A 57,671-nucleotide genomic window follows, 5' to 3' on the forward strand; every position below is an offset into this window, starting at 1 on the left:
ATCATTGCGCTTTGATTGTAGTCGTAGGGTTTGAACTTAGGCATTCGCATCACTCCTTAATGCTTTGGCCAATTTTATCAAAACTTTTATCGAAATGGGGGTTTTTATACAGCCTCAACGCCCGCATTTGCGGCTGCTTTGGAGCGCAGCGGAAAAGCAGTCCGACAACATGCGCTTGTTAGATTTTTTTTTCATGATCGCTCAAAAAGATCATTAATAACATCGGTAGTAGACTCCATGCTATATCGCTGCTCTTTAAATGTCTCGTATTGCTGGTCATCGTGACTTGATGAATTTATATTGGCCTGAATAACATCATCAAAATCACAACATTCGCTCACTAAATCAACATCAGCCTCCTCAAAGGTGATTCCCAGCTCAGAAAATCTGTCATTGACGTAGTCAGCTATTTCAGAATAGTCACAAGTATCAGCGTCATATACACCATTCAGAATTCCTGCCTCAATTACATCCCTCGTAATGTCATCAGATAGGTACTCAATGTACTGCTCTTTAAATTTCTCGGTCAACGTAGACGGAGGAACATCTACAACTGCGACCAGTTTTGAGATTGGGATGAATTCTTCCATGTCTTTTTCGTACTCATGAACCCAATCCTTTAGCTGCTCCACGAAGGCTTTATCATCACTACTTATTAGGCCTAATGAAAGCGACCAATTAATAAACTCGAAATAATCAATCCCATGGGAGCAAGGCCCAGAAGATAATGCTGACCTTACCAAAGATTGGATATATTCGAGAACAGTTCCTTTTGGCGACAATAAAGATGACCCGAAATATAGTATTCTAAGCTTATAGCTATCTATTTCATTTCCATTGTTTAATTTGGATAGTCTAATTAGCTGCGACTCAAGAATATTTCCGTAATAAATTTCGTCGACAACGCCTGACACTTTTAAACTATTTAAGTTTGATATCGATTCGGGTGTCTTTAAACAAAAAAGTAAATCATCAATATAATTAAAATCGCCTAGATAATTTGAAATCACAAAATCTGCAATTGACGGATTAAATAAGTCATATGAAATATGATCTTTATCTAGAACGCTCCTATTCAGAAGCGCACCAGCCAATAATTTAACGACAGATTCATAATCCCTACTTTCTGTGGAAAATATTTTGCGTGAGGAAATTTCTGAATGGAGCGATCTTAATCTCGGTTCTGAAATGGATTTTCCATGAAGTGATACTGCGACAACAACATGCTTGCATATATCATCAACTTGAGCCTCAAGAACATTTCTCCAAATATCTTTAGGGTTTGACAAGGTGCTATCTATATATCCCCAATACTCACTAGGTTTGATATCCGAGAGGCGATGACTATCAGTGATAAACGATATAAGTCTAGGATTGAAATTCTTATGCTTAATAATCTGAAGATATCTTCTACTTTCATAGATTTCATTTATATACTGTTCATCTAAATCACCAAACCAGATGTGGTTATAAAGAATCCTTGCCTTATCGATTTCAGTCAATGAAGAAATAGACAGTTCATACTCATTTCTATACACATTCTTTATATCAAAAAGATCACTGAGTCTCTTGCCTTGATTTAATATGTTTGATCGTGAGGTGAGAATAAATCGCTTCTTTTTATCTCTCTCTATTCTTTTGATAAAGTTAATAACATGAGAGTCTTGATGGGAATCAAGAGCCAATAAAAAGTTTCTTCCTAAAAAGTCATCAAAATAGAAAACTTGGTGAGACTCTCCGCGATAAATTTCTTCGGCCTCATTTAGTGAATTCTCTATAAAGCAAAATTCGTAACCTTTGGCCGTGTAATATTGGCAAAGTTGGTCAGCTAAAGATGTTTTTCCAACACCAGGAGATCCTGTAATTATTACAGAGTGCAAATTTTCAAGCTTTTCCATTGCTTGAATATGACTCTGAGTTACTACATATCTATTGGACTCCTCAATAATCTCTTCTAACTTGTACCTACTTCTACCAACAATCGCGGAATTTAATATCGTTGTAAGAACGTTTGTGCTAGAAATCCATAGCTTATAGTGTTTTCTTTCTACTTCGATATTTCTAGATAAAATGTCATTAAGATCTTCATTTCCAAAAATATCCGATTCAGCAAGGATGTATGGAGACAATAGGTTCTTAATTTTTATTTTGTTTGCTCTGGATAACTCTAGGGATGTTACGAAAATATAGCGTTTCGGTTTAAGCTTTCTTACCTTTTCTACTTCGGTATTTTCTATTGACCTAATTAGTGCTGAAAGCCCAGATTTTAACCAATGCTTGCACTGAATAATAACTTCACACCCTTCTAAAGAAAAAAATCGCCCATCCACACCGCCATCTCGTCCAGCTTTAAATCTTTCGACTCTAGAGCCTAATTCGCATGTCAAAAGGTCTGCACACAGGCATTCGAATTCTTTATCATTCAAACTGCTAAAATCATAGTCTGACATAGAGTTGCTGGCCTTAATATTTGGCGGTGGTTGAAATCTAACAGTTTTGTTATGAAGACTGGGGCCTTATATCACTTTGGCCCCCTATCTCAGAGAATAAATTTGGAATGTCATCAAAATCCCTATCTATATCAAGGGCTTGAATGTATTTCGTGAAATTATCTGTCGATACTAGCAAGACGTGCTCCCTCTATTTTTCTTAAATCCCTTCTTCTGATCATAAACCCATATTTTGAGAAATCAATAACTTAGAATACGGTCTACCGAATTAGTGAACCCGCTTCTACTGAACAAGCGGTTGACTGCATAGCAACAAACCAATACTGTATATAAAGCCAGTAAATACAAGGGGGATTTATGGATGATATCCGCCCACCGATAGCACAGGGATCGACTCGGTTTCTTGACCAACTTCGTTTACATATCAGACAAAACGGACTCGCGTACCGAACCGAGCAGACCTATTTGCTTTGGATAAAGAACTTTATCCGCTTCCATTCTCGTCAGCACCCCAAGAATTTAGGCTCACAAGACATTGAAGCCTTTCTTTCTCACTTGGCAGAGCAGCGAAATTGTTCAGTCAACACGCAGCGCATTGCATTGAATGCCCTTGTTTATATGTACAAGCGCTTCATGGGGTTGGATGTTGGGGATCTTAAATTCAGTCCGGCACCCACCCCAAGACAGTTACCCGTTGTTTATAGTAGGGATGAAATTGCAGCCATACTATCTAAGCCCTGCCGATACCCTTGGCTCATGACCTTAGTCATGTGCTTGGATGTCTGCTAAAGCGCTCCCACCACACAAAGGCTTAATCGACACAAGGCGCAAAGCCAACTCACTTTGCGCCACTTAGGATTGACTAACCTCACACAGCACGGTTTCGCGATTACTTCACCGCGATACGCTTGACCACGATGGGTAAGTCATCAACCAACTTAGGCAGGGGAACGGTCTGCATTTTGCTGCTGAAATTATCGGCCAAACGAAATTCGTATTGACGCAAGAATTGGTGCAGAAAATTTTTCACCTGCATCAGAGCAAAATGCATACCGATACATTTGTGCGCCCCGCCACCAAAACCTACCCAGCTAAAGTTATGGCGCTTGTGCTCATTGCGCGGTTCTAGCCAGCGATCAATATCAAACTTAAGTGGCTCATCCCAGTATTCCGACATTCTGTGCACATGTTGCGGGGCCATCCACACATTGGTGTTTGCGGGCACTTTATAGCCGCCTATCTCACAGTCCTTTATTGTGCGCCGCTGCATCATCATCACTGAGGGGTGTAGGCGCAGCGCTTCCTTGATCGCAACTTCCATCAAGGGCATTTTTTCAAGGTCCTCATAATCAAGAAATGGCTTATCAACGGCATTCGCCTCGTCGCGCAAGCGCTGCTGAACCTTCATATCCTGACCTAAGTAGTACAGCAAATGAGTGAGCGCACTTGTGGTTGTGTCGTGAGCAGCAAACAGCAGAAAACTGATATGGGCGATAATATCTTGATCAGAAAAATATTCGCCTTCTTCGGTTTTTTCACGACAAAAATAGCTAAACGTATCGGTTTTACTTGCTAAGCGGCGCTCATTGATAAGGCCGCCAAACAGCGACTTTAAATAGCGCTCGCCAATTTTACCTTTGCGATGCAAGGTACCAGGCAGCTCCAAGCGCACGATTCCCATCAGGCCATTGGCGATATCGAGAAACGCGGTATTTAATTTTTGTGCACGCTCGTCGTCTGCGTCCAAGCCGACAAAAATTTCAGCCGCAACATCGAGCAGCAATTGTTTTATCGCGGGAAAAAATCGTAAATCGCTTATCGTATCCCAGTTAGAAATGCCCTCAGCAATCATCGGCCCCATTGTTGCTATATAGCCTTTCATCGCATCATTCTTAAACGCCGACTGCATAATTCGCCGCTGAAAGCGATGTTCATCATGATCTCTGAGCAACAAGGCGCCTTTGTAGAATCGCCCCAAAGAGCCCATATAACCCATTTCTGCAGAGAAGTTTTTGTCTGTATCAAGCATCACTTGCTTATACAGGTCTGGGCCGATCAGCATTAAGCCTTTAGGGCCGATCAAACGAAACCGACTTACCGCACCGAAACGCCGGTACTGGCGATCTATCGTCGCGTGTAAGTCCTTGACCAGCGGTATAGTGTAGCCAAGAACCGGCAGACCGTAATCTCCGGGAATATGATCTAACTTAGTATTGTCCGGCTGTTCTCTGTAATTATCATTCGCGACGATGGCCATGATCATACTTACCTTTAGTAATGAAAGAGTTTAAGCATCACTTAAAACGTTTGTCTTGCCTCAATACCAAACATTCTGGGTTCCCCCAGCACCTGCACATAAGTGCCCAAAGAGCTCGCGGTGGCAACAGCGCCAATATCGTATCGCTTGTCGGTCAGGTTTTTTATATACGCACTAATCGTTAAATCTCGATCTGGCATAAACCAACTAAATCGCGCGTCTACTAAGGTCGTGGCTTTGGCGTAAATAGACCCTGGGTCGCGTTTGGCAACATCCCAAGAAGCATCATCCAAGCCCATATACACTTCACTTTTGTAGCTAACATCCAGTCTCGGCGTGAATACGCTGTTCTGGGTGATAAAGGTATATTGAGCACCAAAAGCCGCTGTCACTTCCGGCGAAACAGCGAAGTCTTCGTCGCTTCGATCCACCGGGACTTTCTGTCCCTTCAAAGCCAATTCAGCTAGATCGAAATCATCAAATTCGATAAAGCGGTAATTATTATTACTGTAGTTAAAGCTAAACATCAGATTCTCGGTAGGCAGCCAAAGTAGCTCAAGCTCACCACCCTCGATCATGGATTCGCCCGCATTCTGCGAACTAACAACCAAGGTATTAGCCGAATCGACACTCACGGTAATTAACTGCATGTTTTCGAAGATCATCGAATACAGTGCAATATTTAATCGCAGCGAATTATCAAAGGCATCTATCTTAAGACCGATTTCTCGGTTTTCTAAACGCTCAGGAGCAACTTCTATTAAGCCATCAACACCAAAGGGTTCTTGAAAGCCGGATTTAAAACCATTACTCCACGTGCCGTACATCATCATTGAATTTACGGGTGAGTCGAACAGCCATTGTTCCGGTATCACCCAGGCCAATGAGGTCATGGGCGTAAACTCTCTGAACACACTATCGAGTTCGTCTTTAACAGCAGGATTTAAAGGCGCACCAATTTCACCGGGATAAGCATTGCGAAGGATATCGTTGGCAATCTGAATTGGGTCCTCAGCCCATGAACCCAAATAGGCGAAGGCGCCTAAGGAAGGTAACACCGGCACAAAACGCGGATTAGCCGCACTTATCACGCTGGAGATCTCTTCAAGATTAGCCGTTTGGGTAAATAAGTCTGAGCGTCTAACCTCCTCGGTATAGCGTCCGCCGAAGGTAAATTCTAAATTGTCGGTGATATGCCACGTCGCCTGGGAAAAGATCGCATAGGTCTCACCTTCAATTTCAAAATCCTGCAAGGTAGATACAGGTAGGGCTCCAGCGACTACCGGCAAAGTGCCACCTGGCACGCTCAATGCGTCAAGCAGACCGTTCAACGCACTCACATCAACACCCGACTGCCCCGCCGCCAAGGCGATGAAAGGCACAGCTTCAGCACCAATCAACTCATTGCTAGTCAGGAAGGTTTCACTTTTAAACTCGCTCTGTACAAACAGGCCCGTTGTAAAATCGACTCCGCCGTCAAAGGTACTGCCGTTAAGTTGCAACTCGGCAGTCAAGGATTCTTGCTCATTATCCCCCAGCACCATTCCACGGAAATACGATTTTGGACCACCCTCGTCGGCTTGGGTTTGCGGCCCAATTTTAGTTGCATCCCGATAGCCAAGAATCGCTTTCAGATTATAGTCTTCACTGATTTGCCAGTTTAGGGTCGACGCAAGCAACATCACATCCTGTGCTTTTTTCTGGCGCTGACTGTCTCCCTGATTGGTATTGAGATCCTTTAAGGCGTCGCGGCTATTCGCATTACAGTTATCTTTATAGGCATGTGGATTACTTGGGTCAGTATCCCCCGCCCATAAAATACCTAGGCCGTTAACAAACAGTGCGTCGTCGTTCACGATCTTACAATGGTATGACGGATAGCGTTCCCGAATCTTGCCGAAGTAAGCTAATGAATCGATAGAGACGCTGTCACTCAACATCCAATCGGTTTGGAAAATAAATGACAAACGATCTAGGGATTGATTTTCAACGCCTGAAATATCGTGCAAAAAGCCGTCGCGGCGCTGTGAGCTTATAGCGAGCCGGCTGTTTAACTTATCCGTAATAGGAATATCAAAACCGGCTCTAAAACGTTGCTCTGAGTAGCTTCCCAGCGCCCCCTCCACGTAGTCATTGCCCTCACCACCCGGCTTTACCAGGCTAAACACTAAGGCACCACCGGTATTATTTTTACCAAACAAGGTACCCTGTGGACCGCGCAGAACCTGCACACTTTCAATATCGATGGTGTCCAATAACTGGCCGTCTGGTCTGGGAATAAAAATACCATCCAGATACACACTTACCGACGGATCAAAGCGAGCGAGACCCGCCCGCTGACCAATGCCACGGATAAAAATTTGCGGCGCGGTACTGTCATTAATCTGTAAACTGGGCACCGACTTAGCCAAATCCTGTGCGGTTAAAATACCTTGCGCCCGCAGCGCATCGCCGCTGAATGCGGTAATCGCTACTGGGGTTTCCTGGATATTTTCTGAGCGTTTTCTGGCCGTCACCAATATTTCTTCTAGCATACCGGATTTGGCCGCCCCGCCTTTTTTAGCAACAGTCGCATCTGAAATAGGCTTATCACTTGCTGATGATTCGGCGCCGTGGACGAAATTTGCCTGGCAAACCAGAACAAACACCGTCAGTGATTTTATTATTTTCATAAGCTCACAACCTTTTATTGTATTTATTTTTATTTTTTACAAATGCCTTCTACTGATACCGCTAGGCCTTTACTATCTCAGTTTACATATCTGTCATGCCTGACTTTTATGTAACAACTACTTAATTGGCTCGCGCTCCTCGCTAATATTTTGCACACGCGCTAGCATTACCGGTTTAAATTCTGGCTGCGGAAATATCCAAAATTTATTTTCATGTAAATCACTAAATGTTTTCTCGGCAATCTCTTCTGCTGGCACGCCGAAGGTGGCTAGCAAACCGTCAATTTCTTTCTGGCTTTCTGCACAGGCCCCACTTAACGGCGCTGACGCCAGCGAGGTTTTAACCCCAGAAGGCGCAAGAAAAGACACATCCACAGGGGATTTCTTAGCAGTCAGTTCAAGCTGCATCGCCTCGGCAATACCCCACAAGGCGTGTTTGCTACTTGAATAGCAACTCAAGTTTTCGCTCGCCATAAAGGCGGAAATTGAACCGGTAAACACCACTCGCGACCGCAGCTCTTGTTTAAGCAGATGCGGCATAAACGCACTGACCGTATTCATTGCCCCTTTGACGTTAACATCAAAGACCACATCCCAATCTTCTTCGCTAAGTTCCCAAGACGTACCCGCGCGCATCACGCCCGCATTGGCAAACACCAAGGCAATAGACTGCCCCTTCACAGTGTCAGCAAAAGCTGTCAAATCACTTCGCTTTCGCACGTCGACCACCGCGCTACTAACAGAGACTTGATCACCCAGTTCATCAACCATCAAACCCAAAGCATCTGCATTATTATCTGCCAAGGCCAAGTTCATGCCGCGCTTGGCAGCAGCAATCGCCAAGGCCTTGCCGATGCCGCTGGCGGCTCCAGTAATAACAGCGGTGCGACCAATCATTTCTAGGTTCATGAACTGCTAGCCCCTCGGCTGGCTAATAACATCTCAGGATCGGTTTCCACTCTTCGCACTTTGACAAATTTACTAGATACCGAACCGGGCAATGACGCCGGGCGGTGATTATCTAATGTCCACAGTACCGCTTTGGCAGGAAAGGCAGGCTGCTGCCAGGAACTAACCACATCGATAGAGCAATTCGGCTGCGAGGCAATCAGCACCTTCGCCCACTGACTTAAGTCAAAGGATTCATCGTCCCAGTTGAGTAACACCGCATATCGCTCATTGGCTACCAGACCTGAAGCGAGGACGTGTTCTTCCGAGACACCCGGCGCTATTTTGGACTGATCCATAAATCGCCGTTCATCTTCCCGCAAAATATCGCCAACCGGCCCCGTCATTAATTCCATCAGCCTAGCTACATCGTCGGCCCAAAATTCAGAGATAGTGTCAAAGCCAATATCAGGCTGATCCACAACATGGTTTCTGACATAGCGTGTAAAGGGAAAATGCTTAATCGCTAAGGGAGCGTGACTATTTTCGTAGTACTGCTGAAATGCCTCGCGGCTAAAATCAGCACGGCGACTGAGTGTACAAATAGATTTCATCATGACGTGGTGTTGCCCCTCCATCGCGCAAGCTCGTGACTCGCTGCTGTATACGGATCAATTTCGCGACGTAGAATGCTATTCAAAATATCCTCATCCATACCTTCCATAATTTCGTCAACGACCGCCTCTCGTAATAAGCAAATAAACTGCTCGCGCTCGCGATGACTTGAACGCTTTACAAAGTGACCGCTGTTTTGTAGATATTCGCGATGCGCATCTGTCGCATCGACGATCTCAACAGTGCCTTCTGCACGCTTGGCAACTGCCCGCAATAGCGGCGGCGACCACGCGCTAGCCGTCTTATCTATTTCATTCCTAGAGACGGATTCCGCACGCAGATGCAACATCAATTCAAACTGGCGGTAGGTGTCGTCGTAGCCGTCGCGATCTGCCTTATTGATCACAAAAATATCACCAGCCTCCATCAAGCCCGCTTTTACCGCCTGCACCTCATCACCCAGCCCCGGCACACCAATGATTAAGGTGGTATGCGCCAGCGCGACCACATCAATTTCGTCCTGCCCAACACCAACCGTTTCAACAAAAATCACATCGTAATTCATGGCGTCTAGCACCAGACAGGCATCGTGGCTCGACCGCGATAAACCACCTGCCTGACCGCGTGTGCCTATCGATCGAATAAACACATCTGGATCAACAGTGTGTTGCGCCATACGCACCCGGTCTCCCAAAATCGCACCACCGGTAAAGGGGCTAGAGGGATCTATAGCAATCACACCAACTCGTCGGCCACGCCGTCTCTGCTCTGTTATTAAGGTATTCGTTAAGCTGGACTTACCGGCGCCCGGTGGGCCGGTGATGCCAATAAGGTGCGCACGGCCGGTGTGTGGAAATATCAATGACAGTACGTCTGCGCCGCGCGGATCACCATCGTCCAGCCAGCGTATAGCCCGCGCACCCGCGCCAATATTGCCGGCGAGTATTTGCCTGGATAGATCGTTGATATTGTCCGCAATGGCGGTCATACCTCAGTGGGCTCCGACTTGTTCAACCACCACTCCTGAAGATAGGCAACAATATCTCGGGTATCTGAGCCCATGGTAAAAATTCGATCTACACCTGCGTCCTCCAGCAGTTGTCGGTCTTCCTCGGGAATCACGCCACCGGCAAGCAGCAATTTATCTCCCGCCCCCGCTTCCCTGAGCAGACGAGCGAGCTTCGGTAAACTGCGAGTGTGGCCCGCCGACAGTGTGGAAATACCCACCACATCCACGTCTTCTTGCACCGCTGCCGCCGCCACCATATCGGGTGTCTGTTTTAAGCCAGTGAAAATAACTTCCATTCCCGCTTCACGCAGCGCGTGGGCAATGACGGTAATACCAACGGTGTGGGTATCCATTCCTAATTTGGCCAACAAAATGCGCAGTGGACGTGTTTTCTTTAGCATCTTAAAACCCACCCAGCTGGCTGTCGGCATGGTATTCACCAAATACCTCGCGCATGGCATGACATAACTCGCCATGCGTTGCGTAAACTTTTACCGCTTCTAAGCACGACACCACCATATTGTCGCCATTGATTGCGGCCGCTTTCACCTTTGCCAGCGCAGCATTCACAGCGTCCTGATCTCGGCGCTCACGCAGCTCCCTGACTTTGGCGATTTGCTCTTCTTCCATCGCGTCATTGAGTCTAAAAATTTCGATTTCACGTTTTTCTTCTGCCAATTTAAGGTGATTAACGCCGACCCATTTGCGGCGGCCCTCTTCAACATCTTTATTGCGCTCATACTGCTCTCGTCCCAAAGCGCGCTGAAAATAGCCTTTCTCGATGGCTTTAACCGCGCCACCCATGTCAAATATTTTGTCCATTTCTGCAAAGGCGGCGTCCTCCATTTGTTTGGTTAAGGTTTCGACATAATAAGAACCCGCCAAGGGATCGATGGTTTCTGCCACCCCCGTTTCATGGGCAACGATGTGCTGAAGCGCAGCGCCAACGCGAATGGCTTCCTCGGCAGGGAGTGAATGGGCTTCATCGTGCAGTGGCGTTGTCATATTGTCGCCGGCGCCGCCCAGAGCGCACGCCGTTGCCATAATCGCGAGGCGACCAATATTATTGAGTGGCTGCTGCAGAGTTAGCGCGATGGTGGTTGGCGAGGTCATCATGCGAATTTTCATGGCGTCTGGATTAGTCGCGCCATAGCGCTCTTTCATTAACCGCGCCCAGCATTTCCTAAACGCCCGCAGCTTGCAGATGCCTTCAAAGAAATCCATATCGACATTCACAACAAAGTGAAAATAGGGCGCGACCGTGTCGATATCAAAGCCCCGCTTTAAGGTCTCGTCAATGTACGCGCAGGCTATCGCCAAGCTAAACGCAATCTCTTGAACCGGGTTCGCCTTGGCTGGCTGAAGCTGAGCGGAAATAATCGAAATAGGCGCCCAATTAGGGTGATGGCGAATAATATATTCGATGCAGTCCGTCGCTAGGCGCAGGCCGTGTTCCGGTGGATAGATATAGCGCCCGACGCAGATATACTCGATCAAAATGCCATTAACTATGTGCAAAACAAAGTCTTTTGGATCGACGTTTTTTTTCTCTAGCGCGGCAATAATCATCGCCAAATTTACCGGCTGCGGCGCATTGCAAACGCTCATTAAGTACTGCAATTTATCAAAGGGCAGATCGAAGGCTTTCTCAAGATCTTCAAGACTGTCCAGCGCCATTCCCGCCCGCCCCACCTCACCCTCAACAATCGGGTCGTCGCTGTCATAGCCATTGGTGGTCGCCAGGTCGTGTTCTAAAATCAGGCCCGACAAACCCTGATCCAACATATAGCGCGCCCGCTTTGCCCACTCCTCCCCTTTGCCAAAGCCTGTCACCTGAGTCATGGTCCAAAAATTGGAACGATGGCCATTTGCTTTGGTGCCGCGGGTATAAGGATATTCGCCGGGAAAGCCAAGATCCTTCATATAATCGAAGCCCAAGGCCTCTAAATCTGCCGGCGAATACAGGGGATTGATTGGCCACTTCAGCGCTTGCGTCTCGAATGACTCGCGACGCTCGGGGTTTTCCGACACAAATGGCGCGCGGGTTTGCTCCTGCCAACGCTGCGCCTCAGCCGCTATTGTTGAACTACTATTTTGCGCGTCCGATGTTTGCTTACAGCCCCGAACTTGGTCCTTATGTTCCGCTGTCATGCTTGTCTCCCGGCGCGTTCAATAAGTGGGTAGGTCATTTCCCAAAGTTGACGAGCGTCATCGGGATCGATTGATTTAGCCGTCACGCCATAGCATTTGGGAATCGAGGAATTCCAGATAGGCGCGACAGCACAGTCTTCAATATACAATCCGCCCCTGCCCTCCAGCTCTGGCGAAACCGCAGCCCAAATCGGTGAGGCCGCCCCTTGCTCAATACTCCGCAAGGGACCACCAGGCAGACTGCCATCCTCTTTAATCCAGCCCTGCTTTAGCGCGTCCTCAAAGCTGGTATGACGCGCCAAGTTCGTGGCGACACCGCCCGGCGTCACCGCGTGCATTACTACTCCACGCTCTGCATAACGCCGGCTGTATTCCACCGCCAGTAGGTTTGCGCAAAGCTTCGCGTGGCCATAGGCTTCAAATTTTTCATAGGGTCGGCGGCGATAATGTAAATCATCCATGCGCAGCTCAGATAAATGATGTGAACCGGAGGAAACCGTAATGACCCGCGCCGGCGAAGCGGCTTGGAGATTGGTCAGTAATAGTTCTGATAACAAAAAGGGTGAGAAATAATTTACCGCCATCTGGCTTTCAAACCCGTCAGTGGAGTAAGTCAGCGGCGGCGCCATAAGGCCGGCATTATTGATTAAATACTTGAGTGGACGATCACCAAAATTATCGACAAACGCGCGTATCGATGTAGCGTTTAGCAAATCGATATAGGCGACATCCGGTGCTTTGACGCCTCGGCTACGAGAGATGGATTGCGCAACCTTTTCACCGGCGACAATATCGCGAACGGCCAAGGTAACATCAGCACCGGCACCCGCCAGCGCCGACGCAATGGCAATACCCAAGCCAGAACTTGCCCCCGTTACTATCGCAGCCTGCCCGGACAGGTCGACACCCTGCAGAATAGTGTCGGCCGTTATTTCATCAAAAGGGAGTGCGTCACTCCGAGACTTTGTCATCACCGTCCCTTAGATTTATTATTTTTTTACATTAAAGGCGCGGTGAATAATTAGGGCAATGGCTACAGAGGCATAACCACGCAATAAGAGCACTATCTCGTTAATTTTAGCACTATGTGTTAAATTCCAAATATGACAATAAAAACAAAACCAATCAGTGTTAAGCAGGCGCAGACCCAGGCAAACCTGGTGATTCACGCCGTTGAATTACCCAGCGCAAAGGTAGAGTTGTGCGCCTTCCCCGAATTGCAGGCGGAAACCATCGTCGTCACCGAGCAACATTCGGTGTTATCCCTTGGCCTATCACGCCTGCTAGAACAAGCTGAAGGTCGCTACACCAGCTTCAAGGCACCGCGTTTCCGCCGCTTTGGCACCCTCAATTTTCGCCCGGCCGACATTCCTTTTGAGGTGCGCGTATCACAGGGCAAATACCACACGATTCGCTGTCGCTTTAACACGAAAACACTGCACGATTTGGGTATCACAACAAGTGAACTCGACGAAGCGCAGCTAGAGGCTTGCTTCGACATTCACGCCCCTAGAATTGAAGACGCCATGATGCGCCTGGCCGACGAAGTCGCCAATCAATCCAGTGATTCAGCAACGCTGATAGGGGCCTTGCTCACCACCATTGCCGTCGATCTGTCACGCTATATACACGACGCCAAACACCGCGAGCTGCCACACCGCGGCGGCTTGGCACCCCGCCACTTACGCCTAGTATTTGCCAGACTTGATCAATTAGGCGCGCCTCCCAGTGTCGCTGAAATGGCTGCGCTATGTGGCCTCAGTCGCTATCATTTCATGCGCGCTTTTAAGGAGTCGATTGGCGAAAGCCCTAGCAATTACGCCCAGAAGATACTGATGGCACGCGCGCGCGCACTTATCGCTTCTAGCGAGCGCCCCCTTGGCGAAATCGCGCAGGAACTCGGCTACACCAGCAACACCGCTTTCTCCGCCGCATTCCGTCGCCACTGTGGGAGATCACCGCGCGCTTGGCGAGCCTGCTTGCGATAACGAGGCCGCAGTCATTGATATGTAAAGAATGCGTTATATAAACTTATTCTGAAACGTGCTGAGATGGTAGAAGCGCACCGCAATGCAGACCTTAAACCGCAAAGACCTATCACGCGGCTTTAACGCCATACTTCAATACCGCCGCCGCAAACAGAAACAAGATACCCAGAATGTCGACGTAAAGCACTTTAGCGATGGCGTCGTTATAGCCACCAGTACCCAATACCAGTATTGCAAAGCCAATCATACTTACACCGGCCATGATCATCGCGGCTAATTGGTAAAAAGGGCTGAAGGCTGAAAAAAGAATGAAGCCTCCCAGAATGCCGAAAAGTAAGGCCCGATGACGCAACAAAATTATTAGGTCATCCCCGGTAAGGGTAACGGCATACGCAGACGCTATCTTTTGACCGGAGATAACACCGACTACAGGGATAATATTTATCAGCCCTACCACCACCAGGCAGAACGTAATCCACTTTTCCATGGCGAGCTCCTATTCGTCCAGCTCACGCCGTTAACGCAGTGAGCGTCCGGCGGAGTATTTGAGTCAATTGTTAAGCCATTTAACTTAAATATACAAAAATCATAAAAGAACATAAGCCAACAAGTGATGTTATTAAAGTAAGGCGTTTAATTTTGGGGGTTTGCCACGCCATTATAAAACCCGAAACAAGTAAAGCGAGGATGGAAATGGCAAATACCGCAGCATAAACTTTAAAAGCTATGCCTCCCTTAGCTTTGTGGAGCTGAACTAAATTTCTGTACCAACTCGTATTTTTGACGGTGAGCTTGGCAATTAGCTCATTATCCGTTGGCTCTAAAATCACGTCTTTAGAGGAACCCGTCCACTCGAGGAGAAAATGGTTGCCATAAACCTTGAGCTTTGGCTCGCCCTCAGGGTAACTAGTGGCTAGCCTCTTGAGTTCTAACTGAGCAAGAGTTGCTAGCTCACTAGCATCCAACTGAATGGGCTTGCTGAGTTGTATTTCATAGACATCGTCAGTGTAACTGCCTTTTACATTCCAAGTGTATAAAGCGCCCGTAACCATGAACATGGTCGCAACAGGCAATATAAAAGCCGCCAGCAACGCGTGAAATTTCATTAGTTTCATTCTATTTATCATTCATCTTCTCTTGTGTCAGATTCATTTTTTTTCAAACAGCTAGTTATAACAATTCCGGCAATATATCACTCTGACCTTACAGGATGATCTTCATCGTGGCCTGAAAAACGAAAGGGAGTTCAAAAGATGGCGACTCCCGTCGGTTAGACGAAAAACAATTCCCATTGTTTCTTCCGAGCATTCCGTTCCCTTGCGCATATCGCCTATTTTATAAACCCAATAAGTTATGTAACTCGCGAAAGTGCTAGTAGGAAGTGCTATCTTGTTCACATACCTTAACGACTCAACGCTGGGTTCTAGGGACGACGCATAACTTTCACCCGATCTATTTTGACTCGCATTAATCAATGCAAAAACCCGCTTTCTAACATGTCTTCATTGTAGCGTTGAATCAGATTTGAATCAGCGTGTAAAAGTTTTTCATCTTTATCAGCGTAGTCGAGACTAGACAGCAGGTCCTTAATCAAATTTATGCGTGCCGCTTTTTTATTATTAGCCCTCACAATCATCCAGGGCGAGATATCATTGTGACTTCTCCGCAACATATCATTGCGGGCTTGACTGTAAAGTCCCCAATTGCTTTGCGCTTCGCGATCAATAGGACTGATTTTCCAGTTTGAAAGTGGGTCTTGTTCACGGGCGAGAAGGCGAGCTTGCTGCTCTTCTTTGTCTATATCTAAAAAATATTTCCGCAACTGAGTACCGGAATCGATCAGCATGTGTTCAAAGGGCGCCACCATTCGAAAGAACTGCTGATATTCCGCTTCGCTACAAAAGCCCATAACCCGCTCTACGCCGGCACGGTTGTACCAGCTGCGGTTAAAAATAACGAATTCGCCAAACGCTGGCAAATACGGTACATAACGTTGGAAGTACCAGCTTGCTTCGTCGCGTGCGGTCGGTTTACCCAGAGCGACTACACGGGTTTCTCGCGGGCTTAAATGTTCAACTATTCGCTTGATGACGCCGTCTTTACCAGCCGCATCGCGACCTTCAATAATCACCATTATGCGGTGATTACTGGCAATAGAATGACGCTGTAATTTAACCAGCTCAATTTGCAAGGCGCGCAATGTGTCTTTGTACTGTTTCATCCTTTATTCCCTGCTTTCATTTTTTTATCAAGCTCAGTGACCCTAGACCTTCTTACTCCGCAGCGGCAATAGTCGCCATACTGGAAATACCACTCTACGACCTAGCCACTTCATCGCGGCACCAAAAGCTCACGCGTAAGATCAACAAGAAAATGGATTTTCATGTCCTATTACGCATCTCCGAAACTACGCGCAAAAGCAATACCGTTCACCCTGGAATAGCACCGATGTCGACTAAAACCACTTGGTATACCGGCTGAAAGATAAACCATATTACAGCGGGTATGTGTGTTAACCGCAGACTATTTGATTCATATCAAACTCTAGCAAACGCCAACTTGATAAATTTCGAAGCCATAAACGGAAACATCATCGCTGAGCTATTCGGCATCCAGAGAGTTATGGCCATGCACTATATATTGGAGCAACTGGAACAAGATCATCAGCGCATTTTGAGAATGATGTATCTGCTGAGTAAAGAGATCGACCAATTAACAGGGCTAGAAAAAGGCAGTGCTAACTGTGATCGCATATTAGAGATTCTCGATTATATTCAGGTTTATCCCGAGGTATGGCATCATCCAACAGAAGATGTGCTATTTCAGCAGCTGTTAAGCAAAGAGCATATCAATACCGCTGCGGTTACCAAGCTCCTGAAAGACCATCCCCGCCTCGAGAGTCTCAGCGCCCAGTTAGCGCTTATATACAGCGAAATTAGACACGCGGATCTTAAGCCGTCTACAAGAGTATTACTGCTAAGTCGACACTATTGTTGCAAGCAAATATCCCATATCCATGAAGAGCGGAATATTTTTGCGGCTATCTCAGAGCGCTTCAACGATCAGGACTGGCAAACCGTCAACGAGGCCTTGCGAGGAAACCTAGCAAATCGTGAAGTCCCCAGCCAGTCAGAGTACATCGATAGATCTGAGCAACTAAACCAAAGCCATATCTTAACCAGTATCGGATTGCATTAACTATGGCCAGTATCGCGACACCCACGGAACCACGCGCTAGCGCAGTGCACGGAACGGATCCCAGCTTGATTGCAAAATACAGTACGCAGGGGCCTCGCTATACCTCCTATCCAACCGCTCTGGAGTTTAGCGAGCAATTTACGGTTGCGGATTACGAGCAGCATTTAAATACCGCCCGCAACGACGCCGCGCCCCTGTCGCTTTACGTGCACGTACCTTTCTGTCGCTGGCTTTGCTACTACTGCGGCTGCAATAAAGTGGTGACTAAAAAATCGGGCGCCGGCCGAGAATATCTAGACCATATTGCCATCGAAATTGCGCTTTTGTCCGAGCGCATTGGCAACACGCGGCAAGTGTCTCAGTTGCACTTCGGCGGGGGCACTCCCACCTACCTCGACGACGCCGAACTAACAGAATTAATTCATCTACTGGCGAGCCACTTTAATTTAGGCGACGGTAAAGAGCGGGAATACAGCATTGAAATTGATCCGCGCACTGTAACACCAGATCGACTAGCGCTGCTGCGTGGTCTGGGCTTTAATCGTCTGAGTTTTGGTATCTAGGACACTTACCCCGACGTACAGCAGCTCCGCGAGGCTAATTTCGATATATGCCCCGAAGCGGGCTTTGCACTAGCGTCGTTCACCAACAATCCCCTGTCGCCACTCGCACACAAGTCCAATACTTGCATTTAGCTTTCCGGGAAGATATATTGCCTGCCTAGGCAGACATTGTTATCGCAGCAACTGTCATGACATCAACATTGCAGGCTTAGCCATGAGCTCTAAAAACATCCTCGATCTCGTCGTCGAAAATCCCGACGGACCATACAATCTGGCCGCTTACCAACAAAATGAAAGCATTGGCTACTTATTAAAACGCTGCTATAGCTTTTTAACGAACGCCATCGACAAACAGTTGGCCCCCTACGATTTAACCCACCCGCAATTCGCGTTTCTTATGACGCTCAAACAGCGGAACTGTTCTACTGCTGCGGAGTTAGCGCGGGAAAGCAACCTCGATACTGGCGCCACAACGAGAATGTTAGATCGACTCGAAGCGAAAGATATCGTGCTTCGCCAGCGCAGTCTTGAAGATCGCCGCGTTATCAACATTGTGCTTACTGACTACGGCAAGTTAGTCGTTGAAAAAATGCCAGTGATTGCCATTAACGTCCTCAATGAGCATCTGCAGAATTTTGACCCAGACGAAATTACCACCCTTAAACGGCTGCTAACTAAGCTGATTTACGAATCTGAGAATAAGGGCTGTGAAGAAAAAGCCCAGAGTGACAATGCAGTGGAGGGCAAAAAGTGATGACGCATCATAGGTTTATACGTCGCATCGCAATGCTACTGGGTTTAATGTCAGGTTTAAGTGGCTGCGCTAACTACATCGGTATAAATAGCAGCAGCCACTTACTAAGACCCGATAATTTAGCCGCCGAAACCAGCTTAACTGTTGACGACAAGGCGGATGCAGAGTGGCCAACACAGGCCTGGTGGCAGAGTTTTAACGATACTCAACTAGATAGCTTGATTAACGAAGCGCTGCAAAACAATCCGAACCTAACAATGGCCGCCGCCAAGGTGGCACGCGCCAATGCCGCGCTGGCACATTTCCGCGCGGCAACCCTGCCGAGCGCAAGCCTGTCTGTCGATGCCACTCGTCAGCACTATTCTGAAAACGCGATGTATCCCCCTCCGCTGGGTGGCTCTACCCAAACCAGTGGCAACATCCGCCTGCAAGCCAGCTATGAATTAGATTTCTGGGGGCGCAACCGCGCCGCCGTCGCGGCGAGTCAGTCACGATTAGCCGCCGCGCAAGCCGAGTCTGCCAGCGCCAGATTAATGCTGGCCAGTGCGGTATCCAAAACCTATTTTCAACTGGCGCAGTTGCAGCAATTTCTGCGTATTGGCGAGTCCGCGCTTAAACAACGGCAGGAAATTTACGACCTCACTAAGCAGCGGGTTGATGCGGGCTTAGATACCCAAGTGGAACTCATGCAGGCGGAAACGCAGCTGCCATTGACCCGTACCAATATTGAGATGGTCAAAGAAAACATCATCAACACCCAGCACGCCTTAGCCGCTCTATTAGGCTCTGGCCCAGACCGCGCGTTAAGCCTGCAGGCACCGCTCCCCACTCTCGACAGCGGCGTTACGCAGGCACCACAGGACTTGCGAATATCCCTACTAGGTCATCGCCCCGATTTGGTCGCAGCGCGCTGGCAGGTTGAGGCAAGTGAGCACGATACCACCGCCAATAAAGCGGCGTTTTATCCAAACATTAATTTAATGGCCTTCGCGGGCTATGCCAGTCTTGGCCTTGATCAACTAGTGCGCTCCAGCAGTGAAAATTACGGTGTTGGTCCGGCTCTATCGCTACCCATTTTTGATGGCGGTCGCCTGCGCGCCAATTTAAAAGCGAGCTTTGCAGACTACGATGCCGCGGTTGCCAACTACAACCAAACCCTGCTTGAGGCGCTGCGAGACGTGGCTGATCATCTCAATAGCTATCGCTTCTTACAGACCCAAATCGAACAGCAGCAATTTGCACTTAAAGCATCTCGTCGCGCTTACGATTTAGCCTTGCAACGTTATCACGCGGGATTAGGGAATTACCTGACCGTACTGAACGCGCAAAGCGTGGTAATACAGCAGCAACTATTTCAATCCCAACTGCAGATGCGCGCCGCGAACACCCACGTCGAGCTTTCACGGGCACTGGGCGGTGGCTACCCGTATGTGGATGCCCGCGCTCAAAACTCTGCGGCGGAGCGCCGCCAGCCCAGCAATAAAAGCACCATAAACACGATCAATACTGTAAGTAAGAACACGAGCGTACAAACCGCACATGTAGGAGCCCAATATGACTAACTCAACTTTCTCGGCGACTCCCGCAGCAAATAGCCCGCGCCGTCGTCAAATGCTTATCGCCAGCGCCATCTTTCTCTTTATAGGCGCCGCCTGGTTCAGCCACTGGGCTTTGATCAGCCGTTATCACGAAGACACTGAAGACGCCTACGTTGTCGGCAATATCGTGCAAGTGACACCGCAAACCGCCGGCACCGTGGTCGCTATTTACGCGGACGATACCCAGCGCGTTACCGCCGGACAAATATTAGTAAAGCTCGATGACAGCGATGCGCAAATTGCCTTGGATCAAGCTCAGGCGGAACTAGCACAAACCGTGCGTCAAGTTCGCGCCCTATTCACCAGCAACGATGCATTAAACGCGCAAATTGACCTGCAAAACTCCTCTTTGAGCCGCGCAAAAGCTGACCTTAAGCGCCGCAATGGTCTAGCCAAAACGGGAGCGGTTTCATCGGAAGAACTTCACCACAGTGAAGTTGCAGTAAAATCAGCGCAGTCAGGTTTACTCGCCGCCCGCGAAGCACTGGCGGGCAACGAAGCACTAACTGAAAATACCGCGATAGACACTCATCCCGAGGTATTAGCTGCCTCGGCCAAAGTGCGCGCCGCGTATTTAAATTTACAACGCACCAACATTCCCTCTCCTGTTGACGGCTTTGTGTCAAAACGCGGGGTACAACTCGGCCAGCGGATTGCCCCCGGCAAACCCCTTATGGCGGTTATTCCACTGGAACAGGTGTGGGTAGATGCCAATTTTAAAGAGAACCAATTGCATCATATTCGTATTGGCCAAGCCGTTGAGCTAACGGCCGATATGTATGGCAGCGACGTAAAATACCAAGGACACGTGGTGGGGCTTGAAGCGGGTACCGGCAGCGCATTTAGCTTACTGCCACCACAAAATGCGACCGGCAACTGGATTAAAGTCGTCCAGCGCCTACCTGTTCGTATCGCCCTAGACCCACAGCAATTAGCAGAAAACCCACTGCGCATAGGCCTATCTATGGTCGCTGATATCGACATCAGCGATGACAGCGGCCCCCAATTAACAGAGGCGACCAAGGAATTGCAGGCCAACTACGAAACCGGCGTTTACCAAGTTGCAGGCCGAGAAGCCGAGGCATTGGTTGATCAAATTATCAAAGCCAATGCCGGCAATGCCGCTGGCCTCGCCACACTCACTGCGCAGTAAGAACTAGGGCTTTTCGATATGGCCAACGCGATTCACTCTGACGCCACACTGCCCCCCTTGCAGGGTGCGGTGTTAGCCATTGGCGCGATTTCGGTTTCGCTTGCCACGTTTATGAACGTGCTCGACTCCTCCATCGCCAATGTCGCCATTCCCACAATTGCCGGCGATCTTGGCGTATCTGCCAACCAGGGCACCTGGGTAATCACGTCCTTTGCGGTATCTAACGCCATTGCGATTCCGCTAACGGGCTGGTTATCGCAGCGCTTTGGACAAGTTCGCCTATTTATTACATCGACGCTGCTATTCGTAGTGGCATCTTTTCTTTGCGGCACGGCACAAAGCATTGAAATGCTAATTGCCTTTAGGGTTTTACAGGGGGCGGTGGCTGGCCCAATGATACCCATGTCCCAGTCCTTGCTACTCGCCAGTTTCCCCAAGGCCAAGGCCGGCACGGCGATGGCCGTGTGGAGTATGACAACCTTGGTCGCACCCGTCGTGGGTCCAATTTTAGGCGGCTGGATTTCGGATAATTATTCCTGGCCGTGGATTTTTTATATCAACGTGCCGCTTGGCGTGTTGGCGACCTATTCAACCTGGACTATTTACCAAAAACGGGAAACGGTAACGAAGAAATTGCCCGTCGACACCATTGGCTTGTCGCTACTGGTACTGTGGATAGCCGCTTTGCAAATTATGCTAGATAAAGGTCGCGAGCTGGACTGGTTTCATTCAGGACAAATCATCACCCTCGCGGCGATTGCTGTCATTGGTTTCGTTTTTTTCTTGATATGGGAACTCAACGAGGAGCACCCCATTGTCGATTTATCGCTGTTTCGAAACCGCAATTTTACCGGCGGCGTTATAGCCCTATCACTGGGTTACGGTGCGTTTTTCGGCAATATTGTTATTTTACCGCTGTGGCTACAAACCCAAATTGCCTACACCGCCACCCAAGCTGGTTTGGCAATGGCGCCCGTGGGCTTGTTTGCCATAATGGTGTCACCTTTTGTGGGGCGGAATATTCATCGAATGGACGCCCGTATTATCGCGACCTGCGGCTTTCTCATATTCTCACTAGTTCTGTATATGCGCTCGCTATTCACCTCTGGCGTTGATAATTGGAGCGTCATGCTGCCGGCTTATATTCAAGGCTTTGCAATGGCGATGTTCTTCGCGCCACTATCAATGCTTATTTTATCGGGCTTAAAACCCGAGCAAATACCGGCGGCCAGCGGCTTAAGTAATTTTGTGCGGGTACTCTGTGGCGCCTTTGGTTCGTCGCTCGCCACCACGGCCTGGGATAACCGCTCCGCTCTGCACCACACCCAATTAATGGAGCACGCCAACGCTTACAATCCTATATACACGAACAGTATGCAAAGCTTGCAGCAAATCGGTTTAAGCAGTGACCAAGCCAATGCCATGTTTGAGCGAACACTCTCTGTCCAAGCGAGTACTCTGGGCGCCAACGACATATTTTATTTTTCGTCGATGATGTTTCTAGTACTGATCATTGCAATTTGGGGCACCAAACCCATTCATGGTAAACACGCAGTGGTGGATGCGGGTGGCGCGCATTAATAAAATGCCAGGCATTAACAATCAGAAAATCAGAGCAAGTGTATTTTTTAAACCCGTATAAAACAAAAAGTCGCGGCATAAAATATGCCGCGACTTTTTAGTAATGTAAGACGAAATAAAAATTATATTTATTTTTAAAAGCAGTATTTGCCAGCTGCTTCTGCCTGACCACTGCGACCACCGAGCTCAGACATAAGGGCTTTCATTCGGTAAGTCCACAAATGCAGATCCATCTCCAATGTCATACCCATAGCGCCGCTCATTTGATGCACGTCGTAAATAACGCGACTGGCACTTTCCTGCGCATGCAAAGCTGCTAAAGCCGCATCGCCGGCATCAGCTGACCACGCCGCTTTCAAAGCTAGCCAGCGCACGCCACCTGCCAAAACAGCGCACTCAGCCATGCGGTGCCGCAGGGCTTGCAAGGTCCCTAGCGGACGACCAAATTGCTTGCGCACACTGATGTGCTCAACCGTTGCATCTATCGCCGCCTTTAACAGACCAGCCATCTCTGCCGCACAGGCTACACGCAGCCAAGTGCGCACGATGTCAGCCTCTGATTCAGACAGTAATTGCACATCGAGCTTGCCGACCAGTTTTGCCATCGGATAGGCAAACAGCGATTCCGGTATTGCCTGGGTGTCACCTGCCTGCGGATGGGCAATTCCCACCGAGTCGCCATCGATAATAATCAGGGTTTTCGCAACACCAACAAAGCGCCCCGGACGACCATTTTCAATAACAGCAATGGGGCGTGGCAATTCAATATTAAGCGCTGGCCTAAGTAACATCGAAAGCGCAACTTCAGCGGTATAGGGCAATTGTGCCAAGCGTTCAACCGCGAGCGCCGCCGCAAGCGGCCCCATTTCTGGCATCGCCGCTATGTCGAAAAATTGATTGTCTTCCAGCTGCTTATCAAGCTCAGCGCTATACAGCGCGAAGCCGTGAAAATCTACCGGTGAGGATTTAAACTGGGCGGCCAATTTATCAATTTCGCCCGCTACTGCGAGCTGATCTTCGTTTAAGGTGAAGTCCATTAGCGCGGCTCCCTCGGCAATTCTAAATACTGGGTTGCGATAAGATTCAATTGAATTTCCGCCGCCCCCGAGGCGATACCCGCAACAATGCCGCGCTGATGATGAGCGAGCAGCATGGGGTTCTCTCCACTGATGGCTTCCGGCACATGCTCAACCACAAACTCAGACACCAAGCGCTCGCAAATTACCGTCGCGTAACGACCCACACTGGCTTCTGCACCAGTGGGAATGTTTTTTACCCGCTGATCAATTATTTGATAGCTATAGAGACGGGCCGCTTCGCAGGCGGCCTTGGCTTTGGCTGCCTGCTCAATTACACCCGCAGTGAAACGGTTCTGATCTTTTAGCAAACTCACAGCGCGGTGCAAGGTTGTTGTCGCCAGCGCAAAACGAGGAATACCGACACGCTCCAAAGACAAAGCCTTGCCGACGATATCCCAGGCCTGACCTTCCTCGCCCAAGCGTGCGGTCTCAGCTACCTCAACGTCGTCAAAAAACACTTCGTGGATATCACCCTCGCCGATGATGCTAGGGATCTCTCTAACCGTAATGCCAGGCGTTGTCATCGGAATCAGGAATATGGAAATTCCCCCTTTGCCCTGCGAGGTTCTGGCCAGACAAAAACAGGTATCGGCATCGCCAGCGTAGGAGGTCCAAATTTTTTGACCATTAATAATATACTTGTCACCTTTGCGCTCGGCGCGGGTGCGCAAAGAGGCTAGATCTGAACCTGACTCTGGCTCAGAAAAACCTTGGCACCACAGGGTTTCACCACGCGCCATAGGGGGAATATATTGTTGCTGCTGGGCGGGTGAACCAAACAGCATCAAGGTCGGCCCGATCCAGTTCACATTCATATACTGGCCGCCGCGGGGTTCGCCCGCCATCCACATTTCTTCAGCTAGGATAAACGCTTTCCAGGGATCGGCGTCTTGACCGCCCCACTCCACTGGCCAATGGGGAACCAGCAAACCGGCTTCCGCCAGGGCACCGCAAAATTCTTTGGCAAATACCGTTTGTTCTTTTGAGGCAGGGCCGTGCGCAATATGCTCCCAGTTTTCTGGCAGATTGTCTTTAATAAAATTGTGCACAGTCGCTCGAAAAGCCAACTGCTCGTCATTCCAATTAAAATCCATCGGAGTTATCCGCTAAGTGTAAAAGTTAGTTTGTCGGCAGGACTCAGACTAATCGTCTTTTTTGCTGCCTAGCGCAGAAATATAGCGCTCAATGCCGGCAATATAATCTGGATTCAGCATCAGCGCGCTATTGGCCATGCGCTCCACTTGGCGAGCTTGAGCAAGGCCGACGTCATGAGCCAACTCAATCGCCAGCTTTGCGGTTCCCATCTGCTCTGCGTGCTGCTTGGCCAGGTGCTCACAAAACGCCATGGCGTCTTGTTCAAAGCTTTCATCTGGATACACTTCGTGAACCAGACCCATAACAAAGGCGCGATCTGCATCAGCTGGCAGATTTGCCATAATCAGATAACGGCTCCAATGGGTGCCGACAATACGCGACAAACGACTCACGCCATTCGACGCTGGCAGCACGCCAAATTTGCCTTCTGGAAAAGCATAACTCGCGCTCTTTGCCGCTAAGCGAAAATCGCAAGACAGCGACATTTCCAAACCACCGCCAACACAGGGGCCCTGATGCGCCACAACGAAGGGCTTTTCAATATGTTCCATTTCATCGTAGATACGCTGCATACCATGTAGCTTCAGGCGATGTTTCTCGCGAATCTCTACCGCGCTGCGTTCAATATGCGGCTTGCCGTCTGAGCCATCGCGCAAATCGGCACCCGAACAAAAATAACGGCCCGTGGCGCGAATCAACATCACCTTTAAAGCCGGGGTATCGCGAAACTGATGCACCGCTTTTTCAAACAGCGCCATAGTTTGACCGGTTAGCGCATTCAATTTTTCCGGGCGATTTAAGGTCACAATCAGAATAGCGCCGCGTTCTTCTACTAATAGGTGTGGGGCGTCGGTCATTTGCATCTCCATTATCCGCGAGTTCTCGGCAGGCCAAGTGCCCGTTCAGCAATCATACTCCGGTGAACTTCGCTGGTACCACCATAGATAGTTGTACCGTGAGCATGACGGTAGGCGAGATTTAACTCCCCAGCCGGCCCTTCGCGGTCGGATAAAGAATGCGGCGCAGTCAGGTCGAGCAGATCACGCGAATCAGATTGAAACTTCTCAGATGAGAACATTTTGGTCATCGGCCCATAAGCTTTGCTAGTTAGCCCCTGCACCCCAACCCACAGTGCGCGGTTGCCAATGACTTCACCGATATAGGCGTGCAATTTGCTGCGCGCCAAACGCTTTTGGGCATCGGTGGTATCAAGCAGGGTCCCATTACCCACTTTTATTTGTTTACACAAAGCCTCTGCCGCTTCGGTCATGGCAAACTGGCTTTTCATAAAGCCGCCACCGTGTTCAAGCTCCAGCGCCGCCGCCATTACTTTTACACCGCCGTCTACTTCGCCAAGACGATACTTATCGGGAATACGCACTCCATCGTAATAGGTGACGTTGGTGCGCTCATCCTGAAAGGTATGAACGGCCTGCACTTCAATACCCGGCGTATCTAAAGGCACTACAAACATGGTAAGCCCCTTGTGCTTTGGCACATCGGGATTAGTCCGGGTCAGCATCAACACATACTGAGCAATATTGGCGCCGCTGGTCCACATTTTAGAACCGTCTATACGCCACCAGCCTTCGCCATCTGGTGTCGCTTTGGTCTTAGCTGCAAACACGTCGGAGCCACAGCCCGGCTCGCTATAGCCTAAACTACAAATAGCATCGCCACTTACAATTTTGCTTAACACTTCCTGTTTAAGTTCGTCGGTGCCACACTTGCGAATCATGGTACCCACCAACATCGTGGTACTTGCTGGATGGCCGGTCCAACCCTGTTTTTCCCAGACCCGACTCAAGGCGCTGGCCACATAGGGCTCGGCCTCACGACCGCCGTACTCTTTAGGCCAAGCGGGAAATAAGAAGCGGTTTTCTGCCAAAATTTTATGAACACCGGCGTCAAAACCATCAAAGGAATAATGCGCCTTGGCGCGTAATTCCGGGGTTAGTATCTTGTTGAAGAGCGCGTCTAGTTCAGACGCCATTGCCCGCGCTTCCTCGCCTAAATCAAAATCGATAGCGACCTCACCGGTATCGGGGAGATCAACAACTTCAGCCGCGTAGAGACGACGGCCGGCCTCTTCCAAGAAGCGGGTCGGGTCGCCAAACACCAAGGGCCAGGCTTTAGCGCGCAAATTGTACAAATGAATATCGTATTCTGTTGCCAAACCGTAGCCACCGAAGGTGTGCAGAGACTGCGTTACGGCACGGCCAGCAGAATCGGCAGCCCACCAAATCGCCATGGAGATTTCTGCACCAGCGTCGTTTAAATTGTGAGCAATATCGTGTATCGCCTTCCAGCTCAGGTATTTAGCGCCATCGATTTCGACAATACAATCTGCCAAGGGATGTGAAATACCCTGGTAGCTGCCGATAGCTTGCCCGAAAGCGTGACGCTCGCAGGCGTACTCAGAAGCGAGTCTTACCGCTTCTCTGGACAAACCCGATAACGCAATGGCTATCAATAACTTCCACTCTTCCAGGCCTTGATTAAATACCTTTAGACCCGCGCTATCTTGAGCCAAAACCTGGCGCTCGCACTGACTAAAATCAATTTCTGCAATGGGCGTAGAAGCCAAATTCTTCTCAAATCGCGAGGCATCTTTATTCAATAAATAAAGCGCAACTTGATCGCCATCCCGTGCAATCACTGCGTCGGCAACGGCTCCGCCGGCAACCCACTGAGTCTTTTGTTCAGCCACATTATGGTAGGCAATGCTGAGCACCGAATTCCCCATGATCGCCGCTTCTAGCAAGTCGCCGTGGGTTTTCTCCGCCAGTAGCGCCAACACGCGTGTCGCCACCAGGGTTTCGGCCAGAGGGCCAGAAACCAAGGTCCTTCCCGCCTCTTCCATTAACACGGCTGCATCCATAATACCCAAGCCAAGACCGCCCTGATCTTCGGGAACCCGTAAAGAAAACGCGCCCAACTCAGCTAAGCCCTGCCAAAGTTCTGGGTCAAAGCCATTATTGTCAGCTGCCGCTCTAATGTGAACACTGCTGCTGCGCTCATCCATGAACCGGGCAAAGGTTTCAGCCATCATGCGCTGATCGGGGGTGAGTTCAAAGTTCATCTGTGAAGCTGCTCCAAACGAGAAGAAAATCGGCAATGCGGCACAGAAAAGGCCCTTCTACAGAATCAGAAATTGCCGACATTAGGTTACTAGAAGATTATAAATTTGGCGTTTTATAAGGCGCCTCAACGATACATGAAGGGTATCAGCGATCTATTATCTGGTCAACAGTGGTGTACAATAGCAATTTGTGTCAGAATTTACCGACATCAGGTGGCAGGCATCTTTCCGCCTCGAATTCTCGGTCTATTACAAACTCAAATCTGCAATAGATCTACATTCTATATGCGCACACTCCAAGGCATACGTCGCCACATCGCGAGTGAGCTATTCTTTAATCGAGAGGTAGGAAAATGACACTCGTTGGACACTTTATCAATGGCGAGATCATTGTAGACGGCAATAACACGCAAGACGTTTTCAATCCAGCCAATGGCCAAGTTAGCAAACAAGTCGCCCTCGCCGACAAGGCCATGGTTGAAAAGGCCATCGCTGCAGCGCAGGCCGCCTTCCCCGCATGGCGCAACACGCCGCCTATGAAACGAGCACATATTATGTTCCGTTTCAGGGAGCTGCTTGAAAAAAACGCTGACAAGATCGTTGCCATGATTACCGAAGAACACGGCAAAGTGATAAGCGATGCGCGGGGAGAATTACAGCGCGGCATTGAAGTAGTTGAGAATGCCTGTGGCGCACCGGAGCTGCTGAAGGGCGAGCACAATAAAAATGCGGGCCCCGCCATCGACACCTGGAGCGAGTTTCAACCGCTAGGCGTTGTTGCTGGCATCACCCCCTTTAATTTTCCCGCCATGGTGCCATTGTGGATGTACCCCATGTCGCTTATTTGCGGCAATACTTTTGTGTTAAAACCCTCTGAACGCGATCCATCCGCGCCACTGTTTATCGCCCAGCTTTTACATGAAGCCGGTTTACCAAAAGGCGTGTTTAATGTTGTCAACGGCGGCAAAGAGGCGGTAGATACATTACTAACCGACAGTCGTATCGAGGCGGTATCCTTCGTCGGCTCTACCCCCATCGCCGAGTACGTTTATCAAACTGCCAGCCATCACGGTAAACGCTGCCAAGCCTTGGGCGGCGCCAAGAATCACGCGATTGTTATGCCGGACGCAGACTTGGATGACGCCGCGGACGCACTGATGGGCGCTGCCTACGGATCTGCTGGCGAGCGCTGCATGGCGATTTCTGTGGTTGTCGCGGTCGGCGACGACGCTGCCGATGCACTGGTCGAAAAACTAGGCTCTCGCATTAAAGATTTAAAAGTCGGCCCAGGTACTGACAATAGCAGCGACATGGGTCCATTAATTACCCAGCAACACCAACAGCGCGTTGCGGGCTATATCGATGCTGGCGTGAGTGAAGGTGCAGACCTGGTATGCGACGGTCGCAATTTACGCGTCGCCAACTGTGAAGCGGGCTACTTCGTGGGTGCCACCCTGTTTGATCGCGTGACCGCTGAAATGAGCATCTATCGCGATGAAATTTTTGGACCCGTCTTGTGTGTGGTTCGCGCAGATAGCCTGCAGGATGCCATCGCCTTAATCGATGCGCACGAATACGGCAACGGTACCTGTATCTTTACCCGCGACGGCGAATCGGCGCGCTACTTTAGCGACAATATCAAAGTCGGCATGGTTGGTGTAAACGTACCATTACCGGTACCGGTTGCCTGCCATACCTTCGGCGGCTGGAAGCGATCTTTATTTGGTGACCTTGGGGTTTACGGGCCGGACGCGATCCGTTTCAATACCCGAAGAAAAACCATTACTCAACGCTGGCCCTCAAGTGGTTTACGCGCAGGTGCCAATTTCGCCTTTCCATCGACGAAATAAGCAACACGTATAAACCCTGCGGCCGAGCACATGCATGGAAGTGGCGATGACAAACAGTGAAAACAAAGCAATTTGGTCTCAGTCGCTAAGCGACTTATTAAGGCGTTCGGCAAAACGCAATCCAAAAAAGACAGCGATCATCTGTGGCGATGTATCGTGGTCTTACGCGGAGTTCGATCAAATTTGCAATCGCATCGCCAATAGCTTTGTTGGCGAAGGCGTCGGCTTTGGCGACAGGGTTGCCATCCTGTCAAGAAACTCCCACGCCTTTATTGCTGTGCGCTACGCCCTGGCGCGCATTGGCGCAGTAATTGTGCCGATCAACTTTATGCTTAACGCAGAGGAAGTCGGCTACATTCTAGGGCACTCTGAAGCCAGCATTTTGATGGTCGACAAAGAGCATCACGCGCTGGGCGCCGAGGCAGCGCAAAAAAGCTCACACCTTAAGCGCTTGATGGGCTTGCCCAGCGAGAAATCAGCGGAGACACCCGCAGACTTGCTTGGCTTCAATGACCTTATCAAAGGCCCGACACATGTCCCCAACATATGCGTGGACCAAGACGATTTAGCACAGCTCATTTACACCAGCGGCACAGAGTCTAGCCCCAAGGGCGCCATGCTCACCCACGGCGCCATCATTTGGGAATACGTTACCTGCCTGGTCGAAGCTGAAATTGCTGAACGCGACACCATGCTGCACGCCCTGCCGCTGTACCACTGCGCGCAGCTGGATGCCTTTTTAGGTCCAGCGCTTTATGTCGGCGCTACCAATATCATTACCGCCGTGCCGTCACCAGACAATTTGCTGCCCTTAATGGAGCAGCACTGCGTCAATTCTTTTTTTGCGCCGCCAACGGTATGGATTGCACTTCTGCGCTCCGCCTTATTCGACACTACCAATTTAGCTCTTTTGCAAAAAGGCTATTACGGCGCCTCAATTATGCCGGTAGAAATACTGCGCGAAATAATGCGCCGACTGCCGGAGTTGCGCCTCTGGAATCTCTACGGACAAACCGAGATTGCCCCCGTCGCCACCATGCTCAAACCTGAAGACCAGCTGAGAAAAGCGGGATCGGCAGGTCGGGCAGGTTTAAACATTGAAACTCGGGTAATCGACGACAATGGCGACGATGTAGAAATTGGTGAGATTGGCGAGATTGTGCATCGCTCACCACAGCTAATGAGTGCGTATTACAAAGACGAAGAGCGCACAAAATCTGCTTTTCAGGACGGCTGGTTTCACAGCGGCGACCTGGCCATTATCGATGACGAGGGCTTTATCACCGTTGTCGATCGCAAAAAAGACATGATAAAAACCGGCGGCGAAAATGTATCGAGCCGCGAAGTTGAAGAGGCCCTTTACGGCCTGGAGGCCATCAGCGAAGTCGCAGTTATCGGCCTCCCTGACGAAAAATGGATAGAGGCCGTTTGCGCTGTCATCGTTCTTAAAGACAGCATGACGCTGGACGCCGATGCGGTCAGCGATTACAGCAAAAAGCACTTAGCGGGATTTAAGATTCCAAAGCGAATTTTCTTCGCCGACAGCCTACCGAAAAACCCCAGTGGCAAAATATTAAAACGTGATCTGCGCGAGCACTACGCCAAGCAATGAAAAACAGCACGTTTTTTACACGCGTTGCGATAGCTAAAAGTGAGCAATAACTCGGTCGTCACACCTCGGCCGAGCCCAAACAAAACCCTGGGATCTGTTGACCCTAGCGACGCGCCTCCACATTGATATTTCCTAGCATCATATTACCGGTGTCAGTATCAATCATAGTATGGGGAAACACCGTGTCGACGCGGCTGACTTCATGAAGCCTAGATAGCTGATCCGCAGAAAACTCCACCTTCAGCGCGCCCAAATTTGACTGCAATTGCGACATGGTTCGCGCGCCAATCACCGGTGACGTCACCGCGGGATTTTGCAAGGTCCAGGCCAATGCCACCTGCGCTGACTCACACCGCAGCTCAGCCGCAACCTCACCGACGACGGCCGCAATATCTAAGGCTCTTGCCGTTAAGCGCCCCGTCGCTTTGTTTATGTCTTTTCTAGAGCTGTAATCGGCGGCCTTTGTGTCTAAATCGGCATGACTGTATTTGCCACTCAGCACACCACCGGCCAACGGCGACCAGGGCATAACGCCCAATCCCATCTCCTGCGCCATAGGCATAAATTCCCGCTCTACGGTACGCTCAGTCAAATTATAGGGAATCTGCAGGGCCACCAGTGGCGCCCAACCACGCAGATCGGCAATCGCCTGCATACGTGAAATTTGCCACGCAGGCGTATCAGAAATTCCCGCATACAAAATTTTTCCACTGCGCACCAGGTCATCGAAAGCTCGCAAGATTTCCTCTACCGGCGTGCGGTTATCCCACAAATGTAGATACAGCAAATCCAGATAATCAGTATTCAAGCGCGTTAAGGTGGCCTCTATCGACTGCACCATATTTTTGCGGTGGTTACCGGCGGCATTGGGGTCGCCCTTCACCATACTCAAACTGTATTTGCTTGAAATAACAACGGACGAACGGCGCTGCGCAAGTATATTGCCCAGCATCCGCTCCGACTCGCCGCCCGCATAAAAATTAGCGGTATCAATGAAGTTGCCCCCCGCATCAAGATAGGCCCCCACCATGCGATCAGCTTCAGCGCTGTCTGTACCCCACCCCGCCATACCGAAGGTCATGGTTCCCAATGACATCGGCGACACTCGCAATCCGGAGCGGCCTAGTAGTCGATAGTGATCCAAGGAATTGATCATATAATTTAGTCCCCAATAAACATTTAGATAACTTTGCGCTTATGCGCTCCAGCATCATGAAACACACCGCACTGCTATTTTTATTTTGCCATTTTATTAACAGCCCACACTTAGGCTTTCACTCGCCGCATAGTCATCGCGTGCTGAAAGCGGGAGGCTGGATGAGTATTGATAGTGACCTGAACAACCTCCGACTCCACCGTTTTATAGGTTCGCCGAACCTCTAGCGCGGCTGTCCCCGCATCCACGCAAAGCTTCGCAGCCATTTCGCCCGAGGCAAGGCACGCCGAAATCTGCTGTTCCACCTCAACAACACTCAGGCCAAACATATCTTCTAACAGGGGAAATATGGCTCCTTGATGGCGGGGTAAAATTCGGCCCACTGAGGCATAATTGCGATTTATATAGTATTCAGTACAACAACACGGCGAGCCACCTTCACTTGAATAGCGAAAGCCTGTAACTACCAACCACTCTTCAGCGACACCCAGCCCAGTTCGGGCGACAAGCTCGTCATCAAGCGTCAACATCGAAATATGCTGGATACCCAGTCGCGTATCGTTGGCAAAGGCGAGCAAGCCACCAATCGACATCACTTGTTGAATTTCTGGCGCCACACTTGGCGGCACTAGCACAACCGTACCAGCGCCCTGCTTTGAGGCCACCAAGCGCTCTTCTCGAAGCCTGCGCAGGGACTCCCTTACCGTATGGCGACTTACCGAAAATCGCTTAGCAAGCTCGCCCTCGCTAGGCAGCACCGCCCCTACTGGGTGAATTCCCGCCAGAAGCTCATCTTTTATGGCGGTAGCTACTTGCATATATAGAGGTCGCGGCGGTGGACTCGTTGGCATTTCGACGTCTTCGCTAGGTTTTAAACTCATTGTAATTCCCGCATCAGTCAGACTGAAATAACTGTACACAAAACCCAATAACTTGTCCGTACATATTTTCTAATAATTAGTTACTCACTGATTTTATTACATTTTTTATTTTGCATTAAATTTTTAATGTACGGACATATTGAAATATACAAAGAAAACTGCCAAAGTCTATTAATCAACAACGATGTCTATTAAACTACTTTATCGACAACCGTGACAAGAACGACGGAGACAGGGTGAATAACAATAGCAACCCCGACCTAGAAATGCTGTCAGTACCGATTAGCTATTCGGTAGACGCCTATATTTCAGAGGACTACGCTCGTGCCGAGCGGGATAAACTGTGGCGCAAAGTTTGGCTACAAGCCGGCCGCGAAGAGGATATTCCACACGTCGGCGACTTCATCACATTTGAGATCAAAGACGACTCGGTGATTTTGCTACGCACGGCGGAAGATCAAATCAGCGCTTACCACAACGCCTGTCCCCATCGCGGTAGAAGACTGGTTGACGTACCTACAGGTGCGAGAAACGCCAAGGGCCACAGAAAACAGTTTGTGTGCGGATTCCACGGCTGGCGCTTCGACAAAGACGGCAACAATACCCACATCCCTCATGTTGAAGACTGGCAAGGTGTGCTTACCCCCGAATGCACCTCTTTAAGCAAAGTAAATGTCGGCACCTGGGGCGGCTGGATCTGGATTAACCTCGACCCAGATTGCGAACCCTTAGAGCGCTATCTCGATCCGGTTCCAGAGATGCTAACGCCGTTCGAACTGCAGAATATGCGCTACCGCTGGCGCAAATGGGGGGTATTCAATTGCAACTGGAAAGTTGCGATGGAAGCCTTCAACGAAACCTATCATGTGCAGACAACGCACCCAGAATTTAATCAATACGGCGCGTTTCGCGGCTGGGCAAAAAGCCACGGCCTGCACAGCAATATCGGCTATGAACGCCCCAAAGACATGGACGCCAATCAGGCCGCCAAACTCCGCATTAGCGACAGCGCCGCCGACCCACGCATCGCCACCGCAGAAATGCAGAACTACACCTGGACCAAAGCCAATACCAACACCACCGAAACCTTGGTTAAGGCCGCCAACAGATTGGTTGACGAACTGCCCGAGGGTACCCCCGGTGACAAAGTTCTGCAGCACTGGCTTGCCTCCGCTCGCGCAGACGATGCCACGCGCGGCGTAATTTGGCCAAGCGTAGACCCCGAGCATGTTGGCAAAAGCGGCACTGCCTGGCAGGTATTCCCCAACTTCCAGATTGGCCATGCCGTTAACAATATGCTGTGTTACAGCGCCCGCCCCTACGGCGACGATCCCAACAAATGTATTTTTGAAGCGGCAGTTTACGAGCTATTCCCAAAAGACGGCGTACCCAAAACCGAGTGGGAGTTCTGCCCGCCAACCGAAGAGGCGTGGTGCTATGTCTTATCCCAAGACTTTTCAAATATGGAAGCCGTACAACAGGGCATGAAATCAGCCGGTTTCCGCGGCCCCCAGCCCAATCCCTATATGGAGCGCAGTACTGCCAATTTGCACAATAACTTGGCCAAGTACATGGGCACCGGCAAACCTCAAATTATTAAAAAATAAGGCAGCAAAAGATGTATTCAGACGACAAACAAGAAAGCGCAGCGCCTAGCATTGTAAACGGCAAAACCACGCCGGTATACGAGCGTATTCTGGAGCTATTTGAAGCCGAAGGTGTTAAAGCCCTATTCGGTATTCCAGATCCCAACTTTGTACATATGTTTGTCGCCGCCGAAAAACGCGGCTGGAAAGTGGTAACACCTCATCACGAATTGGCGGCGGGCATGATGGCCGAAGCCTATGCGCGAATGAACGGCACCCCTGCGCTATGCATAGCAACCCTTGGCCCTGGCATTGCACTAACCGCTGGCTCAATGATGAATTCACTGGTTGAGAATTCACCGGTTATTTATCTTGGCGGTCAACGCGCTCGTATCACCGAGCGACGAGTTCGCCGCGGTCGCATTCAGTTTATCCAGCAAGAAGACCTATTCAAGAACTCGGTGAAGTGGAGCGCGAGTATTGAATACGCAGACCAAACCGATGAAATTATTCGCCACGCCCTGCGCGTGTGTCAGTCTGGCACCCCGGGTCCCGTGTATATCGAGTACCCCGGCCACGTTATTCTTCAAGAATTAGATGTACCACCTGCCCTGCCGCCCAAAGACTACCGCTTATTTGAGCCCGGTGCCGACGCCAATATGGTCGCCAAGGCGGCCGAACTTATTAAAAATGCTGCCTGCCCCATACTGTTAGTTGGTCACGCAGTACAGTGCACTCGCTCAGGCGCCAAAGTAAAAGAACTCGCTGAGCTAATGGGCTGCCCTGTGCTGCAAACCTCTGGCGGCACCGCCTTTATTGAAGGCATTGAGGACCGAACATTCCCCTATCTATTTGCAAAAGTCGCCGACGAAATCGTCGCCAAATCCGATGTGGTGATCGCCATTGGCACCGAGATCGGCGAGCCCGTTCACTACGGTCGCGGCTATTTATGGGCCGAAGGCAATACCGACCGCAAATGGGTCAATATTGAATTAGACGCCGAAGCCATCGGCCAAAACCGCCCCATTGACGTGCCATTAGTAGGCGATTTACGCACCGTTGTTCCGCAGTTAACGGCAGCATTAAAAGACAGCCCACGCGCCGAGCATCCAGATTTAAAACGCTGGATCAAGGAAGACAAAGAGCGCTTGCACGCCCTGACTCAACAAGACTTCAGCACCCCCAGCGGCCGAGTTCACACCGGCCAGTGGGTTATCGAATCGACCAAGGCGATGCCAGAGAATGCCATTCATGTTCGCGATGGTGGCTGTACCGTTATCTTCACGTGGACGTATTTGCAGAGCAAACCCCGCGACGTTATTTGGAACCAAAACTTTGGTTGCCTGGGCACCGGCCTTCCCTACGCAGTTGGTGCTTCTATTGCCGACGGCGGCAAACGCCCCGTGTTGTTTACCACCAGCGACTCGGCCTTCCTATATCACATTGCCGAGCTAGAAGTAGTGCAACGCTTTGAGCTGCCGATGGTCATTGTGGTCGCAGTGGACAATGCATGGGGCTTGGAAGTCGGGGTGTATAAACGCACCTTCGGTCACGGCAATACCACCGAACCCGGTGTGCACTGGAGCAAAAATGTGCGCTTTGACCATCTCGCTGAATCGCTGGGTTGTCAGGGCATGTATATCGAAAAAGGCGAAGACATCGGCAAGGCCGTTACCGAGGCATTTGCCAGCGGCAAACCGACTGTTATTCACGTTCCTATCGATCCCGTAATTAACCACGGTGGCAACCAGAACCTGGACACGCCTAATTATGACCGCTTCCGCACATGGTATGCGGAAGGTCAGCAATAAGGTTTGGGAGCAGAGACCTTGAATAAGCAAGGCCCACTAAAGGGTGTAAAAGTCATCGATCTCACCGCCATGGTGATGGGGCCTTATAGCACCCAAATTATGGCGGATATGGGCGCCGACGTGATTAAAGTAGAAGCACCCAACGGCGACAATACCCGCTTTATTTCTCCCGGCCCAAGCGAGGGAATGAGCGGCGTATTCGTGAATGTAAATCGCGGTAAACGCAGCATAGTGCTGGATTTGCGCTCGCCAGAAGGTAAGCAGACCTTAACAACTCTCCTTGCCGACGCCGACGTGTTTATTCACTCCATGCGTGGCAAGGCCATTCAGCAATTGGGTTTTGATTACCCCGCGGTGGCAGCGATTAAGCCCGACATTGTGTACACCAATTGCTACGGCTATAGCCGGCGCGGACCGGACGCTGACCGCCCAGCCTATGACGACACCATTCAAGCAGAGTGCGGCTTAACCTACGTACAGCAATTACTCACCGGCGAAGCCAATTACGTCGGTTCCATTCTGGCGGATAAAGTGGCGGGCATGACCGCCCTCTACGCCACCATGATGGCCTTATTTCACCGCGAGAGAACAGGCGAAGGACAAGAAGTTGAAGTCGGTATGTTTGAGACCATGGCTTCATTTATGTTAGTGGAACACGCCAACGGCGCCATGTTTGATCCGCCAACGGGACCAGCCAATTACCACCGCGCTGTCGCCCCAAACCGCCGCCCCTACCAAACCAAAGATGGCCATATTGCCGCACTGATTTACAACGACAAACACTGGTCGCTGTTTATGGACGCAGTTAAACCCGCATGGCTCAGCGATGATTTCTCGACTCTGGCGAAACGCGCTGCGCGCATCAACGAAGTCTATGGTTTGTTAGGAGAAACCTTTAAGGAGCGCAGCTCAGCGGAGTGGCTAAGTCTATTAAATACCTTGGGCATTCCAGCCGCCCCGTTAAATCGGACCGATGATCTGTTTAATAACGAACATCTCAATGCCATTGGCTTTTTTGAAACGATCAGTGATGAGCGTGGCAGCACGCGTTTTCCGGGCATTCCGACCTGGTTTTCAAAAACACCCGGCAAGATTGCTTCTGGCGCACCGCTACTGGGTGCCGACACCGACGCTATTCTCGCTGACACCGCAGGAATAAATACACAGGTTCAGCGAGGTTAAGCATTTGAGGCCACAGGATTATGGATATCGACTCAACAGCATTTTATTACGCCGCCAGAGGCAAAAACGATTGCCACTAGCGGCATTCGAATTAGCCGGCGATAGGCCTAGTATGTACAAAAGCGAGGTAGAAGCGTGAGAGCAAGCAGCGTCGACCAGTCTTTGACTCACGACCAACAGGAAATTCGAGACGCAGTTTTGAAGCACTGTTCAACCTTCAGCGATGACTACTGGCTGGAGCGCGATCGCGACGGCGTATTTCCCCACGAATTCCACAAATCCATGGCAGATGCAGGCTGGCTAGGCATTGCCATGCCAGAATCGGTTGGCGGTGCGGGGCTCGGCATCACCGAAGCGGCCATAATGATGCAAGCTGTGGCTGAGTCTGGCGGTTGCATGACCGCCGCATCAAGCATTCACGGCCCTGTATTTAGCATGCAGCCGGTAGCGTTATTTGGCAATGAAGAACAGCGCCAGCGCATGATTCCACCAGTACTGCGCGGTGAAGATAAAATTTGTTTTGCGGTAACCGAGCCCAACACCGGTTTAGATACCACCAAGCTGAAAACCCGCGCGACAAAATGCGAGGGCGGCTATCGCATCAATGGTGAGAAAATTTGGATTTCTGTTGCGCAAGTAGCCAATAAAATTATGTTGCTTGCCAGAACCACGCCCCTGGAAGAAGTGAAGAAAAAAACCGAGGGTCTAACCCTCTTCTTTACCGACTTGGATCGCGCCAAGGTTGAAGTCAGAAAAATAGACAAGATGGGACGCCACGCAGTGGACTCCAATATGTTATTTATTTCTGACATGTTTATTCCCGAGGAAGATCGCATCGGCAATGAAGGCGATGGATTTAAAATTATTTTACACGGCCTAAATCCGGAGCGCGTTTTACTGGGTGCAGAAGCGGTTGGCATTGGTCGCTTGGCCATTTATCGCGCTGCCCAATACGCCAAAGAGCGCATCGTATTTGACCGTCCTATTGGCATGAATCAGGGTATACAACACCCGCTAGCGAAATGCTGGGCACAGGTTGAAGCGGCCAATCTCATGGTCATGCAGGCCGGAAAATTATTTGATCGCGGCCTAGACTGCGGTGTAGAAGCCAATTCTGGCAAATACCTCGCCGCCGAAGCCGGCTTTGAAGCTTGCCACACTGCCATGCTAACGCTTGGCGGTATGGGCTACGCCAAGGAATATCATGTAGAGCGCTATCTACGCGAAATTTTAATACCCCGCACCGCGCCCGTTAGCCCTCACATGATTCTCAATTTTATTGCGGAGAAGGTCTTGGGCCTTCCCAAGTCATATTAGGGCGCATGCTATGAATCCAGCAGTAGAATTTGAAGCGCGCGACGATGGCATTACCATCATTACCTTAAATCGGCCAGAAACTCGCAACGCCTTGAGCGAGGAAGTAAGGCAGGGTTTATTTTCCGCGTGGCAACGTTTTGAGGACGATGAAAGTCTTAGGGTGGCGATATTAACAGCACACGGCGATAAGGTGTTTTGCGCCGGCGGTGACTTAAAAGAAATGGTAGAGAAAGGTCTCAAGGTCCCGCCGAGAGATATGTTCCCCATGCCCTACGACAATATCACCTTATCTAAGCCGACAATTGCTGCGGTAAATGGGGTGGCGTTTGCCGGTGGCTGGATGATTGCCCAAGCCTGCGACCTGTGCGTTGCCAGCACCTCGGCGTCATTTGCGGTTACCGAAGTCAAAGTGGGCCGCAGCTCCCCTTGGGCTTCGCCGCTAATTCATATGATCCCACAGCGCATCATGATGGAGATTCTCCTCACTGGAAAACCCATCAGTGCGCAGCGCGCCTACGAAATTGGTCTGGTCAATCGCTTAGCGCAGCCTGAGCAATTAATGGCTTCCGCGCTAGAGCTCGCAACGGACGTTTTACAGGGCGCGCCGCTGTCAGTCAGCGCTGCCCGCAACACCGTCATGATCGCAACGGAAATGGGTCGCGCTGACGCCTTGGAAGCTGCACGAAAAGCATCTGAGCACTGCTACAACAGTAGTGATGCACAGGAAGGCCCTAGGGCTTTCGCTGAAAAGCGAAAACCTGTTTGGAAAAACCAGTAGCAGAAACAACAAAACCATAAAAACATTTAACAACAATACTTGGGTACGCTATGAAAAATCTAAAAATGAAACCACTCGCAGCAGCCTGCAAACTTGCGGCAGGTACGGCAATTATAATTTCAGCATCTAGCCTTGCTACCGCGCAAACCACCGCGGAAGCCGCCGGCGAAAATGCCAACACACCCAAGAAGCGAACCTCGATGCTCGAAGAGGTCACGGTTACGGCCCAGCGCCGCGAAGAGAGCGCTCAAGACGTTGCTATTTCTATTACGGTGTTCAACCAAGAGCAAATTGCGAATGCCAATATGACCAACTCGAACGACTTGGCCATCTATACCCCATCGATGACAACCAACACTCGCTTTGGCCCTGAGAATGCGAGCTTCTCGATACGTGGCTTCACACAAGAACTGCGCACCACTGCATCGGTTGGGGTGTACTTCGCTGAAGTGGTTTCACCCCGCGGCCAAACTTCGCAAACCTCCGGCGACGGCGCTGGCCCCGGAACCTTATTTGACTTGGCAAACGTACAGGTTTTGAAAGGGCCGCAGGGCACTCTATTTGGACGGAATACAACGGGCGGTGCGGTAATACTCACTCCAGAAAAACCTGGTCAGGAGTTTGGCGGCTATATAGAAGGCTCTCTGGGTAACTACGATTCTGAGCGTGTGCAAGGCGCCTTAAACATTCCGGTTAACGACAAGCTGGCAATGCGCATTGGTATAGACTCCAACGTGCGTGATGGCCACCTCAACAACATCACCAATGTGGGCGCAAGCCAGCTTGGGAACACGGATTATACCGCGGGTCGCTTTAGTATCTTGTGGGATATCACCGACAAGGTAAGCAACTACACCTTATTTCAAACGGTAAGCTCTGAAACCGCAGGTTACACATCTCGCCTCTTCGCCTGTAATGATTCGCCGCAAGATTTCTTTGGCATTGCAATCGGTATTTTTACTGGCCCCGGTTGCCAGCAGCAGCTTGCCAACCAAGAAGCGAGTGGCAATGACGGTTACTACGATATTGTCAGCACCGTACCGGAACCAATCACCGCCATTAAAGAGCGTCGTTTTATTAATACCACCACGTGGATTGTCAACGATAATTTAACGTTCAAGAATATCTTTTCATACGCTCACTTAACGACCAAAAACGGCTCTGACATTTTCGGTACCCGCTTCCCAGAAGTGACCACTGCGCTGCTGGGACCCATCGTGGATCTGCTCCCCATCCAGCTGATACCAACACAAATTTCAGATCCAAATCGCGAGTTCGCTGTTGGTGTGTCGCTGCCGCATCCAGACTATCCTGTCACCAGCCAGGAAACTTGGGTTGAAGAAATTCAATTGCAAGGGGTTAACTTTGACGACCGCCTAGTATGGCAAGCTGGCCTGTATTATGAAACCAGCCTACCTGACGGTCCGTCAGGCAATATTTCTGCCGGCACGATTTCCTGCGATATGTCGACCTTGCAGGGCGATCCATCTAACTACAACTGTTTTGATATTACTGGCGGCTTACTTGGCAGCGTCTTGCTACAGGATTACAGAACTGAATATGAGAACAAGGCGATCTACGCGCAAGGTAGTTATGACCTCTTAGAGAATCTCACCCTTACCACCGGCCTGCGTTACACCTGGGACGACACCGAAGCAAAAGCGGTAAAAACTCGCTACACCTTTGTCGGTCCTCTTGCACAAGCACCCACAGTTCAAGTATCTAACCCAAGTCAATCGAGCGACGCGCCAACTGGGCTACTTGAGCTCCAGTATCGCCCCTTTGAAGAAACGATGCTCTACGCCAAATATATTCGTGGCTACCGCCAAGGCAGCGTTAACCCCGCCGCTGACCCAGGGGTAGATGTATTTGACCAAGAAAAAGTAGACACCTATGAGATCGGTGCCAAAACCTCTTTCGGTGGGCCGATTCCTGGACGCTTCAATATCGCCGTATTTGATAACGAGCTGACCAACCAGCAGCTACAGACGGGCTATATCTCCCCAACCGCAGCACAGACACTTGCTATTTTTAACGCCGGCAAATCGGAAATCAAAGGCTTTGAAGCAGAGCTAACCTTGCTGCTAAGCGATGGATTGACCGCAAACCTAACTTACTCCAAGTTGGACACTGAGCTGCTTGAGCAAGACTCAGACAACTCGGCGAAAATAGGTGCGGCGGCTGGGCCATTTGGTGAATTCAGTGCTACCCCGATTGCGGACCAAGGTGACGAATTGCCCTTCGCACCAGAGCAATCTTACGTCGCTTCATTAATGTACAACCTGCCAACGCCAGTAAGTTGGGGCTCTATGGATGTCGGCGTGACCTATGTTTACACCGGTGAGCAACGCGCTGGCGCGTCCAGTACATCACCCTTCTCAATGCTAGATGCATTCGAACTTTGGAATATGAACTTTACGTGGATGTCGATGTTTGGGTCTAACTTCGATCTGTCTGTGTTTGGCACCAACTTAACTGACGAAGAATACGAAACCTATGTCTCTGCGACCTTCAGCGTGCTGGGCTTCGAGTCTCGTATGAGTGGTTTGCCTAAACAGTATGGCGCACGTCTACGCTATTCATTCTAAAACACGGCCCAGTAAAGTAATAAAGAGGAATCGGGAATGAGTTCAGACAAACAACAAAACTGGCCAGACAGTTGGCAATTGCTAGAGCACGGCATTCGCAGTGGTCGCTATATAGACCCGGAGTTTGCCAAGCTTGAGCAGGAAAAGCTGTGGCTACATGTTTGGCAAATGGCTGCGCGTCTAGACGAAATTCCCGAGACCGGCGACTTCACCGTATATGAGATTGGCGAGCAATCGCTCATTATTACGCGCGTTGACGAGCGCACGGTAAAAGCCTATAACAATGCCTGCCCACACCGCGGTACGGCCTTGGCAGAAGATGCCGGCACTTTTGAAAAATGCCGAATCATTTGCCCTTTCCACGGCTGGCGCTGGGGAATCGATGGCAAAAACCAATACGTATTAGAGCAACAGCAATTCCGTGGCGGCAATCTGCAAAGCGAGGATGTCGCACTCAAAGAAGTCGCCGTTGAGATTTTCGCCGGCTTCGTTTTTATTAATTTTAGCAAAACACCCCAGCCCTTTGCTGAATTCATTGCGCCTGTAGGGCAACTGATAGAAGACCTTGCCATAGGTGATATGCACCACTATTGGTGGAAATCAGTGGTCGTACCGGCAAACTGGAAAGTCGCGGTGGAAGCCTTTCTTGAGGGCTATCACGTACCGGCAACACACCCGCAATTAGAAGTGCCTTCCGCCGATTTTATTTTCGGCGACGACGTATCGAAAGACGCGCCCCAGTACTCTCACCTGGATCATCTCTATGAGAACTTCGACAACGGTCACGGTCGATTCTTAGGCGGTGAAAAGACGCCTATGGCTGGCCATACCCGTGTCGAGGGTGATCCTGTTGATTTAATGGCAGACCGCCTTGATCTACTTGTCTACGGCATGGACGCAATGGTTCTCGCCGAGGACGTTGCACTGGTGCGCTCTCTTAAAAACAAACCAATACCAGAAGGCTCAAGCTTAGGAGCCGAATACGTCAAACTACTTTATTCGACCGCCGCCCAGCAACAGCGTCCCATGCCCAAGCTCGATCCTCAGGTGCTAGCTCAATGGGGTGGTGAATTATTTGTATTCCCCAATCTAATGATTTTGCCGCAAGCGGGCAATGCCATGATTTACCGGGTGAGACCCAATGGGGATGATCCCGATTCTTGTATTTTTGAAATTATGTCGACCAAAACCTACCCCGCTGCGCAAGATACTCCCCGCGCCACCGTGCAGGCCATGGATAATCCAGACGATCCCGAACAATTCCTGAAAATCCCACGGCAGGACTTCGCCAATATTCCAAAAATTCAAAAAGGCTTGCATACCCAAGGCTGTAAGCAAATATGGTTAGCCGATTACTACGAAAAAATTATTCTGAATCTGCATCAAGAATTAGATCGTTTTTTACAAAGATAAAAAACATTCAGCTCACTTAAACAATCAAGCTAGTTTTAGGACAACATCATGAGCGAAATTTACAACAAACTTAAAGCTAAAGACTTAAGTCCCCATATCGCAACAGAAGTGACTCTGGGTAAAGAAGACTTGCTGAGCGGCGAGTTCGCCAGCGATATTCGAGCGCTTTTGGAACAACGCGGTGTGCTGATTTTTCCCAAAATCAATCTCAGCGAAGACGAACAAATCACCTTCACCAAAACTCTTGGTGAGCTCGCTCCAGAAATGGCTGGGGAGTTGATCTACAAAGTAACGCTAGATACCAAAGCCAATGCCAAGGCAGATTATTTAAAAGGCTCGTGGTACTGGCATCTAGATGGCACCATGAACAAAGTGCCAATTTTAGCCTCTATTCTCACCGGCAAGGTATTATCGCCTGTCGGCGGCAACACCGAGTTCTGTAACACCTATGCAGCCTACGATGCTTTGTCCGACGAAGACAAACAGACTTTCGACAAACTCCGCGTAGAACATTCTGCCTGGAATTCTTTGCTGTATTACGACCCAGAGCCCAGCTTGCAAAAAGCCCGGGAAATGATGTCCATCGGTGAAAACGAACTGCCATTGGTGTGGAATCATAAAACCGGTCGCAAATCCCTGGTGATTGGCTGCACGGCTCACCATGTACTCGGCATGTCTTCGAGAGAAAGTGCGGAACTATTGATACGCCTTCGTGAATGGTCCACCCAAGATAAATTCTCCTACAGCCACACATGGTCGGTTGGCGATATGGTGATGTGGGACAACACCGGCACCATGCACCGCGCCACACCATACGATCCAAACTCTGGGCGTATGATGATACGCACAAAGCTACAGGGTGAAGAATCGTTCGAGTAGAAATGTAAAATCGCAGGGGTGATGTAGACAACAAAAAACGCTACTAAACTGATCCAGCCGAGTTTATCAATAGGCTGGATCACCTTTTCCAAATCAAATTGCCCCACGCGACCAGCCTATCTTGAGACTCTACAATGCCTGCATACTTAGTTGTTATTCAGAAGGAAGCCATCCACGACCCCGAGGCGTTCGCGACATACCATAGCCTTACCCGCGAAATTGCCAGTAGTAACCTGACCCCGAAAGTTATCTATGGCGACGTGGCAGGTCTTGAGGGGTTGCCACCCGAAGGGGTGGTAATATTAGAGTTTCCAACGATGGAAGAGGCACAGGCCTGGTATAACAGTACCGCGTATCAAGAGGCGCTTCCGTATCGTCTTAAGGCATCAAGTTACCAGAGCTTCATTGTCGCCGGTCTAGCTTGATAAAGCGCTGTTGCGAAATACGCTGCAACAGCTAAAGTATGTACCCGCACGTTGAGGCCTTGAATACATCCGCCCGAGCTTTTACTGTTGAGGAATTAACACAGTCCGCCTCAACAACATCCAAGTACTTTTAGATGTCAATTATGCTATCAATCACCACGCTTAGTAACGCAGTGGATTTAAGCAAACGTCATTTAATAAAAAGGGCTACAACTTATTCGCCACAAACGGAAACTTACCTATAATCCCCGGCTTAACTTTGCCGGCAATTTTATTGCCATCCACAATCCCGTTAAAGCGGACTTTCATTTTCAGCGGTTTAGTCACCACATTTACCCAGGATAATTGATTGCCTTCAAGGCACACATCGCTAACTGGGGCGATGTCGCCAGCTGCAGATTGCTCACCGACGAGCACACCGTTTTCCACTCGCAAATCCAATCGAGTTTCCTGAGCACCAGTTGGCCCTTTTATGCTTACAGCCCAACTACCCGCCACCGACTCAAGTGTCGGCACACCGCCGCCAATCACCGACGATTCATCGATAGCGTCAAGCTCCTGCAGTGGCAACGGCGGTATGGCAATCGCCTTGGGAACGATCACCGATGTCACCGGTTTCAAATCTGCGTAAGTCACAATGCCGGGGCGTGCAGCAACCACACTGGGAATAGCGTTCACCACCGGCGACGCGGTAATAATATGTCCAGTGGCAAGCAATTCGTCCATCGGCAGACTCATATCTTCCGGCAAAACCTGCGCCTGCAATTTCACATTGGGATTACCCAGAATTTCAATCTGATACGAATCAAAAATCTGCCACGCGGGCTCTATATCCTGTGCAACCGTCCACTGCGCATTTAGCTCAATCACGGGATGACCGTCGGCAATTCCGCGCCAGCGAGCAAGTATTCCCGCCACCGTGCCTTTGCGCACATCGCGACCAGGCACATCAGCATCCTCGGTCGCGTGGGCAAATTCTACGTCGCAGCGGATATCATCAAGCTTAAATTTAAACATTTTGGCGATGGCTTCAACCGCATCGCCAAAGGGCAATGTGGCTTTCTCTATAGCCGCTGCGTGTCCAGTATCACCGGCGGGTCGGCCCCAGCCCAGTTCATTTTGATTCGCGTCTTCAGACCACATACCAATATTAAAAGACTCGGTCACGCGGACGAGATTCACATCGCGGGAGAGACTCGATGCCGTCGCCACCACCGCGTCAATCCAACCCGGGTTAATACCGCTGCCAAACAAACTGGCATTGCCGGCCTGCGCCGCTGCTTCTAGCCGGCTGCGAGCTTCTTCACCGTAACCGCGGCCTGTTAAGAAACTGGCAGTAGTCGCGATATTTACGCCCGCCCGCAGGATTTTTTCCATGTGATCTACATTGGGGTGCAGTGGCATATAGGCCACACAATCGGGCTTCAATGCCAATAGCTCATCGATGTCGCTGGTCGCTAACACACCTATCTTTCTGCCCAGCCCGCACAGATCCCCGACATCTTGGCCGACCTTATTTGCACTAAAAGCGTATAGGCCAACCAGATCCATATTCGGCCGTTCTAAAATAGCTTTAATTGCTTGAGTAGCTACTTTTCCTGTTGTCCACTGCACAATTCGCACTGGCGCTTGTTCGGTATTAGTCATCGCGTTTCCATTATTTTTTTTATTGAAAATAAAAATTCATCTACGAATTGTATAGATCAGTCGGCTTTCATTGCGGTGAGAAATGGTTCATTGGTAATTAGTAAGGGCGTGTTGTCTTCGCGCAGATGCGACCATTTCACACTGATACCGCCATCTACTGTTAAACACTGGCCAGTGAGGTAGCTACCCATATCAGATAGCAGGAACAACACACTATTGGCAATTTCTGCCACATCACCTTTTCTACCCATGGGAATCGCTTGACGCTCTAATTCCGGATTCGGCGGTAATAGCGACGCCGGCGAGGTCATCGCGCCGGGCGCGACGGCATTCACGCGAATACCCTCTGCCGCCAGCTCCAAGGCCATGGTTCTCACTACCGATAAGACCGCTGCCTTCGCTGCGCCGTACGCCACGTTATAAGGCTGAGCGCCAATCGCGGTTATAGAGGAAATCGCGACAACAGAGCCCTTTAATTTTTGCCGGCGCAATTCCGCAGTAACCGCCTGACTGATAAAGAACATAGAATCGAGGTTTTTAGAAAATAGCTCGTGCCAGGTATTGCGGGGCAATTTCCCCGCGTTACCCCAGCTTGGCGGTGGCCCGCCCCCCACCACGGTGACTAAACCATGCAGCTTACCGGGGGCGTCGCGAACGGCGTCCATCACCTTGGTGACACCGGCCTCCTCCTCTACATCGGCGGTTACCGTGATCACAGCTAAGCCCTGTTCGATCAGCGGCCCCACATGTTCATCTAACTTTTCTTGCGAGCGACTGACCGCAATCACGGTCGCACCATTTTCAGCGGCCATACGTGTCACAGCCGACCCCAAACCGCCGCCGGATGCACCGGCAACCACCACAATTCTTCCCGTCAGATCCAAGGGGTTCTCACGCATTGTATTTTTCCTCCACTCAGGCCTTCGTGTTCAACCGCGACCTTACACTAGCTCAGTATTATTCTTAGCGTCTTAACGACGGCAGCATCAATGATATATAATCAACTATGTTGTTTATAAAGTACAGGGTTTAGCACCCCCAAAATGGCGTCAGCAGCAGCTCTCAAAAACAATAGAAAGGCGAATATTGATGACCTTACAATATGCACCCAACGAGCAAATTCAGGTTCTACGTGTGGCCCAGTGGGCTACCGGAAAAGTCGGCGCACGGAGTTTGCGCGCTATCATCCAGCACTCTCAGCTAGAGCTTGTCGGCCTCTATGTACACTCCGCCAACAAAGCGGGTAAAGACGCTGGCGAGTTGTGTGGGCTTGCCCCGGTTGGTATCAAAGCCACCCAAAGTATCGACGATATTATTGCCGCAAAGCCCGACTGCCTAATGTATATGCAGGAAGGTGTGGTGCTCGACGACGTCTGCAAAATACTAGAATCCGGCATCAATATTGTCACCACGCGGGGCGAGTTCTTTAACCCTGATTTTATGGACAAAACGATACTGGAGCGCACTGCCGCCGCCTGCCTAAAAGGGGGCTCTACCATCCACGCCACCGGCAGCAGCCCGGGCTTTATTACCGAGGCAATTCCACTGGCGCTGTGCTCGGTATCGAGGAGACTCGACTGCTTAACCATTGATGAGTACGCCTATATTCCCGAGTCCTGCTCACCTGAAATGGTCTTCGATGTGATGGGCTACGGCCGCCAGGACAGCGGTGAATTCGACGCAAATCTGCTGAATCATATGAGCCAATGCTTCGAACAGTCGTTATCACTAACGGCTAAAGCCCTCGGCCTAGCACTAGATCGAGTAGAAGCTTTTGGTGAAACAGCCAATGCCAAAGAGCGCATAAAAATTGCAGATAACGCGTATATTGAAGCTGGCACTATCGCCGCACAGCGTATCACCGTCGCAGGTATCCGCAACGATAAAACGATTCTGAAATTTCGCGCCAATTGGTACTGCGCTACCGAGCTGGATCGCCCTTGGGAGCTGGGTGAAACGGGATGGCGGGTCAATGTCGAGGGCGACACCCCCTTAGACGTCACCCTGCGAATGCCGCGCAACAATGAGCCCGTTGCCGAGCAAATGGGTGGCTACACCGCACACCGCGCCGTCAATGCGATAGCCAGTGTATGTCGTGCAGAACCCGGCATTGCCACCATCGTCGACCTGCCTCAAATAATCGCCACGCTGAGCTAGCGCCTAACAACAGACCTTAAATAACAATAGCAATGAGGATACAAGCGTGAATGCAGCAAATTCGGCCATGTCAGAATGGCGCAAAGCCTGGTTTGTTCCGCTAACAGCGGCGCTGGGTTACGCAACAGCGACGATGTATGTTTACTCCATCGGCCCCTTTATTGAACCTATTCAAGCAGAGTTCGGGTGGTCGCGGGCACAGGTCTCATCAGGTATCACTATCGCCGCCTCCCTGAGCGCCATATTTTGTATACCCATGGGAATCCTGGTCGACAAAATTGGTCCTCGGCGCATGGGGCTGCTCGGTGTCACCCTCATGTGTGCGGCAGTAGCCATGCTAAGTACCGCCACTGGCAGCGACAGCAACTGGATCTTCTTGTGGTGTTTACTGGCATTCGCCACGCTGTGGGTGCAGGCCACTATCTGGACCAGCGCCGTCAATGGACGCTTTGTTAAATCCCGTGGGTTGGCACTGGCCATCACACTCTCTGGCGCATCACTGGCGGCGACTGTATTTCCGCTTACCGCCAGTTGGTTAATCGAAAGTTTTGGTTGGCGCAGCGCCTATATAAGCTTAAGCGGCGGTTGGGCGGTGCTGGCACTACCCGCACTATTTCTCGGCTTTAAAGGAATACAGGATCAACATCAGCCCGAAACTACGGCGCAAGCCAAACCCAAAGAATTACCTGGGCTTACCATCAGCGAAGGCCTGCGCACCCCCGCCCTGTACAAACTTATTATGGCCGGTGGTTTTTTTGCCTTCACCGCCATTGGTATCGTCACCCACTTTGTACCGATACTCACCGACAGCGGCGCCAGCACAATGCAAGCGGCGGGCGTAGCCTCATTGATTGGGATCTTTTCAATTATTGGACGTCTGGGAACCGGCTTTTTACTAGATAGATACCCCGCCCATCTCGTCGGCGCGATTGCGTTTATTATCCCTATCATCGCCTGCAGTCTCTTGCTGAGCAACGGCAGCCTGCCGATATTTCAAATGCTGGCAGCGGCGATCTTTGGCTTAACGCTGGGGTCCGAGGTCGATGTGATCGCCTACCTCGCCGCCAAGTATTTTGGCCTAAAAAACTTCGGCGCGCTCTATGGCGCAGCAGTGATGGCACTTTCCATGGGCACCGCCTTTGGGCCACTTGCTGCTGGCGCGGTATTTGACCACTACGGCAGCTATGCGCCCTTCCTGCAGCTCACCGCCGTGTTAATGGGTGCCAGCGCCATCGCCCTATTTACCATGGGAAACCCACCCGAAGCGGCAATTGCAGCGGAAGAGGTCATCATTGCAGACGTATTGGAACGCTGACACGTCTCAATTTGGAAATCTCATTTCTACTGTTAGCAAGCCCAAAAGTTAGCACCTAACAACACATCAGTGGCGCGTAACCCCGCGCCACTCCGACGCCCGACGCCCGACGCCCGACGCCCGACATTTAAGATCTTAGCTCGCAACACTGGATGAAACTTTCTCCATCATTATTGAAAACCGACCATTTGGTCTGTACCCTGCTCGCAAGTTACAATCCACTTTCCCCGGGGTACACATGCAAAAGCTGCTCGATCGCCTTAATGATCTTTTTGAGCAAGTTCCTACGGCCGTCAGGCCATATCGCTGGCTTATTACGCTTATCTTTGTGGGCATATCTATATTGATGGCGACCGGCATTAGCAAACATTTCACCATCAATATGGCACCGGAAGCATGGTACCCAAAAGGCGCCGACACCATTGTCATTCGCGACGCCTATCGGCGCCTATTCGGCAGCGACGACAATGTTTATATCGTCTACCAACCCAAATCGGGCGATGTTTTTTCTGAACAGGCCTTACGCGATATTGCAGAGCTTCATCAGGACCTGGAAGACGCTAGCCTCCAAGCAGAGCCGAATGAATTATCGCGCATCATTAAAATTGATAGCCTGTACAACGCGCGCTACCAGATTTCCGACGGCGACACGCTGATCTCCAAAAAACTCATTGGCGCGGATTTTCCCAACAGCGCTGAGGAGCGCGAGCAGCGCCGCGCCATTGCGATCACGCAAGATAGTTTTTCGCGGATGTTTTTCTCTAATGACTTCCGTTACGGCGGTATCAGCTTAAAAACCAACATCGGCGCTGTCCCTAAGCAAACTCTCGTCACGGATAACACCCAAAGCACCGATCTACTGCAGGATGATGCCTTCGGCTTTGGCCTGGAAATCGACTCCCCACTGGAGGTCGAAGCCAACGCAGAAACCAACGACGTGGAATTTATCGGCGTTCAGCTAGACGAATATATGCATTTCATGGCCGCGCTTCACGAGGTTATCGACCAGGATAAATACTCAAATTTCGATTTTTATCTGGTCGGTAACTCCGTCACCATGGAATTCATCATGAACGGCGTCTTCGAAGCGGCGGGCTTAATACTGATGATGGTCTTGCTCATTGTCATATTACTTTGGGCCCTGTTCCGCTCATTAAGCGCGGTACTTTGGTCACTGCTGGTTGTGATATTCGCTGGCTTTTGGGCCATCGGCGCAGGCGCGTGGCTAGGTGTCAGCTACACCACCATGATGACGCTAACGGTCATGCTGGTATTGGCGGTAGGCATCGCTAGCTGCGTTCACATCTTGAGCGCCTACACGCTATTTTGTCGCCAGGGCGCTGACCACCAAGGCGCCATGACAAAAGCCTATCGCAAAACCGGCTTACCTATTCTACTCACCTCACTAACAACCGCCGTTGGCATGCTGTCGTTAACACTAACCGATATGCCAGTAATACAAGTCTTTGGCGCCACCTCTGCTATGGCTGTCATATTTTCGTTTATTTTAATATTCACAATCCTACCCTGCGCACTGGACTTGTGGCACCCAAAACTACGCGGTTCACAGCAGACCAAGCAGCAAGGCAAGAAGCCACTAATAGATTTACAGCCACTGATGATATGGATTGGCGACTTTACCGAGCGCAGAAGTAAAACCATTGTCATCAGCTATCTCGTCATTTTTATCGCCATGTGTATTGGCGCGATTAATTTAAAAATCGACTCCAACTCCGCCATGATGGCGAGAGAAGAAACACCGTTGCGGCAGTCCTTAAAAATAGTTGATGAAGAAATGATGGGCGGCATGAGCCTGGAAGTGCTAACTCGTTTTGGCAGTGCAGACGCCTTAAAAGACCCGCGAGTACTGAAAGCCGCCGATGAACTACAACAGCACATTGCCGCCAACTATGCCGACAAGGTCATCAAAACCTTTTCATTGGCTAATGTGGTAAAAGACACCAACAGCGTACTGAACAATAACGATGAGCAGTACCGAGTCATACCAGACGATCCGCGCTTAACAGCGCAACTTTTGTATATGTTCAACAATGCCAATCCGACCGATCGACGGGAAACCGTTAACGACGATTACAGCAGCAGCCATATCTCTATTATGTTGCGCAATGGTGGCACCTATGAATACACCGCGTTTTTCAAAGAACTGAAACAAGACATGCTGCGAATATACGAACCGCTGCGAGCCGACTACCCCAATATGCGCGTCGAGCTTACTGGTACCTTTAATTTGGCGGTGGAGCTAATGGACCATATTGCCTGGACTCAGTTAAAGAGTTTTAGCTTTGTGTTAATCATTATCACCGTGCTCATGATCATAAGCTTGGGGTCTCCCCAGGCTGGCGCCATCTCGATGATACCCAATATATTGCCGGGGATTTTCACCTTCGGCTTAATGGGCTGGTTAGGTATTCCGCTAGACGGCGACACACTGATTGTTGCCCCTATTATCATCGGCATTGCCGTAGACGACACCATCCACTTCCTGACCCACTATCGCGCCTCGTGGATAGAACACGGCGACGTCGGTATCGCGGTACGCCAAACCCTCAGCGAAGTCGGCCAAGCGGTTGCCTTTACCAGCCTTGTCCTGGGGCTTGGCTTTGCCATTCTTATTTTTGCCAGTTACCTCGGGCTCGCCAAGCCCGGCTTATTTGGCTCACTAGCTATTTTGGTAGCGCTACTATCAGACTTACTTTTCCTACCGGCACTGATGCATTGGTTAAAACCCAATATGGGTAGAGATAAAGTCCTTAAGCTGGCAAATGAGCAAGCAGCTGCAAGCTAATTTTATAGAGACATAGCCACAATACACTCACGCTGGAATAACGAATAAACAGGTGAAACCATGAAGAAATTAACACTATTAAGCACTGCCGCGAGCATCGCTTTACTGAACTTAGCGCTGAATAGCGCCGCGCTGGCCAACGAAGAGAACGCCCAGCTCATCATGGAAAAAATGGACGAGCAACAGCGCCTGGTTTCCGACGGCAGCCTCACTCGTTCACAATTATCTACCTGTAAATTCGGCCAGAAAGATAAACAAATCAACTGTGTTGAAACCCCGCGTGTAAAAATACTTGAGTCGGTTTCGAAACAGTACGGCCCCGATAAAAAAGATAGCAAAGGCGTCTCTATTTTACTTGAGCCCGCCAGTGAACGCGGCATAGGCATGCTGACCTATAACTACGATGACCCGAATCGCGACACCGAGTCTTGGCTCTATCTATCGGCGCTGGGTAAGGTAAAACGCATGGCCAGCGGCACCGGTGAAGACAGCGAGCCAGTTTCCGTATTCGGTTCAGAGTTCACCACAGAAGATATGGAAAGCGGTAACACCAACGAATATGATTACAAAATCTTACAGCAAGGTCCCTTCGGTGATCGCGAAGTGTGGGTAATAGAGGCCATCCCCAAACCCGTGCGCGCGGTAAAAACAGAATACAGCAAGCTACTCTATTGGGTAGACAAAGAACGCTACACCTTGCTCAAGGCCCAGACCTATGACAAGCGCGGCAAGCCCTATAAGCAACTCACCTTTAAAAACATAGAAAAAATAAATGAACTGTGGATTGCTCGCGATGTGACATTGATAAATCTACAATCACAGCGACTATCAAATATGAAAACCGAGGCAATCACGACCAATGTCGCCGTCGAAGACGAGTTTCTCACTCAGCGCACGCTGACCGACTTTGCTTACCGTGAAAAAACCCTGGAAGCGCTGCGTAAGTATTTTCAATAATGAAACATCGAAACCGTATTTTAGCGCTGGGCCTTTGCTGTGCAAGCACACTCGTCGCTGCCAGTGATGATTTATTAGCCACCGATGATTTTGCATTTGACACCAGTGAAATAGAGGTATCAAAGCCGCACTGGACGGATGGTTTCAAAACCACCCTGGAACACAGTCACACTCAAATTCCAGCCGAACCGAACCGCGAGCAAAGCAGTGTGCGGCTGGAGTACGAAAGCAATATTGCCGATGGCTGGTATGCAAAACTGGACACTCGCTATCGCTACTTTTGGGACAAAGACGACCTCGCCGAAGCCCGCGGCGATGCTTATGGACGCAACAAATTACAGCGCGCCTGGCTGCAATATAGTCGAGGCGCCTGCACCGCCACCGCAGGCAGACAAACCTTAATCTGGGGAACCGTCGAAGGCACCTTTGTCACCGACATTGTCACCCCCTTCGACTACACCGAGCAGTTGCTAACGGACTACGGCAATGTGCGATTAGCCCAAGATATGCTGGTCGGCGAATGCTTTGTTGCCAATGCGCAAATACAAGCGTTTTACACCCCAGAAGCGGAAACGGATATTTTTCAACACCACCCTTTGAGCTTCACCATAGCGCCAACCGTACCCGCTATTCATCTTGACCAAGACGCAAAGGAAGAATGGGGATTGCGTTATAAATGGCAGGGCGGACGCTACGATATAAGCCTGATGTATGCCCAGCTCTATGATAATGCGGCAACGCCTGTCATTAACAATAATAGCGGCAGCGCACTTAATGACGATGACGCAAACTATCTGCCGGAAATTATCGCGTCGCTGATGAGCACCGGAAGCCTGCCCCCAGGTATCAGTGTCGAAGCAGAACTCGCTAAGTTCGACCTCGTAGGTGTCGCCAGTACAATCGCAGTCGGTCGACTGCTGCTTAAGGCCGAAGCCGCCTTCCGAGACAATCAATTACTGCGGTTTAGCACGGAGCGAACCGAGCGCTACGATGCAGCCTTAGGTTTTGAATACACCACCAGCGACAACCATATATTCAATGGCGGTGTGTGGGCGACGCACCTTAAAAACGATAAACTCGAACAAAGAGATATTCAGGTCATTACCATGGGTTGGCGCCACAGCTATTTAAATGACAACCTCGTGATGAGCGTGCTGGGAAACTGGGCGTCGAACCCCCGCTTCGCCACCGCGACGATACTGGCCGAGTACCAATGGAGTGATTATTGGAGCAGTGCCTTTGCGCTAAGCCTCGCCGACTTGGACGAGTCAAGCAAAGACCTTCCTGTCGCTTCCGCTGAAAAAGCTGCGACATTAAGTATTAAATATGAATTCTGACGAACGTAGACAAAAGATCATCGTCGCAGCCATAGAGGTCTTATTGGAAAAAGGCGTCGCGGCCAGCCGTATGAATGACTTTGTCAGCGCCTCGGGCTTGAGCAAAGGCGGTGTTTATCACCACTTCGACAGCAAGGAAAACCTACTGATTGGGGTACTGGAGCACTTAATGGGCAACGTCCTCGATCCAGTCAATATGCAAATTGATACCACGCAATCCGCCTATCTGCAATTACAGGGAATGATCATCAGTCGCGAAGAAATAATGATTGAAATGAGTGCTTACAATCAGATTTTTTTAGACTTCTTTGTTCAAGCCAGATCGCTACCGATTTTCAGAGAGAAAATTAACTCCCAATATATCGTCGCACACACCCATATCGCCAAACTGATTCAACTAGGTATTAAACAGGGCGAATTTAAAGCCGCCACTGACGCGGACGCCATTGCAGCAGGTCTCCGTGGGGTATTTGACGGTATTGGTATTGCGCTCTCTATTGCGCCTGAGAAAATCAATTTTCCTCACTCTGCTATTCAAAGTGCGCTGGCATTAATACGCGGCATTACTAAATAGCGACGCACCGATAGTTACTTAGCCGCGACCACCCATTTGTATCCAGCGCTCCTCAGTCATCCATGTATATTCCAAATAATGTCCAAGCAAGGCGCGAGCATCCAGGTAAATAAATTTGAGTGCGTCATTGCCACCCTCTAGTACAACTGGGAATGGCTGTTGATCTACGCGCTGTCGAAATTCATCCCAATCATCTACGCGCATGCAAATGTGGTGGAAATGCGCGCTGTCATCATTTCCCAAAGCATCCTGATATAAATCGACATCACCCGCTATGGGTTGAATGATCTCGTACTGCAAATCATCTACCCATAACAACGCCAATTTAGTACTAATACTGTCTTGACCTTTTGGCGTCCAAACATCGACAGTCACCTCAGTTTGAATTTGTTTGCGAATGGCAGAGCACGCTTGAAGTTCAGCTACCGTCCTATCTATATTTCGCGTCACATAGGCATTTTGAAAGTGTTTTCCCTCTAACATTGAAGTCCTCCGCTTTTAAGAATTACAGGCAGTGTATTTTAATGACGCGGTTTTGCTAAGCGTCTAATTTCTGGTCGACGTACCATACTACTATCGGTCATAGGCAATTCGATTTTGCTAAAAAAACAAGACCTGCCTTGCAAGCTCGCAACTAGCCAGAAAATCTTTATCGTAGCCCCGTAATTCTTTTTTTATGCGCTTCACGGTTTATGGCTTGCGGGGTTAGATGAGAGTCAAAGCTTAGTATAAAGAGCGAACGGTGAACAATCTCAAACACCTAGTTCAGCGACGTTTAACTGGATGCCTACTATTGAGAACACAAAATGGGATGCGGTTCAAACCTGTGCTGCGATGGACTGCTGATAAGCAGCGAGAGTAACAGTGTTGGAGCGAAGGCGCCTAACCCGAGGTCGGCTACTTTACGAGAAGCCCACCAATCATCTGTGTCACAACATCTATAGCTTCAGCTCGCACTTTGTCGGAGTAGCCGGACCGCCCTGCTGTGATCGCGGCGTCGGTCAACGTTGCATGGATCACACTACTCACCAGCTCTGCATTGTTGATCTTGAGCATGTCTGCGGCGATAAGTGCCTCAACACTGTCGCGTACAATTGCGAGAGTGTTTTTCTCCTCGATTTCGCGCCAACGTGTCCAGCCCAGAACGCCGATAACTTCGTGCAGCGGGACCAGCGGCAACGCGGTTAGCCGGCTGAAATCGAAAAATGCCTCGCACTGAGCAAGCACGCGTTTCCAGACATCGCTTTCCTCGGCGCTGGCATTTGAA

General features: G+C 50.0%; 47 protein-coding genes (1 of these 47 running past the window's edge). 25 read left to right on the plus strand and 22 right to left on the minus strand.

From position 1 onward, the window contains the following. Positions 1 to 191: 191 nt before the first annotated feature. Entirely contained in the window at positions 192 to 2,450 is a 2,259-nt protein-coding gene (locus KXJ70_RS17750) for an nSTAND3 domain-containing NTPase (protein ID WP_219044895.1), read from the minus strand. Positions 2,451 to 2,807: 357 nt separating this feature from the next. On the opposite strand from KXJ70_RS17750, the gene KXJ70_RS17755 reads away from it, so the two are divergent. Beyond that, positions 2,808 to 3,239, plus strand: a complete 432-nt coding sequence (locus KXJ70_RS17755; RefSeq protein ID WP_219044896.1) for a site-specific integrase — start codon at positions 2,808 to 2,810, stop codon at positions 3,237 to 3,239. Between the two features lie 100 nt (positions 3,240 to 3,339). On the opposite strand, the gene KXJ70_RS17760 is transcribed toward KXJ70_RS17755, so the two are convergent. The 8 genes from KXJ70_RS17760 to KXJ70_RS17795 form a co-directional block, all read right to left on the minus strand. Further along, a complete protein-coding gene (locus tag KXJ70_RS17760; RefSeq protein ID WP_219044897.1) occupies positions 3,340 to 4,707 on the minus strand; it encodes a cytochrome P450 in 1,368 nt (455 codons plus the stop codon). Positions 4,708 to 4,748: 41 nt separating this feature from the next. After that, positions 4,749 to 7,379 carry a TonB-dependent receptor gene (locus tag KXJ70_RS17765; protein ID WP_255558568.1) on the minus strand — a complete coding sequence of 877 codons (2,631 nt, stop codon included), beginning with the start codon at positions 7,377 to 7,379 and terminating at the stop codon, positions 4,749 to 4,751. A 117-nt stretch (positions 7,380 to 7,496) separates the two neighbouring features. Further along, positions 7,497 to 8,288: an SDR family oxidoreductase gene (locus KXJ70_RS17770; protein ID WP_219044898.1), complete on the minus strand. Its 792-nt coding sequence runs from the start codon at positions 8,286 to 8,288 to the stop codon at positions 7,497 to 7,499. Further along, positions 8,285 to 8,884 carry an EthD domain-containing protein gene (locus KXJ70_RS17775; protein WP_219044899.1) on the minus strand — a complete coding sequence of 200 codons (600 nt, stop codon included), beginning with the start codon at positions 8,882 to 8,884 and terminating at the stop codon, positions 8,285 to 8,287. The genes KXJ70_RS17770 and KXJ70_RS17775 overlap by 4 nt, the downstream gene beginning before the upstream one ends. Further along, positions 8,881 to 9,870 carry a methylmalonyl Co-A mutase-associated GTPase MeaB gene (gene meaB / locus KXJ70_RS17780; protein WP_219044900.1) on the minus strand — a complete coding sequence of 330 codons (990 nt, stop codon included), beginning with the start codon at positions 9,868 to 9,870 and terminating at the stop codon, positions 8,881 to 8,883. Before meaB ends, KXJ70_RS17775 begins: the two co-directional genes overlap by 4 nt. After that, complete coding sequence (locus KXJ70_RS17785) at positions 9,867 to 10,322, minus strand: cobalamin B12-binding domain-containing protein (RefSeq protein ID WP_219044901.1); 456 nt, start codon at positions 10,320 to 10,322, stop codon at positions 9,867 to 9,869. Before KXJ70_RS17785 ends, meaB begins: the two co-directional genes overlap by 4 nt. Then, positions 10,294 to 12,042, minus strand: a complete 1,749-nt coding sequence (locus tag KXJ70_RS17790) for a methylmalonyl-CoA mutase family protein (RefSeq protein ID WP_219044902.1) — start codon at positions 12,040 to 12,042, stop codon at positions 10,294 to 10,296. The genes KXJ70_RS17785 and KXJ70_RS17790 overlap by 29 nt, the downstream gene beginning before the upstream one ends. Continuing rightward, positions 12,039 to 13,013: an SDR family NAD(P)-dependent oxidoreductase gene (locus tag KXJ70_RS17795; RefSeq protein ID WP_219044903.1), complete on the minus strand. Its 975-nt coding sequence runs from the start codon at positions 13,011 to 13,013 to the stop codon at positions 12,039 to 12,041. Before KXJ70_RS17795 ends, KXJ70_RS17790 begins: the two co-directional genes overlap by 4 nt. A gap of 132 nt (positions 13,014 to 13,145) precedes the next feature. Between KXJ70_RS17795 and KXJ70_RS17800 the strand changes: the two genes are divergently transcribed. Then, a complete protein-coding gene (locus tag KXJ70_RS17800; protein ID WP_219044904.1) occupies positions 13,146 to 14,030 on the plus strand; it encodes a helix-turn-helix transcriptional regulator in 885 nt (294 codons plus the stop codon). Between the two features lie 109 nt (positions 14,031 to 14,139). Here the strand turns inward: KXJ70_RS17800 and KXJ70_RS17805 are convergent, their stop codons facing one another. The 3 genes from KXJ70_RS17805 to ppk2 all read right to left on the minus strand — a co-directional run bounded on the left by KXJ70_RS17805 (position 14,140) and on the right by ppk2 (position 16,251). After that, a complete protein-coding gene (locus KXJ70_RS17805) occupies positions 14,140 to 14,517 on the minus strand; it encodes a hypothetical protein (protein ID WP_219044905.1) in 378 nt (125 codons plus the stop codon). Between the two features lie 79 nt (positions 14,518 to 14,596). Next, a complete protein-coding gene (locus tag KXJ70_RS17810) occupies positions 14,597 to 15,157 on the minus strand; it encodes a PepSY domain-containing protein (protein ID WP_219044906.1) in 561 nt (186 codons plus the stop codon). 344 nt (positions 15,158 to 15,501) lie between these two features. Next, a complete protein-coding gene (gene ppk2 / locus KXJ70_RS17815; RefSeq protein WP_219044907.1) occupies positions 15,502 to 16,251 on the minus strand; it encodes a polyphosphate kinase 2 in 750 nt (249 codons plus the stop codon). Positions 16,252 to 16,658: 407 nt separating this feature from the next. Here ppk2 and KXJ70_RS17820 point away from each other — a divergent pair, with 407 nt between their 5' ends. The 6 genes from KXJ70_RS17820 to KXJ70_RS17845 all read left to right on the plus strand — a co-directional run bounded on the left by KXJ70_RS17820 (position 16,659) and on the right by KXJ70_RS17845 (position 22,877). Beyond that, positions 16,659 to 17,228: a hemerythrin domain-containing protein gene (locus KXJ70_RS17820; protein ID WP_219044908.1), complete on the plus strand. Its 570-nt coding sequence runs from the start codon at positions 16,659 to 16,661 to the stop codon at positions 17,226 to 17,228. 2 nt (positions 17,229 to 17,230) lie between these two features. Beyond that, a complete protein-coding gene (locus KXJ70_RS17825; protein ID WP_219044909.1) occupies positions 17,231 to 17,791 on the plus strand; it encodes a radical SAM protein in 561 nt (186 codons plus the stop codon). A 214-nt stretch (positions 17,792 to 18,005) separates the two neighbouring features. Next, a complete protein-coding gene (locus KXJ70_RS17830) occupies positions 18,006 to 18,545 on the plus strand; it encodes a MarR family winged helix-turn-helix transcriptional regulator (protein ID WP_219044910.1) in 540 nt (179 codons plus the stop codon). Beyond that, on the plus strand, positions 18,545 to 20,107 hold the full coding sequence (locus KXJ70_RS17835; RefSeq protein ID WP_219044911.1) for an efflux transporter outer membrane subunit: 1,563 nt from the start codon (positions 18,545 to 18,547) through the stop codon (positions 20,105 to 20,107). Before KXJ70_RS17830 ends, KXJ70_RS17835 begins: the two co-directional genes overlap by 1 nt. Continuing rightward, on the plus strand, positions 20,100 to 21,296 hold the full coding sequence (locus KXJ70_RS17840) for an HlyD family secretion protein (RefSeq protein WP_219044912.1): 1,197 nt from the start codon (positions 20,100 to 20,102) through the stop codon (positions 21,294 to 21,296). The genes KXJ70_RS17835 and KXJ70_RS17840 overlap by 8 nt, the downstream gene beginning before the upstream one ends. Positions 21,297 to 21,314: 18 nt before the next feature. After that, a complete protein-coding gene (locus tag KXJ70_RS17845) occupies positions 21,315 to 22,877 on the plus strand; it encodes a DHA2 family efflux MFS transporter permease subunit (protein WP_219044913.1) in 1,563 nt (520 codons plus the stop codon). Between the two features lie 134 nt (positions 22,878 to 23,011). On the opposite strand, the gene KXJ70_RS17850 is transcribed toward KXJ70_RS17845, so the two are convergent. Genes KXJ70_RS17850 through KXJ70_RS17865 form a run of 4 tightly spaced genes read right to left on the minus strand, consistent with a single transcriptional unit; the run spans position 23,012 to position 28,133 of the window. After that, the gene (locus KXJ70_RS17850) at positions 23,012 to 23,914 is read right to left on the minus strand and encodes an acyl-CoA dehydrogenase family protein (protein ID WP_219044914.1); all 903 of its coding nucleotides are present in this window, start codon (positions 23,912 to 23,914) and stop codon (positions 23,012 to 23,014) included. Further along, positions 23,914 to 25,050: an acyl-CoA dehydrogenase family protein gene (locus tag KXJ70_RS17855; protein WP_219044915.1), complete on the minus strand. Its 1,137-nt coding sequence runs from the start codon at positions 25,048 to 25,050 to the stop codon at positions 23,914 to 23,916. Before KXJ70_RS17855 ends, KXJ70_RS17850 begins: the two co-directional genes overlap by 1 nt. 48 nt (positions 25,051 to 25,098) lie before the next feature. After that, positions 25,099 to 25,908 carry an enoyl-CoA hydratase/isomerase family protein gene (locus KXJ70_RS17860; protein WP_219044916.1) on the minus strand — a complete coding sequence of 270 codons (810 nt, stop codon included), beginning with the start codon at positions 25,906 to 25,908 and terminating at the stop codon, positions 25,099 to 25,101. Between the two features lie 11 nt (positions 25,909 to 25,919). Then, on the minus strand, positions 25,920 to 28,133 hold the full coding sequence (locus KXJ70_RS17865; RefSeq protein WP_219044917.1) for an acyl-CoA dehydrogenase family protein: 2,214 nt from the start codon (positions 28,131 to 28,133) through the stop codon (positions 25,920 to 25,922). Positions 28,134 to 28,486: 353 nt separating this feature from the next. Between KXJ70_RS17865 and KXJ70_RS17870 the strand changes: the two genes are divergently transcribed. After that, entirely contained in the window at positions 28,487 to 29,983 is a 1,497-nt protein-coding gene (locus KXJ70_RS17870; protein ID WP_219044918.1) for a CoA-acylating methylmalonate-semialdehyde dehydrogenase, read from the plus strand. 46 nt (positions 29,984 to 30,029) lie between these two features. Beyond that, positions 30,030 to 31,595, plus strand: coding sequence for an acyl-CoA synthetase (locus tag KXJ70_RS17875; RefSeq protein ID WP_219044919.1), 1,566 nt, complete (start codon positions 30,030 to 30,032; stop codon positions 31,593 to 31,595). A 103-nt stretch (positions 31,596 to 31,698) separates the two neighbouring features. Here the strand turns inward: KXJ70_RS17875 and KXJ70_RS17880 are convergent, their stop codons facing one another. Further along, positions 31,699 to 32,751 carry an aldo/keto reductase gene (locus KXJ70_RS17880; RefSeq protein WP_219044920.1) on the minus strand — a complete coding sequence of 351 codons (1,053 nt, stop codon included), beginning with the start codon at positions 32,749 to 32,751 and terminating at the stop codon, positions 31,699 to 31,701. 110 nt (positions 32,752 to 32,861) lie between these two features. After that, a complete protein-coding gene (locus KXJ70_RS17885) occupies positions 32,862 to 33,632 on the minus strand; it encodes a GntR family transcriptional regulator (protein WP_219044921.1) in 771 nt (256 codons plus the stop codon). A gap of 236 nt (positions 33,633 to 33,868) precedes the next feature. On the opposite strand from KXJ70_RS17885, the gene KXJ70_RS17890 reads away from it, so the two are divergent. The 9 genes from KXJ70_RS17890 to KXJ70_RS17930 all read left to right on the plus strand — a co-directional run bounded on the left by KXJ70_RS17890 (position 33,869) and on the right by KXJ70_RS17930 (position 45,611). Further along, positions 33,869 to 35,239: an aromatic ring-hydroxylating oxygenase subunit alpha gene (locus tag KXJ70_RS17890; protein ID WP_219044922.1), complete on the plus strand. Its 1,371-nt coding sequence runs from the start codon at positions 33,869 to 33,871 to the stop codon at positions 35,237 to 35,239. 11 nt (positions 35,240 to 35,250) lie between these two features. Further along, the gene (locus KXJ70_RS17895) at positions 35,251 to 37,029 is read left to right on the plus strand and encodes a thiamine pyrophosphate-binding protein (protein WP_219044923.1); all 1,779 of its coding nucleotides are present in this window, start codon (positions 35,251 to 35,253) and stop codon (positions 37,027 to 37,029) included. Positions 37,030 to 37,047: 18 nt separating this feature from the next. Continuing rightward, positions 37,048 to 38,211, plus strand: coding sequence for a CaiB/BaiF CoA transferase family protein (locus tag KXJ70_RS17900; RefSeq protein ID WP_219044924.1), 1,164 nt, complete (start codon positions 37,048 to 37,050; stop codon positions 38,209 to 38,211). A gap of 135 nt (positions 38,212 to 38,346) precedes the next feature. Further along, complete coding sequence (locus KXJ70_RS17905) at positions 38,347 to 39,528, plus strand: acyl-CoA dehydrogenase family protein (RefSeq protein WP_219044925.1); 1,182 nt, start codon at positions 38,347 to 38,349, stop codon at positions 39,526 to 39,528. A 10-nt stretch (positions 39,529 to 39,538) separates the two neighbouring features. Beyond that, positions 39,539 to 40,306, plus strand: a complete 768-nt coding sequence (locus tag KXJ70_RS17910) for an enoyl-CoA hydratase/isomerase family protein (RefSeq protein ID WP_219044926.1) — start codon at positions 39,539 to 39,541, stop codon at positions 40,304 to 40,306. 50 nt (positions 40,307 to 40,356) lie between these two features. Further along, the gene (locus KXJ70_RS17915) at positions 40,357 to 42,894 is read left to right on the plus strand and encodes a TonB-dependent receptor (protein WP_219044927.1); all 2,538 of its coding nucleotides are present in this window, start codon (positions 40,357 to 40,359) and stop codon (positions 42,892 to 42,894) included. 36 nt (positions 42,895 to 42,930) lie between these two features. Then, positions 42,931 to 44,307: an aromatic ring-hydroxylating oxygenase subunit alpha gene (locus KXJ70_RS17920; protein ID WP_219044928.1), complete on the plus strand. Its 1,377-nt coding sequence runs from the start codon at positions 42,931 to 42,933 to the stop codon at positions 44,305 to 44,307. 48 nt (positions 44,308 to 44,355) lie between these two features. Beyond that, positions 44,356 to 45,186 (plus strand): TauD/TfdA dioxygenase family protein, encoded by an 831-nt coding sequence (locus tag KXJ70_RS17925; RefSeq protein ID WP_219044929.1) that lies wholly within the window; start codon positions 44,356 to 44,358, stop codon positions 45,184 to 45,186. Between the two features lie 134 nt (positions 45,187 to 45,320). Next, complete coding sequence (locus KXJ70_RS17930) at positions 45,321 to 45,611, plus strand: DUF1330 domain-containing protein (RefSeq protein WP_219044930.1); 291 nt, start codon at positions 45,321 to 45,323, stop codon at positions 45,609 to 45,611. A 207-nt stretch (positions 45,612 to 45,818) separates the two neighbouring features. On the opposite strand, the gene KXJ70_RS17935 is transcribed toward KXJ70_RS17930, so the two are convergent. Next, positions 45,819 to 47,258 (minus strand): NAD(P)H-dependent amine dehydrogenase family protein, encoded by a 1,440-nt coding sequence (locus KXJ70_RS17935; RefSeq protein ID WP_219044931.1) that lies wholly within the window; start codon positions 47,256 to 47,258, stop codon positions 45,819 to 45,821. A 56-nt stretch (positions 47,259 to 47,314) separates the two neighbouring features. Further along, positions 47,315 to 48,157, minus strand: a complete 843-nt coding sequence (locus KXJ70_RS17940) for an SDR family NAD(P)-dependent oxidoreductase (RefSeq protein ID WP_219044932.1) — start codon at positions 48,155 to 48,157, stop codon at positions 47,315 to 47,317. 190 nt (positions 48,158 to 48,347) lie between these two features. Between KXJ70_RS17940 and KXJ70_RS17945 the strand changes: the two genes are divergently transcribed. The 6 genes from KXJ70_RS17945 (at position 48,348) to KXJ70_RS17970 (ending at position 56,404) form a co-directional block, all read left to right on the plus strand. After that, the gene (locus KXJ70_RS17945; protein ID WP_219044933.1) at positions 48,348 to 49,415 is read left to right on the plus strand and encodes an NAD(P)H-dependent amine dehydrogenase family protein; all 1,068 of its coding nucleotides are present in this window, start codon (positions 48,348 to 48,350) and stop codon (positions 49,413 to 49,415) included. A 46-nt stretch (positions 49,416 to 49,461) separates the two neighbouring features. Next, positions 49,462 to 50,730, plus strand: coding sequence for an MFS transporter (locus KXJ70_RS17950; protein ID WP_219044934.1), 1,269 nt, complete (start codon positions 49,462 to 49,464; stop codon positions 50,728 to 50,730). Between the two features lie 238 nt (positions 50,731 to 50,968). Then, a complete protein-coding gene (locus KXJ70_RS17955; protein ID WP_219044935.1) occupies positions 50,969 to 53,536 on the plus strand; it encodes an efflux RND transporter permease subunit in 2,568 nt (855 codons plus the stop codon). 60 nt (positions 53,537 to 53,596) lie between these two features. Further along, a complete protein-coding gene (locus tag KXJ70_RS17960) occupies positions 53,597 to 54,493 on the plus strand; it encodes an outer membrane lipoprotein-sorting protein (RefSeq protein WP_219044936.1) in 897 nt (298 codons plus the stop codon). After that, positions 54,493 to 55,830, plus strand: a complete 1,338-nt coding sequence (locus KXJ70_RS17965) for a DUF1302 family protein (RefSeq protein WP_219044937.1) — start codon at positions 54,493 to 54,495, stop codon at positions 55,828 to 55,830. Before KXJ70_RS17960 ends, KXJ70_RS17965 begins: the two co-directional genes overlap by 1 nt. Continuing rightward, complete coding sequence (locus tag KXJ70_RS17970; RefSeq protein WP_219044938.1) at positions 55,820 to 56,404, plus strand: TetR/AcrR family transcriptional regulator; 585 nt, start codon at positions 55,820 to 55,822, stop codon at positions 56,402 to 56,404. The genes KXJ70_RS17965 and KXJ70_RS17970 overlap by 11 nt, the downstream gene beginning before the upstream one ends. 18 nt (positions 56,405 to 56,422) lie before the next feature. Here KXJ70_RS17970 and KXJ70_RS17975 read toward each other — a convergent pair whose 3' ends face one another. Then, entirely contained in the window at positions 56,423 to 56,887 is a 465-nt protein-coding gene (locus tag KXJ70_RS17975; protein WP_219044939.1) for a VOC family protein, read from the minus strand. Between the two features lie 414 nt (positions 56,888 to 57,301). After that, on the minus strand, positions 57,302 to 57,671 hold the 3' portion of the coding sequence (locus tag KXJ70_RS17980) for a TetR/AcrR family transcriptional regulator (RefSeq protein WP_219044940.1). 173 nt of this gene lie beyond the right edge of the window; only the last 370 of its 543 coding nucleotides appear in the window; its start codon lies beyond the right edge, outside the window — the gene reads right to left on this strand; the stop codon is at positions 57,302 to 57,304.

The sequence above is a fragment of the Zhongshania aquimaris genome (genome assembly GCF_019312595.1).
Taxonomy (GTDB): Bacteria; Pseudomonadota; Gammaproteobacteria; order Pseudomonadales; family Spongiibacteraceae; genus Spongiibacter; species Spongiibacter aquimaris.

Bases quoted from the DNA above. Each gene is read 5' to 3' on its own strand.
- KXJ70_RS17750 (WP_219044895.1), bottom strand. From the start codon at position 2,450: ATGTCAGACTATGATTTTAGCAGTTTGAATGATAAAGAATTCGAATGC.
- KXJ70_RS17755 (WP_219044896.1), top strand. From the start codon at position 2,808: ATGGATGATATCCGCCCACCGATAGCACAGGGATCGACTCGGTTTCTT.
- KXJ70_RS17760 (WP_219044897.1), bottom strand. From the start codon at position 4,707: ATGGCCATCGTCGCGAATGATAATTACAGAGAACAGCCGGACAATACT.
- KXJ70_RS17765 (WP_255558568.1), bottom strand. From the start codon at position 7,379: ATGAAAATAATAAAATCACTGACGGTGTTTGTTCTGGTTTGCCAGGCA.
- KXJ70_RS17770 (WP_219044898.1), bottom strand. From the start codon at position 8,288: ATGAACCTAGAAATGATTGGTCGCACCGCTGTTATTACTGGAGCCGCC.
- KXJ70_RS17775 (WP_219044899.1), bottom strand. From the start codon at position 8,884: ATGATGAAATCTATTTGTACACTCAGTCGCCGTGCTGATTTTAGCCGC.
- meaB (WP_219044900.1), bottom strand. From the start codon at position 9,870: ATGACCGCCATTGCGGACAATATCAACGATCTATCCAGGCAAATACTC.
- KXJ70_RS17785 (WP_219044901.1), bottom strand. From the start codon at position 10,322: ATGCCGACAGCCAGCTGGGTGGGTTTTAAGATGCTAAAGAAAACACGT.
- KXJ70_RS17790 (WP_219044902.1), bottom strand. From the start codon at position 12,042: ATGACAGCGGAACATAAGGACCAAGTTCGGGGCTGTAAGCAAACATCG.
- KXJ70_RS17795 (WP_219044903.1), bottom strand. From the start codon at position 13,013: ATGACAAAGTCTCGGAGTGACGCACTCCCTTTTGATGAAATAACGGCC.
- KXJ70_RS17800 (WP_219044904.1), top strand. From the start codon at position 13,146: ATGACAATAAAAACAAAACCAATCAGTGTTAAGCAGGCGCAGACCCAG.
- KXJ70_RS17805 (WP_219044905.1), bottom strand. From the start codon at position 14,517: ATGGAAAAGTGGATTACGTTCTGCCTGGTGGTGGTAGGGCTGATAAAT.
- KXJ70_RS17810 (WP_219044906.1), bottom strand. From the start codon at position 15,157: ATGATAAATAGAATGAAACTAATGAAATTTCACGCGTTGCTGGCGGCT.
- ppk2 (WP_219044907.1), bottom strand. From the start codon at position 16,251: ATGAAACAGTACAAAGACACATTGCGCGCCTTGCAAATTGAGCTGGTT.
- KXJ70_RS17820 (WP_219044908.1), top strand. From the start codon at position 16,659: ATGCACTATATATTGGAGCAACTGGAACAAGATCATCAGCGCATTTTG.
- KXJ70_RS17825 (WP_219044909.1), top strand. From the start codon at position 17,231: ATGGCCAGTATCGCGACACCCACGGAACCACGCGCTAGCGCAGTGCAC.
- KXJ70_RS17830 (WP_219044910.1), top strand. From the start codon at position 18,006: ATGAGCTCTAAAAACATCCTCGATCTCGTCGTCGAAAATCCCGACGGA.
- KXJ70_RS17835 (WP_219044911.1), top strand. From the start codon at position 18,545: ATGACGCATCATAGGTTTATACGTCGCATCGCAATGCTACTGGGTTTA.
- KXJ70_RS17840 (WP_219044912.1), top strand. From the start codon at position 20,100: ATGACTAACTCAACTTTCTCGGCGACTCCCGCAGCAAATAGCCCGCGC.
- KXJ70_RS17845 (WP_219044913.1), top strand. From the start codon at position 21,315: ATGGCCAACGCGATTCACTCTGACGCCACACTGCCCCCCTTGCAGGGT.
- KXJ70_RS17850 (WP_219044914.1), bottom strand. From the start codon at position 23,914: ATGGACTTCACCTTAAACGAAGATCAGCTCGCAGTAGCGGGCGAAATT.
- KXJ70_RS17855 (WP_219044915.1), bottom strand. From the start codon at position 25,050: ATGGATTTTAATTGGAATGACGAGCAGTTGGCTTTTCGAGCGACTGTG.
- KXJ70_RS17860 (WP_219044916.1), bottom strand. From the start codon at position 25,908: ATGACCGACGCCCCACACCTATTAGTAGAAGAACGCGGCGCTATTCTG.
- KXJ70_RS17865 (WP_219044917.1), bottom strand. From the start codon at position 28,133: ATGAACTTTGAACTCACCCCCGATCAGCGCATGATGGCTGAAACCTTT.
- KXJ70_RS17870 (WP_219044918.1), top strand. From the start codon at position 28,487: ATGACACTCGTTGGACACTTTATCAATGGCGAGATCATTGTAGACGGC.
- KXJ70_RS17875 (WP_219044919.1), top strand. From the start codon at position 30,030: ATGACAAACAGTGAAAACAAAGCAATTTGGTCTCAGTCGCTAAGCGAC.
- KXJ70_RS17880 (WP_219044920.1), bottom strand. From the start codon at position 32,751: ATGATCAATTCCTTGGATCACTATCGACTACTAGGCCGCTCCGGATTG.
- KXJ70_RS17885 (WP_219044921.1), bottom strand. From the start codon at position 33,632: ATGAGTTTAAAACCTAGCGAAGACGTCGAAATGCCAACGAGTCCACCG.
- KXJ70_RS17895 (WP_219044923.1), top strand. From the start codon at position 35,251: ATGTATTCAGACGACAAACAAGAAAGCGCAGCGCCTAGCATTGTAAAC.
- KXJ70_RS17910 (WP_219044926.1), top strand. From the start codon at position 39,539: ATGAATCCAGCAGTAGAATTTGAAGCGCGCGACGATGGCATTACCATC.
- KXJ70_RS17915 (WP_219044927.1), top strand. From the start codon at position 40,357: ATGAAAAATCTAAAAATGAAACCACTCGCAGCAGCCTGCAAACTTGCG.
- KXJ70_RS17920 (WP_219044928.1), top strand. From the start codon at position 42,931: ATGAGTTCAGACAAACAACAAAACTGGCCAGACAGTTGGCAATTGCTA.
- KXJ70_RS17925 (WP_219044929.1), top strand. From the start codon at position 44,356: ATGAGCGAAATTTACAACAAACTTAAAGCTAAAGACTTAAGTCCCCAT.
- KXJ70_RS17930 (WP_219044930.1), top strand. From the start codon at position 45,321: ATGCCTGCATACTTAGTTGTTATTCAGAAGGAAGCCATCCACGACCCC.
- KXJ70_RS17935 (WP_219044931.1), bottom strand. From the start codon at position 47,258: ATGACTAATACCGAACAAGCGCCAGTGCGAATTGTGCAGTGGACAACA.
- KXJ70_RS17940 (WP_219044932.1), bottom strand. From the start codon at position 48,157: ATGCGTGAGAACCCCTTGGATCTGACGGGAAGAATTGTGGTGGTTGCC.
- KXJ70_RS17945 (WP_219044933.1), top strand. From the start codon at position 48,348: ATGACCTTACAATATGCACCCAACGAGCAAATTCAGGTTCTACGTGTG.
- KXJ70_RS17955 (WP_219044935.1), top strand. From the start codon at position 50,969: ATGCAAAAGCTGCTCGATCGCCTTAATGATCTTTTTGAGCAAGTTCCT.
- KXJ70_RS17960 (WP_219044936.1), top strand. From the start codon at position 53,597: ATGAAGAAATTAACACTATTAAGCACTGCCGCGAGCATCGCTTTACTG.
- KXJ70_RS17965 (WP_219044937.1), top strand. From the start codon at position 54,493: ATGAAACATCGAAACCGTATTTTAGCGCTGGGCCTTTGCTGTGCAAGC.
- KXJ70_RS17970 (WP_219044938.1), top strand. From the start codon at position 55,820: ATGAATTCTGACGAACGTAGACAAAAGATCATCGTCGCAGCCATAGAG.
- KXJ70_RS17975 (WP_219044939.1), bottom strand. From the start codon at position 56,887: ATGTTAGAGGGAAAACACTTTCAAAATGCCTATGTGACGCGAAATATA.